Source organism: Alcanivorax nanhaiticus (genome assembly GCF_000756665.1).
GTDB lineage: Bacteria > Pseudomonadota > Gammaproteobacteria > Pseudomonadales > Alcanivoracaceae > Alcanivorax > Alcanivorax nanhaiticus.
The window spans coordinates 115,344-173,014 of record NZ_ARXV01000004.1 but is presented as its reverse complement, the minus strand read 5'-3'; the positions used below and the strand labels follow the sequence as shown (position 1 = coordinate 173,014).

Genomic DNA, 57,671 nt, shown 5'->3' with positions numbered 1-57,671 from the left:
CGTGGATTATCGCAACGCTCGTCCCAAGTATCTGGAATCCATCTGGAATCTGATCAACTGGGACTTCGCTGCAGCCAACTTCGCAGCGTAATGAACTGTCTCCCTGTTCAAGGGAGCCGTTCAGACCACAAAAAAGGCCGCTTTGCGGCCTTTTTTGTGGTGTTCTGGCGGCATTCGGGTAAGTCTGATAGCGTGCCGTTCGGGATATAAATGCCCCAATGACTGTCAATAGAATAGTCAGACCACAACAAAAAAGGTGATATATGCGGTTCCCGGCAATGTTTCTGGTGCTGTTGGCCTGTTTTTTTCAGCCGATTTTGGCTGAAGCTGCCAATGCCGAGAATATGGCAGATGAACAAACCGAAAAAAGTACGGATCAACAGGATATGGACACCCTGGCCCAGGCTGGAATCAGCCAGGCGCTACAGGCCATCGCCAAGTCCGGTGGGCTCTATCCTTTCGGAATGATCAGTATCAATGGTGACCTGAAGGCGGTTGGCTTCTCAGGTGACCGGGACAAGGCGCTCCCAGAAGATCAATGGGCTCAGGCATTGTTCTTGAAACTGCAGAAGATAGGTGAAGAGCAGCCTGAAGTGGACATGCTGTCCATGTATCGACTGCACACTATTACCAATGATGCTGGCGAAAAAGTGGTCGGTGTCTGGGCTCAGGTGGATCATCGCAATGTGCGCCCCTGGGTGATTTTTGTTCCCCTGATCAAGAACGATCAAGGCAAGCATGAGGTTGGCGAGCCGATCTACTATGCCACTGAGCAGCCACTATTCGTGGAACACGGTGAGCAGGAGTAGGGCATCACGGTCTTGATGCCGTGATTTCGGTAGTATTGGCGTTCGCATACAGGTAAGGCTGAAGTAATGACGAGAGATCGTGAAGTCAATCTGGGGGATCTGGATGACGTGTCGGTGGATGATCACCGCAAACCGGCTCCCCAAGCAGCACAGGCAGCACCGAAAAGACCGGCTGCGGGAAAGCCCGCCGGTAAACCGCCGGGGAGCCCGGCCCGACCAGCCAACCCCAAACCCTCAGGGGGCGGCGGAAGTGGTGGCTGGATGGCGGCCTGTCTGGTACTGGTCGTGCTGATTGCGGTAATGGGCGTGTGGTTTCACAAACAGGTGGGAGGCTTGCAGGCCCAGCTGGATAACCGGTTAACGGAGTCGACCCAGCAACTCGGTAACCTGCAGTCGCAGCTGTCTGCCACGGACGAAACCCTCAACCAGTCATCCGGGAAGTTGCAGGATATCGTGGCGGGCCATGGCAAGACGCTGAAACAGAATGGCGACGAGATTCGCAAACTGTGGGATCTCAGTAACAAGCGCAACCGTGCGGATATCGACGCACAAAGCAAAAATCTCAAAGCGCTGAGCGCAACTGTGACAGAGGTCAAAAAAGCCCAGACCGGGGTCGATGGTAAGATTACTGCTATCAATAAAGAAGCGGCGTCTCTGAAAACTCAGGTGGAAAGCGCCGTTAATGCGGTGAACAAGAGCAGTCAGCAATGGCAGACCCAGATCAGCCAGATGCAGACCCAGCTGGATGTGTTGGTGGAAAACCTCAATCAGGTTGAGCGCCAGCAGAAGAATCTGGACGCTGCCCTGAACAAGGTGAGCAAGGCTCAGGCTTCGTTGTCGTCACTGGAAGAGCGTGTAGATGATGCGGAAGCCGCTGTGGCGGCCTTTGATGCCTATCGCCTGCAAGTGAACAGCCGTCTGGACAAGCTGGAAAATTAAGTAACACCAAAAGCAATACGATCGGGGGTGGGAGCGAGCCTATCGCTCCCCATTAACAATAATGACAAAGAGCAATTTGTCATGGCCAAGTTGCCAGAAAATAAAGAACGACGTCTTCAGGGGCTGAATCAGGATGTGCTGGCGGTGCGAGCACCGTCCGAAGAGACCGCAGCCAATGAACCGGTTCCCCTGCGTAAAACCCATCGTCGGCAGCAGCCGGCCAGTGTTTCCGAAAGCAGCCGTTCAGGCACCGTCTGGCTGGCACTGGGTGTGGCTATCGGCGCCTTGCTGATGGCGGTCTGGCAGTGGATGGGCAATATGCAGCTGAGCCGTGAACTCAGTGAACTCAAGGCTCAGCACTATAAACTGGCCTCCACGGTGGCAGAAGTGGCAGATACGCCGGTCCGCCCGATTCGTGAACCCTCGGCGGGCAGTCCCAGCGACAGCACAGCAGTGGTGAATCTGCGTGATGACCTGCGCGAACTCAGCTCCCGTGTACGAGCCCTCAGCGTATCCGTTGCCAAAGCAGGGCAGGATGACGGTGAAACGGCCAAACTGGAAAAACGCCTGGCCGAACTGGAGTCCGGTTTGCGATCCGTCTCCAGCAGAGTCACCACCCTGGCTAACCGTCCGGCACCCACAGCAGCGCCTGCACCTGCTCCGGCCCCGGTGCAAGCGACACGAGACAGTCGCGTGGATGCCCTGCAAACCAAGGTCACCAAGATCGACAAGGATCTACAGGCGCTGTACCGGATTTTGCAGGGCGGCTGATCAGCCGAAACGGCACTGGCAATTGCCGGATACCCTGCTAGAATAGCCGCCCATTGCGCCAGTGGTGGAATTGGTAGACACGCCAGATTTAGGTTCTGGTGCCGAGAGGTGTGGGGGTTCAACTCCCTCCTGGCGCACCATCTCAAGAGAAAGGCCGTAGCAGTTTTCTGCTACGGCCTTTTTTGTGGGGCCCGCTCTGTGGGTGCATCACGCTTCATGCACCAGGCGGCATGCATGGGGGCGTTATGTTGGGATGGCGTATGCCGTGGTGATGGTGGCGCTTGCCTGGCTGGCTAATGCGGGCCTGCAGTTTCATCGCACCGATAAAGGTGCTTGTCCTCGCCGGACGGGCCCAAAGGGTGGTAACGCGACCCCCCTCTGGCATTCCGGCCATTCCCCGGTATGGGAATGGCGCTCCAGCGGGCAAAACATGTTTTGCAAACCCCGCTTACGCCCCCCTTGCCCCGACTCCGTTCGACCCGCTCCGCGGGCACACTCCGGTACTCGCCCTGTGACGGACGCAAAAAAGACTCGCTCCGCTCAGACAGGTTTTTTCTCTATGCCGTCACAGGGCTCCGTTCCTCGACTCACTCTAACCGGGAAGATGCCGTGCTGATGGGATGGAGCGATCTTGCCGAAAAAATCAGGGCGTGAAGCGGTTGCTGGTTTTCGTAGGAGTCTACGCGTGCATGACGATCCGGCGTGTGTGGGGCAGCGTGCCTGTGTGGTGACGCTGATGTGCTAGTCTTCACGGCTGGAAACCCTCCCGTTAATGGAAAGCGCCATGCCTCGTATCGCCGTCTTTGCTGACGTTCAGAATATCTACTACACCACTCGCCAGGCGTTTGGTCGTCAGTTTAACTACCGGGCTTTGTGGGAAAGGCTTTCGACGCAAGGCGATATCGTGGTGGCTATGGCCTACGCCACGGAGCGTGGCGATGACGGGCAGACCCGGTTTCAGGATGCCCTTCGGCACATGGGGTTTACCGTCAAACTCAAACCTTTTATCCAGCGAAGTGATGGCTCTGCCAAGGGCGATTGGGATGTGGGTATCGCGGTGGATGTGATGACTCATGCGCCGCAGGTGGATACGGTGGTGTTGCTGTCCGGGGATGGGGATTTTGATGTGCTTCTGTCGGCGATTCAGGAGAATTGGGCAGTTCGGACAGAAGTGTATGGGGTTGAACCGTTAACTGCTCGGTCGCTGATTGAGAGTGCAACGGTGTACCACCCGATTGGCCGGGACTTGCTGTTGCCGTGAGAGATAAGCCTTTCAGTATTTCGCCGGCATAGGCCTCCAGCAAAGCGTGAGCCAGGCAATATTGCAGTCAGCCAGTCATCATTTTGGCGGTTCACTGCCTTGCAGCTGCTCATTGACCGGCGTAGAACGGGAAGTGTTGCTGGAGGTTGGTATGTCGCATAACAAGCTGGACAGTCATCACTCCCATCATGACGATGCCAACGATGCGTCGTCCGGTGGTGGCCGGAAGATTGAAAAAGAAAAGTGGGCGTTGCTGGGGTTGGCTCTATTGGTGGCAGGAGCGATTGTGTTGGGTGTGCTCACCCATGCGGAAAGCCTGGAAGTGCGCAACGCCATGAAAGATATCAAGATCATGATCAACGATGGGATGGATGATTCAGAGGCTCCCTAGCTTCTGGTTTGCTGTGACGAGTCTTTCACGCTCACGGAGCTTATCGGCTTATTTTCCGTCTCAAGCGGAAAACAGAATGTTCTCTACTGCTCTCAATTTTCAGCAATCTTTGCTGCGACATGTCATAAGACTCTGTAGTCCGGCTTTATAAGCTGTAATGCCATTTGCGGTTTTACCCAACAAGGAAGCACAAAGATGCGATTGATTGCTGCAGTAATGCTGCTATTACTCGGTATGGCGACTCAAGCTGAGGAGTATCCCGAGGCCACGGGAGGTGAGCAGAAAGTCAGTGTGGTGATTATTGATGATTACCATGCGGTGCTGGATTTGTTTGAGCAGCTGCATTACACCGATGAAAGCTGGATAGCGGGTGATCGGCGTGTGCCGCGGCTTTATTTGTCCACGGTGCCGGAGCAGTGGGGCAAGGGGGTTAGTCATGAGATTAGTGTTACCTTGAAGAAGAAGTTGTTCTTCCGGGCGGTGGGGCCGCTGGTGTTGCGAAGCAATGAGCTGATCCTGAAGGATCGGCAGCGGCTGCAGGCTCTGGCCGAGCAGGAGGCTTTGTCAGCGGAGGAAGATGCCTGGGTGCGAGAGCTGGCAGGGCAGTACCGGGTAGATGAAGATGCTGTCACGGAGCAGATGGCACTCTTGCTCCATCGTGTGGATGCAATCCCTCCTTCGTTGATTCTGGCCCAAGCCGCCGAAGAGAGTGGCTGGGGTACGTCCCGTTTTGCCTTTGCCGGTAATGCCTTGTTCGGGCAGTGGACATGGGGTGGCAAGGGAATTACCCCGGAGGGACAGCGGAGCGGTATGGGGGATTACAAGATTGCCGCGTTTGATGCGCCGTTGCAGTCTGTACAGGCGCACGCCCTTAACCTGAACAGCCACCCTGCATATGCGTCTTTTCGTGAACTGCGTGCCATGCAGCGCGACAGGGATGAAGCCTTTATCGGGTTGCAGGCGGCAACCACGCTGGACAAGTATTCCGAGCGGGGCCAGGACTACGTGAAATCCCTGCATGCCATCATCAAGTACAACAAACTACAGGGCACGGACAAGGCCCTGTTTGAAGATATGCATGCCCTGGTGTTGGTGCCAGCGGATCAGCTGAATGCGCCCTGAAAGGGCTACGTTTTTCTCAGTTTCCTTATCGCGGCGGAACCGCCGCTCCCACCATGGCAACCCCCTGTCTGGATAGGCTGCCGTGTGGGAACGGGCGTTTGCTATGCCCTCCGGATGCGACCGCGAAACGGCATTTCAGCTGGTGTGGGTGCGCTGTTCCCATGCCCTTTTCATAACAGACGTCCCTGATTCAAGGCGTCCCTTCCGGTAATCAGGCCAGAGCGTGATTCACCGTGTAGCGTGTTGTCGATAGCGCGGTTTCCAATACCCCTTTGCGTCTGGCCGGGTCCATCATGTTGTAGCCGAAGGCTCTCAAGTCTTCCGCCACAGGCTCGATACGAATGACTTTTTTACCCGCTTTTTCCAGCGCGGCGACTTCCCTGTCTACCACGGAGGTCATATAACGACGCACCCGGCGTTCAATGCGCTCGAAGGGATGCCAGGGTTTGTCTGGCTGCCGGGAGGCCATGGGGGCAAGCACGATCACTTCATCCACGGCACTGTCGACCAGCAGGTCTGCGGAGACGGGAGAGGCAACGCCGCCATCGATATACGTGCGGTTATCCACTGTCACCGGAGGGCACCAGAAGGGCACACCGTAGGAAGCACAGACGGCATCCACAATGGTCGCGCTGGGAGCGCCGCCTTTGCCGAAGGGAATCCGTTTACCGGTTTCGGTATCCACGGCCATGATCCAGGTGGCAGGGTGTTCCACCCAGTCTTTGCCTTTTGCCGCATCGTTCACCAGCTTGCGAAAGGCGCTCATGTCGAACTGGCCTGCGGGCAGTGCACCACAGATGGCGGTGAGGGCGGAGACCTCGCCGCGAAGGCCTTTCATCACCAGTGGCTTGCCGGTAAAGCGGGCCCCTGGCAGAGGAGGCAAGGCGCCACCAGTGTCGGTGTCGTGGTCCCATCGGCAAGTATCGCTGGTGCCCTGTTGGCAAGCCAACAGTTGGTCGACGCTAATGCCGCTGCCAAGCAATGCGGCCAGCACTGCGCCGACAGAGGTTCCGATCAGGACATCGGCCTTGCGGCAGTCCCAGTCCAGCTGCTGTTCCAGATGATGCAGCGCAGCAATGCTCCAGGCTCCGCCGGCGACGCCGCCGCAGCCCAGTACCAGGCCCCGGCGAGGTGTGGAGGATGTGTTGTCTTTTGGCATGATCCGGTCCTGTCTGTCTCAGAATACGGGTTGGGCTGCAGGCGTGACGGTGTAGTTGTCACGGTCAAACTGTTTCAGTAGCCGTTGCATTTCCAGCGTGCTCCATGGGAAACCGACACTGTTGAAACCGTTTTTGTCCAGGTAGTAGCTGGAGCAGCCACCGGTGTTCCAGACGGTGCCTTGCAGGTCTTGCTGTACTTTGCGGTTATAGTCCCGCTGCACATCGGCCTTCACTTCGATGCGTTGCAGTTGCTGGTCACGCATGGTGGTGAGTGTGCTGACGATGTAGTTGATCTGCGCTTCAATGACGATGAACGCCGAGTTGTGGCCAATGCCGAGATTCGGACCGAGCACCATGAAGGCATTTGGCAGGCCGGCAATGGTGGTGCCTCGGTAGGCTTGCATGCCGTCTTTCCACATATCGCTCAGGGACTCTCCCGCGTCATTGTAGATATGGTTGGCGATGGGCGGTTCGGTGACGAAGAAGCCGGTGCCGAGGATGATGGTATCCACTTCGCACTCGCTGCCGTCCTGTCCTACCAGCGTGTTGCCGCGCACTTCTTTCAGGCCGGTATGGAAGACATCCACATTGGTTTTGTTCAGCGCGGGATAGTAGTTGTTGCTCATCAGTACACGCTTGCAACCGAGGGTGTAATCCGGGGTCAGTTTGGCGCGCAGTTCCGGGTCCTTGATAGCCACTTTCAAATGGGCGAGGCCCAGTTTCTGAATCTGTTTGAGGATGGCAGGGCGACGGAAACCGATGCCAAAGGTTTCAAAGCCGCCGTACAACATCTTGCGCCAGGCATTGAGGGTAAAGGGCAGGCGGAAAAAGTTTTCTTCCACTTTGGGAATGCTGTGATCCGGTTTCGGAAGCACCCATTGAGGGGTGCGCTGGAACAAGGTCAGCTGTTTTACTTTGGGCTGGATTTCCGGAACGAACTGGATAGCGGAAGCTCCAGTGCCTACTACGGCTACGCGTTCGCCGGCCAGCTCGTGCTCATGATCCCAGCGCGAGGAATGGAACAGGGTGCCGGTGAAATCTTTCAGACCAGGGATGTTGGGGATGATGGGTTCGTGCAGATAGCCAGAGCAGGCGACCACGGTACGGGCCAGATAAAATTGATCTGCCGTTTGCACTTCCCAGAGGTTTTTTTCTTCGCGCCATTGTGCGCGTTCGACACATTGATTGAAGTGAATATCACCGGGGATGTCATGCTGCTCTGCCACCTGGCGAACATAGTCGAGAATTTCGGCCTGGCCGGCGAAGGCGCGAGTCCAGTCCGGTTTCTGGGCAAAAGAATAGGAATACAGTGCTGAGGGTACATCACAGGCACAGCCGGGGTAGGTGTTGTCCCGCCAGGTGCCACCCAGATCTGCGGCTTTTTCCAGAATGACAAAGTTGTTGATGCCGGCTTCTTTTAGCTTGATGCCGAGACCAATGCCACTGATGCCGGCACCGACAATCAGGACGTCATGAATGGGGGTATTTTCTTGCTGAGTCATGATGGTTTCCGCTTTACTGGTTTGGTTGTGGACTGAAGAAGTCCATGGCCTTGTTGGTCAGGTTCAGGTTGGCGACTTGCTTGGCCAGGCTGTAGATATCCGGGTAAATCACCCGTGCGCCATTCTTGCGGTAGGTGCGATAAATCCGCTCAGCAAGTACATCGGGCTTGCCGGTGGGGATATAACGGGAGATGGGCCCCTGCTTCACCTGGCCTCGCGCGTGGGTTTCCAGCCCGGAATAGATGGGGCCGGGGTACACCGTGATCACATTGACGTTGTCTTTCTTCAGGTCCAGGCGGGCAATCTCGGAAGCCAGGCCAATACCTGCTTTAGCGCCGCCGTAGTAACTGCAGCCGCGAATCGGTACCCGACCGGCCATGCTGGCCACATTGATCACGCAGCCGTCCTGCTGTTGGATCATGAAGGGCAGTGCCAGATCCATCAGCCGCATGGGGGCGGTGAAGTTGATATCGATCAGCCGCTTGCCGCGTTCCCAGCCGGTGCCTGCCAGCGTCATGATGTCCATGATCCCGGCACAATTGACCAGCACATCCACTGGCCCATGGCGATCTACCTGTGACTGCCACCATTGGGGCAGGGCATCGATAGCGGTGAGATCGCAGGCTTCAGCATTGGCGTCGTATTGATCAGCCACTTTTTGAAGCGCTTCCTGGTTCAGATCCACCAGGGTCAGGCGGGCATCTGGATGGTGCTGATGAAACTGGCCAGCCAACTTGCCACCAATGGCACCCGCGGCGCCGGTAATCAGGATATGTTTGGGATTCATGAGGTAGTTTCTCCGCTGTTGTTATTTGACATGGCCAGCCAGCAGGCATCGCGGGCTTGCTTCAGGTCCTCATCGCTGAGGGTGAGATAGTTGAGTCGTTCGGCCTTGAAGACGCCCACAAACGCGCCCCAGAACAAGGCAATGGCCAGATCGGGCTTCAGTCGGTTGCTGAGCAGACCATTGCGCTGGCCGATAATGACCATCATGCCCAGCGGGATCAGCAGGGCTTGCTCACAACTGCGGCTTTCGGCAGTGAGATAGCTGTGGTGATCCTGCATTTCCAGAAACTGGAAGGTTTCCGGTTCCTGGCGGGCAAAGGCGGTGAGCCGGGCCCATAAGGTGTCGAACAGGGCGCGGCTGGGGTTGAGCAGATCAAGATCTGTCAGCAAGCGATCCTGGAGGCGTTGCTTGGCATCGCAGAAGGCCGCGTTGATAAGCGCTTCCTTACTGTCGAAGTACCGATACAAGGTGCCCACGCCCACACCCGCCTTATCGGCGATGGGGGGCACAGGAGTGCCATGCAGGCCATGCTCGGCAAATACCTGTAAAGCGGCCTTGATGATCTGTTCCCGTTTTTGTGCTTCCCGGTTTGTCCGGGAAGGGGGCGTGGCGATGGATGAAGCGGAAGCCATGACTCACCTCCAGAATGAGTAATGAATGTTCATTCCGTAAATGTGCCATTGAGTGATGGTGTGGTGGAAGGGGGTTGGGAGTCAGATTGGGACAAATGGAAGGCAGATGCGAGAGACTGGTTGCGAGTTACGAGAAGCGAGTTACGAAAGGCAAAACACTTGCCAAGCGTCTTGGGGGCGGATTTTGATCTTCGAAACTCGCTTCTCGAAACTCGAAACTAGATCAGCCCCTTCTCCCTTGCCGCATGCTCGGTGAGCTCGGCAACGAGTCTGACCGGGCGGGCGTAGGAGCGGTCATAATGAGCCTGGGAAAGCGCGTGGCATTCTGCGCTGATCTGCTCATAGAGCTGGCGCGGCGTGAGGCCTTGGCTGGCGGGCAGGGGAGTGAGTCCGAAGCGGTCGTAAGGGATGGCCTGCTTGCCGGCGGCTTTGAGTAGCTCGGGAATCCAGCCCTGAGGCGACAGTTGTGTCTGATAGCGCAGGTTCTGGAACGTCATTTGTTCGGCTAACAAGGCCGCATCCGCCACATTAAAGTAGTTGTCGACCACCTGACACAGGAGCAGATCCAGCCGTTTCCAGACGATACTCTTTTGCTCATTGGTGTAGGCATTCCAGTTCACCACCTCATGGCTGAAGCGGCGACAGCCACGGCAGACTGTGTCACCAAACACGGTGGAACACACGCCTATACAGGGGGTGCGGATACGATTTACAGACATGGCGGAAGATTACCAGAAATCTCTGAGCTGGGGGGAGCAGGAATGCCCTTTTGATGTGGCCAGGAGAGGGTTGCTGCTATCTTGAGCAACGCGGTCAAATCGGCCATAGTTAGAGCCCAATAAAGGCACTATATTGCTATCGTCTCTCGACTTCCCTGTTTTCAGGGGTATTCCGGGTGGGCGCAATAATAACAGGGCCGGGCCGCCTGAGGGCCACGGTACCAATGGAGAATAATAATGCGATTGGTTGTGTGGCTGGCGTTTTTCAGCCTGATGCTGTCCGGCTGTTCCGGGGTGGGAATGGGGATTCCTGCGACACCGGGTGCCTTTCTGGACGCGCCTGACGGCAAGACCTTCGATCCCATCGAAACGCTCGATCCGCGTAATTCCATGGTGTACATCTACCGGCCTATTACCCGTTGGGGTTATGAAGAGGTGCAGGCCCCGGTATTTTTCCTGGATTCTGCCCAATTGTTTGGTCTCAAGGCCGGAGCATATACCTGGCTTGAGCTGCCAGCAGGCACCCATGACTTTTATGCCCGCCGCCCGTTCAGCGTGCTTTACCTGAAAATGATTTTCGAAATGCCCTTGAAGGTAGAAGGTGGGCAGGATTACTACTTCCGGTATTCCGAGCTGAAGCCGCTGGATCTGACGGAAATTGTGGCGGATCCGGAAAACTACCAGCAGGCTGGCCCGCTGCAGCAGGTGCCCAAGGCGATCGCGCTTCGGGAAATCGCGGATCTGCGGCTGGATGAGCCGGGTATTTACTATGCTGACCGGATGAAGAAAGAACCGCGTTGGGCCCCGTTCTATACGTATTCAGTGGAATAGACGCAGCACATTGTATGCAACACGCAAGAAGCCCCGGAATTCCGGGGCTTTATGTTTCTATGGGGTATAGTGGCGAGTTACGAGAAGCGAGTTTCGAAAGGCAAGACACTTGCCTGACTCCCTGGTGAGGATTTTGCTTTTCGAAACTCGAAACTCGAAACTCGAAACTCGAAACTCGAAGCTAATCCGTCTCAGTCAACCGCTTCTTCGATTGCAGCAACCGTTTCCATTGCTCCACATACTCCGGCAATGGCGGGGACTTCAGGTGCATGCCAGTGATGTCCTGGGCGGTTTGCGGGCTGATGGATTTGCCGCCGTAGACGTTGACAACACGCACCAAGGCGTGGGTGTGGAGTTTGCGCTGGGATTCAAAGCGTTGATCGTAGTAAACGTATTTGTCGTCCCAGCCGAGAATGCGGGTGTGAACCTGGAACTGTTGATAAGGGCGCAGTTCGCGGATGTAGGCGATCTCGGTGTTGGCGACCACCACATTACAGCGTGCTTCGATCATGCGATTGAGGGAGCCAGTTACCACGGCGTGTTCCAGACGGCTGCGGTCCATGAACTTCAGGTACTTGGCATTGTTCAGATGCATGTTCAGGTCGATATCCAGCAGGCCCACTCTGAATTCCAGAGTAACCACATCAAATAGCTGGTGAGTAGGCGGGCGTTTACGTCTGCGCGCCGCGCTGATCAGTTCAAGCATCCGATCTCCCTAGGCCACGCCCCTGTCGTGGCAAGTGTCATTCTTGGTGTTCTGGGGTGAGAACGGGGTTCAGTATACCGTTACCGGACCGGGTTCACACTATTGGCTCTACCCAAACGACATACCAGGGCGATCAGAGAGGGAGTTTCTGAACAACGCCTTGTGCCCTTCAGGCCGCGCCCCTGCGGGTCTTTCTGGTCGCTGATGAAGAGTCGATGGATGGAGATGCACCTTCAAATCGCGCCCCCCTTTTCTCCTTTGAGCCTGAAAGACTGAGTACGCGAGGTGTTGTTCAGAGGCTTCCTAGTCAGTTGAGGCCAGGTGGAGACTGAAAAGATTGTCGGGATCGGTCCAGCATCCGCGGGGTGTAAACCCTGCTTCCATCAGTTCACGGGTAAAGCTTTCCACGCTGAATTTATACGAGTTTTCGGTATGGATGCGGGTGCCACTTTTCAGGGTCAGCTGACACTCGCCGAGCTTTAACTGTTGGTCTTTCAGACACTCCAGATGCATTTCGATCCGCTGCGCTTCAGGGTTATAGAACGCCACATGGCGCATGTTGGCTACATCAAAATCGCAGTTCAGGGCGCGATTAAGATGGTGCAGGGCGTTCAGGTTAAATGCTGCTGTCAGCCCCTGGGCGTCGTTGTAAGCCGCGTTGAGGCGAGCACTATCCTTCTGCAGATCAGCGCCGATTAACAATGCGCCACCGGGTCCCGCCAGATGATGCAGACCACGCAGAAATTGCCGGCGTTCCTCAGGATCAAAGTTACCGATGGTGGAACCGGGGAAGAACACCACACGCCCGCCGGGGAGGCTGTCGGAGGGCAGTGATAACGCCTGGCAGTAATCCGCGCATACCGCACTGATCTGGATATCGGGAAAGGCCAGGGACAGTTCCCGGGTAGATTGCAGCAGGCAGTCGCGGGAAATTTCCAGCGGCATGTAGCGATCCGGTGCCCAGCGTTCCAGTAGCAGTCGGACCTTTTGGCAGCTGCCGGCACCGGGTTCCGCAATGGTACCGGTAGCGCCTAACTGGCGCTGAATATCTCCACTGTATTGCTCCAGCAGGCCAGCTTCGGTGCGGGTGGGGTAGTACTCTTCGGTGGTGGTGATGGCATCAAACAGGCGAGAGCCGGTCTCGTCGTAGAAATATTTAGGGTGCAGGTGGGGGCGAGCAGCAGACAAGGACTGGGTCACTTCTGCCAGCATGTCGGTGGCGGGTGGATGCAGATCGTAAAAGGTCAGGTTCGGGCCCAATTGCTGCTCATTGACCGGCATTGCCTGTTTCATGATCACCTCGAAGGGCTGCACTGTTATGGGGTTCTAGCCATCCTCGGCTAACCGGATACCGCTGAATTGCCAGCGATGGTGGGGGTAAAAGAAGTTGCGATAGCTGGGGCGGATATGATTCTGGCTGCTGACACAGGAGCCGCCCCGCAAGACCATCTGGTTGCACATGAATTTGCCGTTGTATTCGCCAACGGCGCCCTGCGCTGAGCGAAAACCGGGGTAAGGCAGGTAGGCACTGGCAGTCCATTCCCAGACATCCCCCAGCATGTGACAGAGCAGACCGGCAGAGGCCTGGCCTGCTTGATACCGGCCGTTCTCCACGAAACTGCCTGGCTGTTTGCTCTGGCGGGCGGCGTGCTCCCATTCCTGTTCTGTGGGGAGCCGGCAGCCGGCCCAGCGTGCATAGGCGTCGGCTTCGTAGTAGTTCACATGGGCGAGGATCTGGCCGGGGCTGATCGCTTGTAACCCGGCGAGGGTCCAGTGATTGAGCAGGTCAGCCTGCCAGTAAAGGGGGCGCTGGATGTGATGCTGTTGCACCCAGGCCCAGCCATCGGAGAGCCACAGTTCCGGCCGCCGGTAGCCACCGTCATTAATGAAATCCCGGTACTCTCCATTGCTAATCGGGCGATTGGCCAGCCGGAAAGGGCTAAGCCAGACTGGATGCTGTGGGCCTTCATTATCAAAAGTGAAAGGTTCATCGGCATTGGCACCGTGCTGAATCTTGCCGCCGGTGAAATCCTGAAAGGTAAGGGGCGGGGCTGGTTCGCCATCAGAGGTGAGTGGCTGCGAGATCGCCGGTGCCAGCGGATTGAACGACAGGCTGTACTTCAGATCGGTGAGTAGCAGTTCCTGATGCTGCTGCTCATGGTTGAGGCCCAGCGTGATCAATGCATCGAGATCCGGGCGAGAGACAATCAGTTGTCCCATGGCATGATCCACATGGTGGCGCCAGTGCATGACTTCCTGTTGGGTAGGGCGGGACAGCAGGTGGCGCTGTGGGCGTGGGTATTGCTCGCCAATGCCGTTGTAGTAGCTGTTGAATAGCACCTCATAAGCTGGATTGACGGGCTGATAGCCGGGCAGGTGTGGTACCAGCAGAAAGGTTTCGAAGAACCAGGTGGTGTGTGCCAGGTGCCAGCGTGGTGGGCTCACATCGGCACAGGCCTGCAGGCTCATGTCTTCCGGTTGCAGCGGCTGGCACAGCTGCTCGCTGAGCCGGCGGATGCGCGCATAGGCGCTGGCCAGCTCACGGCGGTCTTCCTGTCTGACGGTCTCTGGCAAGGTTCTCCCTCCGTGCCCCTGAGTCGTACGCCATTGTCCATTGACGCAATCTCACCTTAAAACACTGACGGTTTGAGCGAAAGCAACAATGAGCCGGATGGGGTGGGTGGGTATACTCCGGGCATTGTTTTGGTGTCACCCACATGGGCACCTTCGGCCCTGAACCCAAGGAGAGCATATGAACATTACCGATAAAGTTGCCGTTATCACCGGTGGTGCATCCGGCCTCGGTCACGCTACTGCCAAGGCCATCGTTGGCAAAGGCGGTAAAGTGATGATTCTGGACCTGAATGAAGAGCAGGGCCTGCAGGTTGCGGCCGAACTGGGCGACAACGCCGCTTTCATCAAGACTGACGTAACCGACGAAGCGTCTGTACAGGCGGCTATTGCTGCGACGCTGGACAAGTTCGGTGCTGTCCATGTGGCCGTGAACTGTGCTGGTGTTGGTTCCGCCATGAAGACGGTTGGCCGTGAGAACAAGCCCCACGATCTGGGCGTGTTCAGCAAGGTGGTACAGATCAACCTGATCGGCACCTTTAACGTGACCCGTCTGGCCGCTGCTGCCATGGCTGAAAATGAGCCGGGCGAAGATAACGAGCGCGGTCTGGTAGTGAATACCGCCTCGGTTGCCGCTTTCGACGGCCAGGTTGGCCAAGTGGCTTACTCTGCCACCAAGGGTGCAGTAGTGGGTATGACCCTGCCGATCGCCCGTGACCTGGCTCCGCTGGGTATTCGTTGTAACACCATTGCCCCGGGTATCTTCAACACCCCGCTGATGAATGCCGCACCGGACAAGGTGAAGCAGCCTCTGATCGAAATGACCCAGTTCCCCAAGCGTCTGGGGCATCCGGAAGAATACGGGCAGCTGGTTTGTCACATGATCGAGAACAAGTTCCTCAACGGCGAAACCATCCGTATCGATGGCGGTATCCGTATGCAGCCGCGTTAAACGAGACGCACCACGCGTCACGCAACACGGCAAAAGTCCCGGGGATCCGGGGCTTTTTGGTTTTTGCTGGCGAGGGAATGCGAGAAGCGAGTTTCGAGTTTCGAAAGGCAAAAGCCTCAAAAGTCTCGTTGTTTCAAGGTTTTCGCAACTCGAAACTCGTTACTCGCTACTGCCTAATCGTGCCGCCAACGACGCTTCGACGGGCCGGGTTTTCCTCGAAGCTCACCGCTCATAGCTCGAACCTGCTTTACCCCACCAGCTCATAGCAGGGCTCATAGTGACTCCCCGGCAACTTCATGCGGTGTTGGGCCACGAACGCGTTGAGCAGGGCGTCGAGTCGGGTCATCAGTTCGCCGGGAGCATGCAGCTGGTATGGGCCGTGTTGTTCGATGGCGTGGATGCCTTGCTCCTTTACGTTGCCGGCCACGATGCCAGAGAACGCCCGCCGCAGGTTGGCTGCCAGCTCATGCACGGGTTGCTCGCTGCCCAGATTCAACCCGGCCATCTCCTCATGGGTGGGGATGAAGGGTTGCTGGAAGGCCAGGGGTACAGTCAGACGCCAATTGAAATAAAAGGCGTCGTCATTGTCACGACGGAACAGGGTTAACCGGTCGATGCCATGACACATGGCCATGGCCACGGCTTCCGGGTCATCAATGATGATCTGATAGCGATCTGCAGCATGGTCGCCCAAAGTGGCGCGGATAAAGGCGTCCACCTGCTCAAAATAAGCGGCGCTGCTGGCCGGGCCCGTGAGCACCACCGGCAGAGGCATGTCTGCATTGTCGGGATGGAGCAGCACGCCGAGCAGGTAGAGAATTTCTTCCGTGGTGCCTACCCCGCCGGGGAATACGATGATGCCGTGGCCCACCCGCAGGAAGGCTTCCAGGCGCTTCTCGATGTCCGGCATGATCACCAGTTCATTGACGATGGGGTTGGGGGCTTCTGCGGCGATGATGCCGGGTTCGGAAACCCCCAGGTAGCGACCGCCATCAAAGCGTTGTTTGGCGTGGGCCACATGTGCGCCCTTCATGGGGCCCTTCATGGCTCCAGGCCCGCATCCGGTGCAGATGTCCTTGTGGCGCAGGCCCAGCTGGTAGCCAACGCTTTTGCTGTAATCGTATTCTTCACGGGAAATACTGTGGCCACCCCAGCACACCACCATATTGGGTGAGTACCCGGATTTCAGGGCTCCGGCATTACGCAGGATATGGAACACTGCGTTGGTAATGCCCTGGCTGCTGTTCAGGTCAAAGCTGTCATTGTTCTGGATCTCGTTGGATACATAGACAATGTCGCGTAGCACCGCAGACAGATGCTCGCGGATACCGCGAATCATGCGCCCGTCTACGAAGGCTCCGGCGGGGGCGTTGTCCAGCTTGAGGCGAAGACCGCGATCTTCCTGGATCACTTCGATATCGAAGTCCCGGTAGGTTTCCAGCACTTCACGGCTGTCATCGGTGGGGGTGCCGCAGTTGAGTACGGCCAGCGCGCAGCGGCGCAGCAGGTCATGCAGGCCACTGCCGGAGGTGTCTCGTAGACGCTCAACTTCGTGCTGGCTGAGCACTTCCAGACTGCCTTCCGGGGCCACAATCGTCGATACAGTTTTGGTCATAAAGGGTATTTCCTCGCAAACAGGTTCTAGAGTAACTGAAAGGGCGGTGGGGTGCTTGTGAAGGAAAGTCGGGGGTAGCTGTTAGCTTTTTTACATTCTGCAAGGGAACGGCAATCGCCAGTTCGCGTCTACCGGATATCGGCTTTGGCACGCGGTCTGCATCCATCTGTGATGTGGCTGTTGTCACAAGTCTGTCTTGAAAGTGTCTTAATCTGGACGGGCTGCCGATTCCCGGTATGTTGATCTAAAGTGAGGTCGCAAGGCATGTTGCTCAAGTATCTCAATGAACTGGAAATGGCGGTACAGGCGCTGGCTGACCATCCCGGCGCTGATGCCATGACCCGCTGTACGGATTGTGTCGCCGCGCTGGATTCCTACCTGGACAGCCAGATGGAGCCTGTGAAGCAGCGCGGGCGTGAGTTGATGGATGGCCTGATGCCGGCGGAATTGCTGGAGCGGGTGGGGCATTCTGTTCACTGAGTTGCAAGGGACAAGTTTCAAGTTGCAACGCGAGGGGGTGTTTGTGTGTGGCAAGCGTTTTCACTCCGCGTTGTGAGCGAGGCGATATCGGACTGTGAAAAAACGAGCGAGATAACGGGGGATGGCAGAAGTGTCGAACCCGGCTCCTTTGCGCGGAGCCCCAAGCGTTTCCGTCACGCTGACCTGCCCCCGCGTTGCAACTTGAAACTTGCATCTTGCAACTAGCTTTTCCCGCGTCGCTGCCGCAGTGCCCTGTCCCATTCCTCCGGAAACAGATCCGGCTGCTGCGGTGCCTTCATGTCCCGCAGGCGCGCACCAATGCCGAGTAGCCTTGCCGGCCCCTGGCGGCGTTCCCAGAGCTGCTCCAGCAATGCCTCGAAGTGTGCCCGGTCCAGATCGGTGCCTGCTTTGTCGCAGCTCAGACTGACAAAGTCCTGATACTTCACCTTGGCGGTAAGACCGCTGATCAGGTAGTTCTGGTCCAGCCGGGCGAAGCGCTCTTTCAGCTTTTCCAGCAAGGTATCCAGCTCCCGAAGCCATTCTTTCAGGGTGGGCTGATCTTTGTCGTAAGTGCGTTCTACCGATACCGATTTACGCCGGCGACCCGTCTGTACTGGTCGGTTATCTTCTCCTCGGCTGAGGTGGTAAAGCCGTTCACCAAAGCTGCCGAAGTGCTGCGACAGCGCCAGTCGGCTCAATCCTTGCAGGTCTCCACAGGTGTGCAGATTGAGGTTGGCCATTTTCTCGGCAGTGACCCGGCCTACACCGGAAATGCGTTTCACTGGCAGGCTGGCAACAAAGTCATCAACCTGTGCCGGGGTGATCACGAACAGGCCATCCGGTTTGCGCCAGTCGCTGGCCACCTTGGCGAGAAACTTGTTGGGCGCGACCCCGGCAGACACGGTGATGCCGATGGTTTTGCGCACCTCTTGGCGGATCGCTTCGGCGATGCGGGTTGCGCTATTCTCGAACTGCTCACTGTGGGAAACATCCAGATAGGCTTCGTCCAGTGACAAGGGTTCAATGAGCGAGGTATAACGTTTGAAGATGTCATGGATCTGTGCCGACACCTTGCGATATTTATCAAAGTTCGGCGGCACAATGATCAGATCCGGGCATAACCGCAACGCCTGGGATGACGCCATGGCAGAGTGCACACCGAAGTGTCGCGCGGGGTAGTTGCAGGTGGCGATGACGCCACGCCGGTGGGGATCGCCGCCCACCGCCACCGGCCTGCCGCGCAAGGATTTGTCATCACGGGTCTCAACGGCCGCATAAAAGCAGTCGCAGTCCACATGGATGATCTTGCGGGTAGGCGAAGTCATGGTCACCGGTTGTTGGCCAGAATGCAGGATAAGGAGATTGTACCATCGCCATTACCGAGAACAGCACGCCCCAGGCGCTCATTGTCGGCGCTGGGCCCACCGGGCTCGCTCTGGGAATCGGTCTTCGCCGGCAAGGGGTTGCCTGCATCATTATTGACCGTCTGGAAGCTCCCTCTCCCTGGTCCAAGGCGCTTGGGCTGCATTCCCGTAGCCTGGAGGTGTTTGCGGCCATGGACGTGTTGGGCCCGGTGCGCAAGGCGTCCCGGGTACTCAAGGCTGTGTCGGTGTATGGCGACAATGGGTTTCTTTTCGAGCTGGATCTGACTTCCCTGCAGGCACCTTACCCTTGGGTATTGAGCTGTCCGCAATCCGATGTGGAGCGTGTGCTGATACAGCGTTTCAAGGCGCTGGGAGGCGAACTGGTGCGTGGTGTGGAACTGCTGGATTTCACCCAGGACGGCAGTGGCGTCACCGCGCGTATTCGCAAGGGAACGCAGCTGCAGACCTTGCAAAGCGAAGTGATGGTGGGAGCGGATGGTGTCGGCTCCACAGTGCGCCAGCAATTGGGGATTGGCTTTCATGGTGTGGAATACAGCGAGCATTTCCTGTTGGCTGATGTGGATTGGCAAAGCCCATGGCGGAATGACAGCTCCCACGGTTTTCTGCAGGAAGAGGGGTTGTTGATTGCCTTGCCGCTACCCACCGGCTGGCGTTTGATCATGGCCACCGATTCACCACCGGAAGCGCCGTTGGATGTTTCCATTTTTGAAGAGCGGCTGGCGCTGATTCTCGGCCAGAAGCCGGATCTGGGTGAGCCACGCTGGATCAGTGAGTTTTCCGTACAGCGCCGTCTGGCGCAGCATTATCGGCGCAACCGTGTGTATCTGGCCGGGGATGCCGCTCATGTGCAGAGCCCTCTGGGTGCCCAGGGAATGAATACCGGTCTGGCGGATGCCTTTAACCTGAGCTGGAAGCTGGGCTATTACCTCAAGGGCTATGGCAGTGGTGCGCTATTGGACAGCTATGAGCAGGAGCGCCGGCCGGTTGCCGAGAAGATGATCTATGGTGTGGACATGCTGTCACGGGCATCACTGGTGAAACGGCCGCTTTTGCGCCGCAGCCGTGATTCCCTGCTCAAGCTGGCCGGTGGACGGACCAGAATGTCCAGCCGGATATTGCGCACCGCCAGCCAGCTGGATGTGCACTACCGCCACTCGCCCATTGTCACCAGTGGACCTGAGGCGGAGTTGGGCTGGCGGCGTGAAGGGCCGCTCCCCGGTGACCGCTTACCGGATGCAGCACTGAAATCGGTACGCACCGGTCATTTGCATCAACTGCACGATTTGCTCAGAAAGCCGGTACATCACCTGATTCTTCAGCTTAGTGAAAAGCCGGAACATAACGAGCGGCTAGTGCTTTATGCCCTTAGCGACCGGCTGGGGCAGGACTACCGTGACCGAGCACACCTTACCGTGGTGGCAGCGCAGCAGACCCCCCACTCTGAGGTGCCCCGCGAAGGCACCACCCGTATCTGGCAGGATCATGAAGGGGAATTTGCGGCGGCCTTCGGGCATGGCCCAAGGCTGTGGTTGATGCGCCCTGATGGGCATCTTGCCTACCGTGCTCCGGTCGGCAATGCTGACCATTTGTTGGAGTATCTGGACACCATTCTCGGTAAACAACTCGCCGGGTAGGGCGGAAATGGGCAAATGCCCATCTCCGCCATGGCGTTCGCGTAACGGCGGAGATGCCCTGAGGCATTTCCGCCCTACCTGATTTAGGCTTCAGTGCGCCGGAATCGCTGAATAATGAAATGCGCAGGCATAATCTGGCCAGTCAGCTTGCCGATGTCCGCTTTGGCGGAGGGTTTGGCCCGCCAGTGATGCGGGGTCATGGTGAGCAGGTTCTGCAGCTCCTGTTCGCTGTCCGGTGTCCATTCGAACTGCACGTCTTCGCTGTCGATCATGCTGAACCGGTCATCCAGAAACTTGCTGGCATCAAAACCGGAGTGGCGCACTTCTTCATAGAGTGCTTCGCGCAGCGGCATGAGGTGATTTTCCCCGGTGCCCACCACGATCAGTTCTCCGCCAGGTTTTAATACACGGGCAATGTCGTCGGTGAAAAGACGGGTGAACAGCACCAGCACTCGTCGCATGCTGTGCTCAAACAGTGGCAGCCGAGCACCGCTGGCCACCAGCCAGGTCAGGTTCTTGTCACGTTTGGCCGCCGCATCAATGGCAAACTTGGAGATGTCGATACCCACCCCGTTTTCCGCCCCGAGACACTGCGCAAACCGCTCGGTATACCAGCCCTCGCCACAGCCCAGATCCAGCCAGTCGCCATCCGGCTCTGCAGGCAGCTTTTCCATAAGCGCGCCGGCCAGCGGCTGGTAACGTTTCAGATCCAGAAACGCGGTACGCGCCTGCACCATGGCCTTGTCATCTCCGGGTGAACGAGAGCGGCGATGCTGGGCCAGCAGCAGGTTGGTATAGCCGCGCCGGGCACGGTCAAAGCGATGGCCCTGATCACAGTGCCAGGTATTGGCCTCGAGGGAGAGAGGTTGATCACAGCTGGGGCATTTGAGGGTGGGCATGGGCGATGAATTCACTGTGATGAGAGCATCAGCTCAGAACGTTGCAACTGGGCTTCAGCGGCGAGATCCGAAAGTTCCGCACGGTAGGCTGCAATACTGTCTTCAAGTACCGAAATAACCGCTGTATGACTACTGGCAAGCTGCTTCTGGGCGTTTTGGTGCAGCGTCTGAAGTTGTTTTTCCAGATTGTTGGCGATCTCAGGAAGAGTCTGCTGGCTGTGCTCGATAAATGCCAGCTGTGCTCTCTGCCTGGCTTGCTGATTGCGAAGGCGGGTAATGTGTTGGCGGATCTGGGTTTGCTCTGTACTGAAATCATTCGGGATCAGTTTCGCGGTCAGCATCGCCAAGGTCTGATCCCCTGTCTGAAGTTGTTTGGTAAGAGCCTGCTGCTGGCTCTGATATTGCGCCAGGGTCTGGGTAAGTTGTCTGAGTTCTTGCTGAACCAGTTCATGACGTTGCTGCAGCGAGATGATGGCAGAAACGGATTGCTTCAATTTACCGGTCTGCTTCAGCAGGTTGTGCTCGGGGTGGCGCAAGCTACGGCGCAGGAGTGTCTTGCGAACCGCTTCATCCAGATCGGAAGGAAAAATGACTGCCATCGGATCCAGATCGTCATGCTGCTTGAAGCGGTCTAGCTGGCCGAGCGCAAAAAGGCTTTGTTTGCTGATCTCCGCGTAGAGTGCTGCCGACAGGTTGGTGTTCCGGGATTGTTCGTCATGGGCGGCACTCAGGAGCCCATTCAGTGTCGTGGTTCGGTAAGGGTAGTGCTGGGCGGTTCGCAGAAACCAGTTCAGGGCTTGCCCTGATTCATCGGTAAGCCGGTAACTTTCTGCCATTAGCAAACTGGCCTGCAATGCAGCGGGACTTTCGGTCTCAATTTGTTTGAGTGTGCTGCGGGCTTCCTCGAAATCTTCTTGCTGCATTTCAGTTGCTGCCAGTCTCAGCCGCAGCTGGTTTTCAATCACGAAACGTTCCGCAGGAGCAAGGTTCGCAGCCTCTCGCAAGGCGCTTCTGAGAGCCTTCTCTGTGCTGTCAGCTTGCGAAAGAGTCGCCAGGGCCGATTCAGCAGATGAGGCAAAGGCTTGCGAAGAAAGTATGATGGCAAAAAGCCATAATGCAAGTCTGGGTGTGATCTGTTTCACGCAAAGATTGTTCCTGTTTCACGGGCGCTTAGCCAAAGGTGTATGATGTGCGGCTACGGATTAAGCAACGCCAATAATAATATCTCCAGGTTGCCCGTACTTATTGTGATCATTCGGGGCAAGGAAAGCCATGTTGGGGGAAAAAACACTTTTTTGCGGTGGCGTATTTGCTGCGTGCTTGTTTGCTTGTGTCGTCCAGGCTGAGCCAAGTGCGCAACAGCGTATGTTCGACCGCCTCCAGGAACAAGAGCGTCAGCGCCAGCAGCAGCAGCTGGAAGAAATGGTGGTGCCGGGGAAAGATAGCCCTATGCAGGTGCCGCTCCCGGAGGCGACAGATGCCCCGAGCCGCTGCTTCGCGATTGAAACCATCTCGCTGAGTACCATCGATGGGCAAAACCTTCCTTTCGGGCGGTGGCTAACCAAGACCGCTCGTCAGCCTGAGGGTAGCTGCATGAGCATGCAGGATATTCAGACCCTTCAGGCAGTCCTCTCCAACAAGCTCATCGACAAGGGGTATATCACCAGTCGTGTGCTCATTCCTGAACAGGATGTGTCCAAGGGGTCCTTGCAGCTTTTGGTTGTGCCCGGTCGGGTTGAGGATTTTCAGCCTGTGGGAGTGTCACGGCGTATGCTGGAATGGGCCGTTCCTGCATCCCCAGGCGAATTGCTGAATCTGCGAGATCTGGAACACGCTGTCGAAACGTTGGCCCGTCTGCCTCACCTGGATGCCAAGATGGATCTGGCGCCGGGGGAAGAACAAGGCGGCACGATTATTCTCGGCCAGGCGCAGTGGCCGCAGCGCTATCGGGCTTTTCTGGTACTGGACGAAGAACACTATGGGGACATCACCCATGGCACGGCACAGGCGGGGTTCGATTGGGGAGGCCTGGCGGGGGTGCCGGACAGAATTTCCCTGTCCCTGAATACTGATCTGGACACGGAGTTTTCAGATCAGGCCTGGGGCTCGGGCCTGAGCTACGACATCAGTCACGGTTACTGGAATCTGGCGTTAAGCTACAACCGCCAGGAGTATGAGAACACCATTGATGGAATTTTCCAGTCCTTCGAATCCGAGGGGGCAACCGATACCAGCAGACTGGAGCTGACTCGCACGCTCTACAGAAGCAACAAGGCGCGTTTCTCGCTTTCCTTGCTGGGTGCGTATTCCGACACTGAAAACCGGCTTGAAGATGCGGTGATCCGGGTTAGCAGCTATCACCTGCGTGCCTGGGGTGGCAGGGTCAATGGCAAGTACTTGTGGGGCAATACCCAATTGGCGGGCACCTTTACCTATGAACAGGGCAGAGGGGCAGGGCCGGCAACGATGTTACCGGGCGATATCTCGATTGCCGATATCTCGCACACGAGATATCAGACATATCTTACAGCCAACCGCTTCATAAAACCGTTATATGGGGCCTTATCCATTCGGCTAAATGGGCAGTACAGCGATGATGTGTTGTTCCCGTCGGAACGGTTCTCCGTCGCGTCCAGTGCGGCGGTCAGGGGGTATCGGGATATTTCTCTTAATGGCAATTCCGCCATGGCGGGCGCCGTTCAATTTGATTTCTATCCTCCTGTCACTGGCCCTGTCTCGGTGACCCCGTTTATTGCCTACGATTCTGGTGTGGTACCGGGCAACAGCAATGAGCTGGGATTTGCACGCATTGACTCCGCTACCGCCGGGGCCCGGCTGGGTTTTCGCGGCCTGAGCTTCACGACGGAAGTGTCATGGCCCATGGAACAGCATTCAACGGAACTGACAAACAGCGAGTACACGCTTCATGCCTCACTTTATGCCGAAATCTGATCAGCAGCCGTCTGTTTTGCAACGCAGCCTGGGCTATGGCCTGTCATTGCTGTTGATCTGGCAGCCTGCGCTGCTGGCCGCTGCGGAACCTGTCAGTCCGACGCATTCCACCAATGGGCGCCCGACTCTGGATCAGGCAGCCAATGGCGTGCCCATCGTGAATATCCAGAACCCCAATGGGCAAGGCGTCTCCCAGAATTTCTACAATGAACTCAATGTGGGAAGTCAGGGGCTGATTCTGAATAACAGCCAGCAGCTGACCCAGACCCAATTGGGTGGCTACATTGAAGGCAACCCAAACCTGACCAATGGATCTGCCAACTTGATCCTGAATGAGGTCATCGGCGCGAACCCCTCCAGCCTTAATGGTTACATGGAAGTCGGCGGGCGACGTGCAGATGTGGTGGTCGCCAACCCAAACGGCATCACCTGTAACGGTTGCGGTTTCATCAATACCAACCATGCCACCCTGACCACGGGCACGGCGATCATGGAAGGTGGCAGCCTGAGTGGTTTTGATGTGCAGGGCGGCAATATCCATATCGGTGAGAATGGGCTCAATGCCTCCAATACCAACCGTTTTGATCTGATTGCCCGTTCTGTCGAGGTGGCTGGTGAGCTACACGCAGATCAACTGAATATTGTGACCGGCCAGCAAACGGTGAACCGCAATACGCTTGAAACCAGCAACGTCACTACTGATGGGGATAAACCGTCCTTTGCGATTGACTCCACGGCGCTGGGCGGTATGTATGCCAACCGCATTCGTCTGATTGCCAATGAAGATGGCGTGGGCGTGAAGCTGGATGCGCCGGTGGCGGCGCAGAATGGGGATCTGGTGCTGTCGGCAGAGGGGGCTCTGAGCTTTGGCGATGCCAGTGCCAAAGGCAATATGCAGGTTGCATCAGCAAGCTCTGTGAGTACTACCGGCAGTGTCGTTGCCGGAGGAATGCTGGAAGTGGACGCGAAGATACTCAATGTTGAGGCCGGTAATGTCGGCGCTGATGTAGTCAGTATTCGAGTAGATGAAAGTACGCTAGCCAGTGGAGCATCAATGACTGGCGATAGCGGGATAATCGTTCACGCAGAGCAAGGGGTTGTGAATCAGGGGGAGATGCTGGCTGGTGGCCAGATAGCAGTCACCACTAAGGACTTTACCAATACGGGAACGGTTGCCGGGCAGGGCAACGTGAACATCTCGGCAACAGATCAGCTTGTAAATAGCGGGCAGCTGGATGCCATTGATAATCTTGAAATTACCACAGCGTCGTTAAACAACACGTCAGGTGCCTTGCAGGCGGGTCAGGCTCTGTCATTAACCACGCAAGACTATCAACACCTTGGCGAAGTGCAGGCTGAAGGTGAATTGAATCTTGAGGCTGAAACCGTGTTTATCGGCACCGAAGCCGATTGGCAGGTACTGGGTGATGTCTCAGTCAAGGCGGCAGAACTCCGCAATGAGGGGGTCTTCAGTTCCTCTGGAGCCATGACCATGGAGGTAACGAACCTTGATAATCATGGTGATATTGCCGGTATGGAAAGCGTGTTTTATTCCGGCGAAAAACTCTCAAATGCAGAACATTCACTGCTGTTATCCGCAGGCCAGATGCAGTTGTATCTTAATGAACTGGATAACTTTGGCGATATCTACGCCGTCGGAGACATGGATATTGCTGGCGGAGAGCTGCAAGGGAGTCTGGATGAGATATGGGCAGACAAGGATCGCTGGGCAAACAGGGTAAATAACGAATCTGGCCTGATTGCCAGCGAAGGAAGCACCCGGATTGTTGCAGCCAATATTTTTCAGCAGCTGATCAGCGCACCGGAAGTGGAGGTCGCTTGGGATGCCCCTGTTTATAGCTATGACCGCGACTACGACCGACGTTGCTTTAATCGGAACAGGAATAGCGAATGCCACGATACAACGTACCGAAATAAATATCAGCGGCAAAGCGTACAGTCGGTTTCTGCGCCAAGACAGTCCAGAATGCTTGCAGGTGGAGACCTGTGGTTATTAGGGGACTACCTCTTGAATAATGCCAGCGTTATCGCTGCAGGAAACGATATCGAAATCAAGGCCACACGCTTTGAAAATATCGCCATTACTCAGGATTTGAAGGAAGTCTATCGGGTAGACAAATCCTGGCTCAGGAAGAGGGATTCAGCTGGAGGGAGCAAGAAAAAGTATTACACCTATACCACCATCCCGACGTCAGAAAACTGGGCCCTATGTGATAGCAGCCGAGTCAGCTGTAATCGTGCAGGGGCTACCAGCCACACGAACATTCTCACTGAAACAGTCATCAACGCCCTGGTGAGCGCCGGCGGAAAGCTCAACATCGATGCGGAGCTGGTGACCAATGGCGAAGAAAAAGAAGGAGCCGCTTTCAGTTTCGGCTCTGCCATGCAAGCCGTTTACGGCGAAAATGGGCAACACAACGCCGATACACTGTTCCGCTTTGATCCGCTTTCGCTGGGCTTCAGTCTGCCAGGTGAACACGGCCTGTTCATTTTGAGAACAGATCCAGGTCATCCCTACCTTATTGAGACCAATCCCTTGTTTGCCACGTTGAGTGGTTTTATGGGCAGCCAATACCTGATCAATCGCTTGGGAATGACACCGGATCGGGAAATACAGCGGCTGGGTGATAGTTATTACGAAACCACACTTGTTCGTGATGCGGTTTTGGCTGCAACAGGAGCCAGGTTTCTTGACCCTGATTTTGAAAGTGATGAAGAGCAATTCCGCTGGTTGATGGATAACGCCTTCGCTGCTGCCGAGTCTCTGGAATTAAGTGTTGGTGTCGCGTTGACGGCAGACCAGGTTAATGCACTGCAGCAAGATATTGTATGGCTGGAAGAGAAAGAGGTGGCGGGTTACCGGGTGATGGTTCCCGTCCTGTATCTGGCGAAAGGCGGGGCCGTGTTGGATGGGCCGCAGTTACGCGGTGAAGAGGTGCTCATCACCGGCGAGCAAGTCAGTAATCATGGTGAAATCCATGCTGCGAACACGGCGACTATTAACGCCGGGCAAGGGGGTATAACAAACAGCGGAGGTATGTACGCGGGAGAGTCCTTAAACCTGCGTAGTGACGGTGACATTAAGAACCTGGGCGGACAATTAATCGCTCAGTCGCTGAATCTGGATGCTGAAGGCAGCGTGGAAATCGCCACACTGGCTGAAGCGGTAGGTGATTCACTGAACTGGATGACCCGCCTTACTGAACAGGCCGAGCTAAGGGCTGAAAATCTGAGGATCAGAAGCGCGGAGGATATCCAGATTCAGGGGGCCCAGGTAAACGCCGGCGTTCTGGCCCTGGAAGCAGGGGGAGACCTTTCAGTTGGCAGTGTCTCTGTCAGCCAGGGAAGTCACATGGATCAGGGGGATGTGAAGTTCACTCAAAGCAAGGTCCGGCAACTGGGGAGCAATCTGAACAGCACCGTCAGTATGTTGCTGGAAACCGAAAATGACCTGTCCATTATTGCCAGTGATCTCAGTAGTGAAGGGGATATTAACCTGAAAGCAAAAGGCGATATTGTCGTCGGTTATGCACAGGAGAGTGATTCGCTCTACAGCTACCGGAAAGATGATGGGAGTTTTGGGAGCAGTAAGAAGCAGACAGTAGAAGCAGAGTCGCAACGTGTAGTGGGTAGTAATCTCATTGCCCAGGGTAATCTGATTCTCAATGCTGAAAAAGGCAGTATTAGCCTGCTGGCTTCCCATGGGCATGGTGAGAAGAGCGTGGATGTTGCGTCTGGAAAGGGTATTAACATCGAGTCAGCGGTGAATACCGAATACCATCGACGCAGGGTTGAAGAAAAGAATGCAGTTCGAATAAAGACGAGTGATTCCGGAAGCATTACACAGACTCTCGCACAGGCTGGACTCTCTTCCGGAGGTGGCCTTGCTCTGAATGCGCAAGATGACGTGACCTTGGGCGCGGCTCAACTCGAAGCCCAAGGCGACCTCACCATTGGCGAGGCTGCTTTCGCAAAAGATGAAAGCGGTGTGCTTAAACTGGATGAGAATGGAAACCCAATCATTGAGCGAGGAAGTATCGACAACCTCAATATTGGTACTGTAACGCTGGAGAATGAAAGTTGGAGTGTGAGAACGCGTGAGCTACGCGGTCCTGTAAAAGACCTGGCAAAGGTGAGCTCAGCGATGCTGGGGCTCGGCGCTCTTTACATGCCAGGTTTGGCTCTGGCGGGTAAAGAGAGCGAAATTGAGTTGTCGGAGCATGTCGAAAACCGAGTTCAGCAGAGCAGACAGGTTGGAAGCAGCTTGCAGGCAGAGAATGTTCAGCTATCTGCACAGAATGACATCGCGGTAACAGGTTCCAGCATCGCCGCTGATCAAGAAAGCGGAAGAGTTGTCGTATTGGCAGAAAACATTCTGCTGGATACGGCAGTCACAGACACCACCACCACCCAGCGGGATGTCACCGAAACGGCTTCCAGCATTGACCCTTCCCTGAAAGAAGATGAAATCAGTCTTGGCGGGTTAAGGCTGACGGAGCTTGAGCAAGCCACTGTTATCAGAGATATCAACCACACTGGCAGCAGTATCAGCGCAAACCAGATTTTCCTTGAAGCCGAAGGCGGTATCACCCTCATCAACGCAGACCTGTATGCGAGCGGGGAAGATGGAACCCTTTCGTTGACCGGGGAAGAGATCAATGTCACGGGTGTGCAGGATGAGCACTCCGTCAGTGAAACGCTTACCGAAAAAACTAGCGAGCTGACACTGAGCGTCCGCAATGCCTATGTGGATGCCGCCTATGCTGTTAAGCGAATCGAAGAGGCTGGAGAAGCGGTAGATGACGCCAGACGCGCCCTGAAAGAGGCAGAAAGAAAAGTGGAGCGTGGAGAACTGGCGAAGGAAGCGCTGGAGGACTACCGCATTATGCTGGCTGCTGCCACCGCCAACTTTGCTCAGGCTGAATTGGCGGGGGTTCAGGCGTTAGCCGCTGCAGGGCAAGGTGCCGCTGCGGGCGGTACGGGCTTCTATGCCAGCGGTAGCGCCCAGCATACCGAGACTACAACCACCAGCCTTTCAAGCGAGAAGACTTGGCAAGGTAGCAGCTTGTCTGCATCTGCCATGAGCATCAATGCTGGCACGGCGAATATCATCGGTAGTGATATTACCGCCGGTCTTCTCGAGCTTAACGCCAGCGACATTCTTATTGGCGCAGGTACCAATGAACAAAGCAGCAGCTATCAACAAGAAAGCCAGAATGCCGGCTTTAGTGCTAGCAGTAGCGGGAAAGGCAGCTGGAATGCCAATGCGGGCTTCAACGAGGCGGATTCAGAAAGTCAGGCCACGCAGTACGTTAATAGCCAGTTCAATATCGGTCATTTGGCCAGTAATAGCGAAAGCCTGACGGTAAAAGGCGGCCTTATCGCTGCCAACACCGCCGCAATCGAAACCGAGACGCTGCACATTGAAAGTCTGCAAGATACCCATAGCAGCTCGAACAGTAGCTTTGGCGCGAATCTGGGTATCGGCGGCGGTACAGACAGTAAGGGCGTTGCTCAGGGCGCAAGTGCTGGCTTCAACATGGCTGAAGGAAGCGGCGAAGGAGCGCGCACCAACCAGCAAAGCGCCATCCTGGTAGCAGATGGCGAGAATAGCCAGATCACCGCCAGAGACACCACCCTTATAGGCGGGATGATCGCTAATGCCAGCTATGAAGAAGATGCAGAAACCGGTGGGCTCACGCTGGTAGATCACGGCAACCTGAATTTCAGTACCGAGACGCTCACAGTGGAAAACCTGCGTGATTACAGCAGGAGTGAGCAGCAGGGTGGTGGGCTGCAGGTGAGCAAAGCCACCACGACCATCAGTCTTCAGGACACCGGGCACCAGATGGAAGGGGAAACTCTCGCGACGATTGGTGCGGGTAATGTCTCTGTGGGTGGGGTGAGCCTGGATGACCATGCTGATTATGCCGATCTGAATCGTGATATCCATGCATCACAAGTGGTGACGCTTGATCAGCAGACCGGGGCGTTGGATGCCAGTGTGACGGTGGATAATCGTGTTGTTGGTTTGAACGGTGGTTGGAAAGATATCAAGAAAAACCATATCGACAGCAGGATGTTCCTCGGCCACATGTCGCGCTCTGCAAAAGATATTGTTGCGACTGATTTCAAGAGGTGGAATTTCTTTGATTCTGTTTCTAAATATGCTCGTGACGCCGCTGTTATGGAGCAACAAGCAGCAAACGAAAAACAGCAAAAAAAATTGAGAGGGGATGAAGGAGCCGAAGGTAGTAAGGAGGGGTTGCAGCAACTTGAGAATGCGCTCGCATCGGCCCACGGTCTTGATGAAGCTGCAGAGGTTAATCTCTATGATGGGGGCCAACTTGCCGATGATACGCCTACTGATGGCCCTAGTGATTTTAATAAAACGGAAGCGATGGGGGGCTATCATGATGATCAGTCCGATATCTACGTCAATGTAGATAGCACTGATATGACCGATAGCTCACAGACTGTTCAGGTGCTTGTTCATGAGCATGCAAGGCATCAAATGTCGGAGGAAGGTAATGACCTTCCTGAAGATCATACGACTCTGTTGGCATTTAACCGCGGAGAGCGAGCGTCAAAAGCATGGGAGTTGTATAGCTCATTCTATGGTTTTAGCACCCAAGGAGATACTACAGTTGAGCAATGGAATAGCGACAATCGCTTTTCTCCTGTGGTGCTTGGGGGGACGCAGCAACTCGCGTCAATCGATTCCCGAGAAGTTGAGCCACTGCTCCAATTCGCACTTCTTGCAGGTGTTATCGCATGGGAAGGCGCGGTTATTCATGATGAGGTTGTCCATAATGAAAGCTTTGAAGAGGCGGCGTTAAAGAAAGAGAATTTGCTTTTCGGTGCGGGAGTAACCGGGACGGTTGTCACCGGAGGGACGCTTGGTCCAACAGCGACAACATTGCTGGTGGGCGGGGGTATGACGGGAGATATAGCCCATCAAAATCTGGTCGAAGGCGTGCCTCTCACTGAAGTAGATTACTTTGATAGCGTTAACAGCGGATTGTTTGTCGGTAGTATTGGTGCTCCAGCGCAAAAGTTGTTGGTGGCCAGCAATACAGCAAGATGGACTCTCATGCCAGGCATGACAGGGTATGGTGCTTATGATAGTACCGGATATATCCTGGGTGGTTATGAGAGTGGTAATTGGGGAGAGGTTGCCTATGGAGGCGCAGGGCTGGTCATGCTGGCAGGTGGGCTGGGCGCTGCGAAATGGGGTGACAATCTTAATTTTTGGCCCCAAAGCAATGGTCTTCGCTATGGAGAAACGATAGCGGGGGCGGAGGACTTTCGGTTTTTTGAGGTTGATCCTGTTTCGTCATCAGTCCTGAGAGGATCGATTCCACAGGACATTAATGTAAGTTCTATTGCAGATAATCCAGGGCTTCACTTTTTGTGGGAAGAGTCAATGAAGCACTCTGCGAAGCGAAGCAGGGTATATAAAGATTATTTAGATGTCTTAGGTAAAGGTGAAATTCCTTCCGCAGACCAGGCGAGAGCAGCGTTCAATGCCGTGCGAAATAGATACAATTATCTGGCTAAGCAGCAGGGGTTTGATGTAGAGGGTGTGAAGATACATCATTGGAACTGGCCAATCGGAGACTATCCAACTCAGGCGGTAAACCCTCAGCAACTTTTTCCAGTCTTGCATGATAAACACATGGAAATTCATAGGTTGTTGACTAGTGGTCATATTACAAATGATCCCATTTCTGAAAAATATGTGCTTACTTTAGAGGATTATTATTTGCTTTATCAATAGTTGGTGTTTTTATGTGGACTTCAAGTTATTTAAAGTTATATGAAAAAATTGGGCTTCCAAAGCCTGCTGTTGATATTTTTTCACGAAAGATACCTTTGCTTAGCGGTGTGTGGGAAGCTCCTGGTGATGTTTGGGGGTTTCCGCCAGCTTTATTGCCGCTTTGGACTGATGGTTCATTGTTCTCATACCAGGGATATTGGAAGCATTGGTTTTGTGAGCGGAAGATGACCATTGTTGAGTTGCGCCCTGAAGGCGGTCTGAACGCTATAGAGATCGCACGTAATTTTGATCAGCTGGCAAGTTTGCTGGTCCTTTATGGGGTCGTGGCTGCCGATGGCGTCGATAGCGAAGTTGAAAGCTTTTGTGTTTCGGTTGGCGTGGATGATCCGTACTTAATTGACAAATTAAGTGTTGATGTAGGAGACGTTCCTGAGGCACTTAAAACGCTTCCGATTTTTACTGATGATCTTCCTTCCTGCTTGCTTGATCCTGGCGAAAAATATGCTGGTGACTTACCTGTTGAAGGGGAGGTGGTGGGTGATTTAAGGAATTTTTGTCTAATTGAATTCCCCCCAGAGGTACGAGGAAATATGAAGAGCAAGGCATTGGTTCCGAGCTGGTTGCTTCCAGGTGACAAAAAGAATGTCTTTGATGAGTGCTTTAGACAAGGCGATATGCTGGGTGCATGGATGTCGATCAACTCAAACGGATGGGATGTTTCTGAATTGAAATCTGCCATGGCTAGGCTCGCAGATGTTTCGAACGATGATTTGTTTAAAGAGTTGGCAGACGCATGGCTCTTGGCTTCAGATGCGGAATTTGTTCCGTATTAATAATCGGGAGAGTAATCGAGTAATCGTGGTCAGCGGGGTCAGGTCTATACTTTATGGTCAATATTATGGTCAATAGGGTCAGGTCTATACTTTAGACTTTCCTTGGTTTAGGGTTTGGTGATGTCTAGACCAATTCGTATTGAATTTTCAGGAGCGCTGTATCATGTGACGTCCCGTGGGGATCGGCGCGAGGCGATCTATGAGGATGAGGAAGACAGGGAGCGTTTTCTGGCGTTGCTTGGCAATGTTGCGTCGGATTTTAACTGGGTTTGTCACGCCTGGTGTTTGATGGGAAATCATTACCACCTTGTAATCGAAACGCCGGATGGCAACCTTTCCAAAGGAATGCGACAACTGAATGGTGTTTACACGCAGTATAGCAACCGGCGTCATCGACGGGTGGGGCACCTCTTTCAGGGGCGTTATAAAGCGATTCTTGTTGATGGTGATAGTTATCTGCTGGAGCTGGCCAGGTACGTTGTGTTGAACCCGGTGCGGGCGGGGATGGTGAAAGAGCCAGGAGAGTGGCCCTGGAGCAGCTATTTGGCAATGGTTGGCAAACAGCCCAGCTCACCCTGGCTGGAAACGGATGGTCTGCTGGCTGCCTTTGGCCAGAAGCGCGCTGTGGCGATAAGGCGATACCGCGAATTTGTGTTTCAGGGAATAGGGGAAGAGTCGATCTGGATTAACCTCAAATCGCAGGTTTTTCTGGGTGATGAGGATTTTGTTGCAAAAAGCCTTTCGCATGTTGCTGGAACAGAAGACGTCAATGTGTCGCGTGCACAACGCAGGCCGCCGCCCCCCTCGCTTGAAGACATTGTTCGGAGTAACCCAGACCGAAATGCTGCGATTATTGCTGCGTATGCAAGTGGCGGCTACAGCTACCAAGATATAGGCAGCCATTTTGGTCTTCACTTTACAACAGTGGCGAAGATTGTCCGGCAGGCCAAGCCTGGATAGGGGAATGGCTTGGTATAAAATATAGACCTGACCCGAAAGGCGCTGGTGTGACCCGAAAGGCGCTGGTGCTGCTTTATCAGGTCATGGGGCGCATTTTAACAATTCAGGTGTATTGATAGTTCCAGAGGGGACTTATCCGACCATACCCCGCCATGATATGAAGCTGGATGATGAAGTGGCCGGGTATATGGAAAGAGAGGACTGGCTCCAGTTGTCGATCGAAGCCAATAACCGGGAGGCTTTAGGCGATAAATTATTTGCCAAAAATATTCAGGGAATGGCAACGTATCTCCCTGGGGAAGAGGTGCCTAATTACCAATTGTTTCATCCTGCCGCCGGGGATCCATTAACTGTGTATAGTAATTCCACTTCGATCACTGGAAATATGCCTTTGTCTGATATATTGAAGCCTGGTCAAGGATGTATTATTTGGGTCGCCTGCACGAAACACTATAATACTGATTGGGATCACTGATATGGAGTACGGGGACATGACACTTTTTTGCGCCGACTTGGCAAACCCGCTGGCGGGATTCTTTAATGTTGGATGGTTGGGTGGTAAGACCAAATTCCCCGAAGCTAGTGTTTTAGATAGTGATATCGAACAGCTTAAGAGCCTGATTTTTTTGCCGGCTTTTCGATCTTGCCATTTTCGAATTTCTCGTGGTTTTGCTAGCTGCCCTGTTTGCAATGATGGGGGGTTGGTTACTTCTGTTATTCATGGGGAGACGAGAATGTTAGGGGACTTTTTGATTCTCTTGCCAAGCCTTAAACGAGGAGAGTACTTCGTTTCACCGTCGCTAATTCTTCACTATGTTGAGTTTCACGGATATAAACCGCCAAAAATGTATATTGACTCTCTTCGCGCATTGAATGAAGGTGATGCCATTTCTGCTGCTAGCATATTTAATGATGCTGTTAGTAATAATGCTGGGTGAATCAGAGAGGCCTTGGTGTCAGGTCTCCCATTTTCCACGAAAGACTTTTGCGGCGCAGTTAACGGTGGGACGTCCGCAGCCAAAATGTTCGCCGATCTGGGTAAGAGTGTAGTGTCCGTCAAGCCATGCATTTGCGGTGGTATCCTTTTTTTTGTTGCAGGTTGACCCTCAAGGTTCTTTGCGAAATTTTGTCCCTTTCGGCTGTCTAATCAATCCACTTTTTACACCCCCCTTTCCAGCGTGTGACCCCATTCCCGGAAATTTTTTTCTGAAAGTGTAATGTTGCTCGGTTGCTGGTTTTGTATCAGTGATCTTGTTTTTTTGAACAACGGAATGTGGATGATGACAATGAAAAGAAGTGTTTGCTTGCGTGTTTCAGCAGCGTTGCTGGCTTGTTCCGCTGGGGTAGTGAAGGCGGGGCCCTATGTCGGTGCTCAGCTGGGCTATGACGATTACAGTATTGGCTATACCGATAAGGAACCAGGGTTCGGTGATCTTGATCTTGACGGGTTGTCGGCTTCCGGTGGGGCCTTTGGTGTGTATGGTGGTCTTCGTTTTGGCGGTGAAGGTACCTTTTTTGCTGTTGAATTAAATGCCGGAACGGGAACTGCTGAGTATAAAGAGACGTTTGAATCTGAGTCTCTCCATGTTGAGGCCGGAACCAGTTATGGTTTGGGTTTCCTGGTTGGTACAGAAGTGAATGCTGTCCAGCTTTATGGCCGATTTGGCGCACAGCGAACAGATTTTGATCTTGATGATGGAATCTCTAATGACTCGGTTGAAGACGAAACGCCTTGGGGGCTGCGTGTTGGGATTGGTGCTGAGCTGCCCTTGAATGAAAGCGTATCGTTGCGTGCCGATTGGAGCCGCACGATGTATGACGAAATCGTCAGCGAGGACCCTTTCTCTGGTCGTGAATTCACTTACGAGCCTGAACAATCCGCTTTCCAGTTGGGTGTTACTGCACACTTCTGAGAAAAGCGAAAAGGTAATGATGGACGCACGAGCGGGAGCTTGATTTCTCGCTTGTGCGATCCATCGATTTGACTAGCAATGCCGCGATCAGATATCGGGTGAGGGGTGTTATCAACCCCCAGATTGATTTGTTTATCTTTATCAAGTGAAAAAGCCGGCATTTTGCCGGCTTTTCTCGTTTTACTGCTTTCGTCTAAACACCAGAGTGGCCAGTATTCCCAGCAGTATTGTTGCAGGCGCTCCTCCTCCTCCGCTACTGCCGCCTTCCTCTTTTGTAGCAGGGGGTTGGTTGGTTACGTTGAAACGGCGAGCGTAGATATCTGGTGCATCGTCATCATTGGTGATCCAGCTCTCCCATGCGATGGTGAGCACGCCGTCACTATCTACGAGCAAAGCAGCGTTGTTCTCTTCTGGGTCAGTGTAGGTTGATACCTGCACAGGGCTGCCGACAGCACCATTGATGGTGACATGTTGGGTGTAGAGTGTTCGCTCTCCGTACTCAGATCGGTTCCAGGCAACGAAAGCATTGCCGTCTTGATCTTTGGTTACTCCTGAAATTACGTCATCGCCGCTGGTTTGGCTTTCAATTAGTTCACCTTGATTTCCGGTGGCACTGATAGTGCGGGCGCGAGGGTTTCGGGATCCATCGATACCGCTGTCCCAGGCCGCAAGGAAGTCGGTGTTGTTCAGGGTGATGGCATGAACTTCGCTGGGGGTATCTGCACCGTCCATGGCATCCAGTGTGATGGAGGAGTTAATGGGGTTGTCGTTAGTCGCAAATAGCGCAGCGTTGACCCGGTAGTCTGGAGAACTCCCTTCGACGGCTTTGCCCTGCGCATTTGTTGCCCAGGTGATCAGGGCGATATTGTCTTCTGAGAGGGCGGCAGAGGGTTGATTACCCAGATTGCTCGCAGTGCTGTTGACGATGATTGGAGCGGCAGTTAAAGAATTGCCATTTTTGCTGTAACGCCGGTATTTGAGCGTATTCACCTTGAGTTCTTTGGTGTCGCTGGTTGGGTAGGACTGCCATGCGATGATGAGCCCCGTATTGTTACTCGCGAGGGAGGGCATTGCTTCTCTGTCGGAGGTGTCCGCGACTGTAATGACGTCGCCATCGGCTGTCCCGTCGGCATTGAAGAACTGCAATACCATGTCGTATTCGCTCTCAAACTCGTTGAGAGCGTCACCTTCTGTTGACCACGCAAGGGCAAAACGTCCGTCTGGCCAGGATGTCATGGCAATATGCGCGTAGTTATCCTGCTCGCTAATTCTGGCGATGTTGGCGGATAGACCGACCAGGGTTTTTTCTGCCCCTTCAGCCTCGCCATATTGATTATAAAACTGCCCCATGATGGAGGAGCCCGATTCGGCGTAGGCAGCCTCTGATGTCCACACAATCAAGGTGTTGTTATCGGAACTGTTGGCGATTAATGGGGTGGCCTCATACCCGGAAGAGGTGGTGTTGACCAGGTATTCAGGCCCCACAGGTTGCAGGGCGGCTTGAGCAAGGTTGGTTGTAGATAACAGGATGCCGGCTGTAAGGATCTTTCTTTTGGATAAGTGATGTAAAAATAACATTGTCCCCCCCAAGGGTGTAGAAGTGCCTCACTAATTTTGGCCGTGAGTATAGGGGTATTGGCTGGCATGTCTGTCAGCCAAAGATTACAAATGCGGATGTGAGGTAGAATTGTGAGCCGGATCAACCCTTTTTACGTTTGCTTGTTGGCGGTGTCGCTACCGTATTCTGAAAGCTTGGGTCACTAGCATCATGGCTAAATAGCCAGCGTCATTGGCTGGTATAGCGCTTGCGGTAAATGCCGAGCAGGGGCAGCCCCAAAAGTAACGCCATTGAGAGGGCGCCACCTCCTCCACTGCTGCCGTTGCTGGTTACGTTGCTCACAGGGGCAGGAATAGCTGGACAGGCTGGCAGGTCTTCACGGTCGAAATCCAGCTCCACGGAGATGGGAAGTGTGGAATTGGGCGTGGGGCCATTGTCGTTATCGATTTCCATATCCAGTGTTATGGCGGCGCTGGGCGTTGCGGTTACCGCAATGATGGTGCTGAGAGTGCTGTTGGCATTCAGTTGGCCGACGGTGCAGGTGAAGATGTCGTTTTCCTGGCTGCAATTGGGTGATGCCTGGCTTAGAAGGGTTAGCCCCTCGGGCAGGGTGCCCGTCACACGGGTACCTTCTGAATGAATCAGGTCGCTGCTGTTGGATAACATCGCCTCAATTCGCATCTGAGCATTGCTTGGGGCGGAGCTCAGGCAGAGAGGCTCGGCAGATAGAGAAAGCTCAGGATAGCCGTACTGCAAATCGAGCGTCACGCTGTCGTTGAGGCGGTGATAATCCTCGTGACCCGTTGGCTCTACAGTCACCCTGAGTTGCTCATAGCCTTTGGAAAGACTGTCTATGGTGACTGAGAGGGTTCGCTGGTCGCCAGCAGTAAATTCGCCTCCAATGAAATCGCAAACGGTCTCTTCTGCAGCGGTCTGGCAGGTGCCGAAATCCGGCCCGGATACCAAGGGGGGCTGCAGATTAACTGAGCGAGCCAATAGAATGCGGAAATCAGGGTGATTTTCGAACCCGGAATTTCGCACTGAAATGTCAAATGAGGTGCTGCTTTCCCCATGGTATTTTTGTTCGGGAGAATGGATGGATAAATCGCCTACGGGCCTGTTCTCTTCAACGGTTAATGTTTCTATCCAGGGAACAAACTTCGAAACCCGCGTATAGATGCCGGGGTTGGCAGCATCACCACATTCATATCCATAGCTGGTGATGCCAACCTGGGGCCTGTCATTGAGAAACCCTTCACCCATGAACAGCGGGCCTCCGCTGTCTCCTGAACAGGTGTCTTCCCCGTAGGGTGCCGATGTAATCAATTCACGGGCACAGAGCATGGTGTCGTGAATGGTTTCCAGTGGGGGGGAGTTGTAAATCGATTGGCAGTTTTGGTTCGTGAGGTAATCAAGGGCGACCTCATGAAGATCCTGGGTGAATTCGTACCCTTGGTTGCCTGGAGTGAGTGAGCCCCAGCCAAGGCCAGTGAGGATGTCGTTGTAGGACGTGGCGTTTTCGAGCTCGGTATCGGTACTGGCGACTGAGAGTACGATTGGGCTGACAGTATTGATTGATGGTACCGGTTCTGACAGTTTCAGAAGCGCGATGTCGTTTTCCAGTGTGTCCAAATTGTAAGCTGGGTGTAGAAAGACTGCGCTGACCCCCAGAAGTTGTGAGCTGTTGGAGGCAACATCCAGAGTCTGACTGCCAACCAGGACTTCGATGTCTCCGGTGTGATCAACAATAATTGTGCCATTGCCTGAGTTTACTTTTGTGCGTACGCAATGCGCAGCGGTCAGTATCCAGTGAGAGGCAAGAATTGTCCCTCCGCAGTATTGCGCTTCATAGACGGGGCTGGCCAAACCACTCTGCTGAGCCGCTTGTTTACGGCTGATGCTGATAAGCGCAGCGAGGGTATGCCACTCTGCATCGGCAATTTTACCCCCCACGATTCGGGGAGTCATATCCGCTGAATAGAGCGGCGCGCTTAACAGAATGCAGGCCAGAGCGAAAAGAGTACTGCGAAGCATGTTTCCCCCGATGAAAGCACAATACGGTCATTATAGTGACCATGGCTGACGAGATATGTAGGAAAAGCCTACACTTTTGACCAACCCGCCAGCAGTGTTGCCATCGGTTTTTCTACCCCCACTATCTGATAGGGCGACAGGTTCACATTTTCGGGAGTGTTATATGGCTGCATCCCTACCTTTTTCATTGCTGGAATTGGCCTCCGTTCGTGAGGGCGATTCGGTGGCGCAGACGCTGGAGAACAGTGTGGCTTATGCCCGCCACGCGGAGGCGTTGGGATTCAAACGTTTCTGGTTGGCGGAACATCACAATATGCAGGGCATCAGCAGTGCGGCGACGTCTGTGCTGATTGGGCATATTGCTGGCAAGACCGAATCCATCCGGGTGGGTTCCGGAGGGGTGATGCTGCCGAACCATCCACCGTTGGTCATTGCTGAGCAGTACGGCACCCTGGAGATTCTTTATCCGGGTCGTATCGATCTGGGTTTGGGGCGGGCACCGGGCACGGATCCGATGACCAGCCGGGCGCTGCGACGAGACGGTATTGGGGCTGAGCAGTTCCCTGAGGATGTGGCAGAGCTGCAACGGTTATTGGGGCCGTTGGATGCTTCGAGAGGAGTGAATGCTATCCCGGGTGCCGGGACGCAGGTGCCGATCTGGTTGCTGGGGTCCAGCCTGTACAGTGCCCAGCTGGCTGCCCAGCGGGGGCTACCTTATGCCTTTGCCGGCCACTTCGCGCCGCGTTTATATCGCGAGGCCCTGCGGATTTATCGAGATCAGTTCCAGCCTTCTGCACAGTTGGCCAAGCCCCATGCCATGTTGGCGGTGCCTGCCGTTGCGGCTGACTCAGTGGCTGAGGCGCGCTTTCTCTCTACTACCAGTTATCAGCGTATCCTCGCGCTGTTTCGTGGGCAGCCGCTATGGATGCGGCCACCAGTGGAAAGCATGCTGGGACTTTGGAATCCTCAGGAAGAGGCTGGGGTGAAAGGGTTCCTGGGTTTGCAGTTGCTCGGTGACGCCATGGCGATCGAGGATCAGCTTGCGCAATTGCTGGATACGGTGGAGGTGGATGAGTTGATGGTCACGGTGGATCTTTATGATCCGGCCAAGCGCCGTCATGCGTTGGATATTCTGGCGTCTTTACCGCAGTTTCAGAGGCAAAAGGGGCTCAGCCGAGTCTGAATCACTGTTGATTCACGTCGTTAGTCGCTGCTTGCGTCGGTTGAGAAACAGCAGGGTGAGCAGAGCAACGATTCCGAGGTTGCCACCACCGCCCCCTCCGCCGCCGCCGGAACCGCTGGAGGTGGGCGCGGTGCTGAAGCGTAGCGCTACGGATTGCTGACTGTCTCCGGCGGGCACGTCCTGTTCATTCAGGGTCGCCTGTAAGTTGAGAGTGCGGGAGACACCGTTATTGCTGCTGATCTGCAGATTCAAAACCTTGCTGGTGCCGGCCGCCAGATTGCCGAGAGGGCAGCGGGTCGGGCTGGTGCCCAGGCAGCCCTGTGCGGCGGCATTGTCCAGGTTCATGCCCGCAGGCAGGGTGAAGGTAATGGCGGTGCCGGTGGCCGCATTGAGGGTAGAAAGATTGCGCAGGGTAACCGCCACGGTGGCGCGGGTGGCGCTGCTGCCGGTCTGGTTGGCGCTCAGGGCGATGTCCGGGTTGTTGGAGAACACCACTACCTGTTGCAGGTTGTTGTTACGGCGTCGGTAGTCTTCCTGATCCGCACTGCCCTGTACGGTCACGGTGACGACCTGATCCTGACCGTTGTTGCCGTTGACGCTCAGTGCCTGGGTGCGGCTACCTGAAAAATTGCTCACCGGCGTACAACGGTTGCCGCTCAGCAGACCGCTACTGCAGTTGTTCCACTCGGCTGTGGCCAAGGTGGCTCCCGAGAGGGACAGGCTCAGGGTTGGATCGGTAATCAGATTGGTTCCGTTGTTTTCCAGTGTCAGGGTGAGTGTCTTGCTTGCGCCGGGGCTCAGATAAAAGCGGTTGGGGGCGGAAAAACTCCAGAACAGATTCAGGTCTACCAGAGGGAAGCCTGCGGAAGCGGACAGCGCTTCTATTTCTGCGGTTTCTGATGCCAGATGGGTATAACCACCGGGGTTGCCGGTGGCACAGGTGGCTTCTCCGAAACTGGTCACTCCGGCCAACCAGGGGGAGCGGTCACGGCCGAGAAATAATGGACCGCCGCTATCGCCAAAACAGGTGTCCTGATTCTGGCCGCTAACAGGATTCAGCTCTGCAGCACAAATGACAAAATCCGAGATGGCCAGAGGTGAACGTTGCCGACATTCTCCGCGCGGCACATAGTCCAGCTGAACTTCCTGCAGGTCGCTACTGATGCCGCTGCCGGTATCGCCCCAGCCCAGGGCTGTAACGGCCTCATCCCGTTGCGCAAAGGGTGCATTCTCCAGGGCGTCGAGATTCTCGGAAGGAATAATGCTGGGCCACTGGCTGTTGCTGCGGGCAGGAATGCGAATCAGTGCCAGGTCATGTTCCAGATCGGAATACTGACGGTGAACCAGCAATTGCTGCGCGCGGATGCCACTGGTAGGCGCGTTATTGCGTTCGGCATCACCAATGAAGACGTACACATTACCGGCTGCGGCGGGGTTGCCGTTGCTGTATTCCAGACAGTGTGCTGCGGTGAGAATCCAGCGGGTGCTGATCTGGCTGGCTCCACACAGGAGATAGCCGCCACTCAGGAAGGGGTCCACGATGGCCAGCTGGGCCATCCAGGGCCAGCGGTTAACTGGTGCATCGGTGCCGCCGACAATGCGAGGACTCGCTGTCTGGGTGTCAGTGTGAGTATCGCTGGCATGGGACGGGATGATCAGGTTGATCAGCAGTCCCGCCGCAATGAACCGTAGGTACTGCATGCAAGCGCCTTGAAGACATTTTGCTCAGTGTATCGGTTTACATTGCGGCGTTGTGTGAAGGTATGTAGTGACTCGTTAGTGAATCGGCGCAGCATGGGCGAGCCAGTGGCTGTCGTCCTCTGTGGTGCGCGCCATGGTCTGTTCCAGATGGGCCAATGCCTGTTCCAGGGCAATGTCGCCATCGGCCAGGGTCATCAATGCGGCACGCATGCCTGGGTGGCGATCCCGCAGGTCATTGAGCAGTTGTTCTGCGGCCGCAGTGGCGGTGCAGGGCAGCAGCAGCGCAAGCTGGGTAGCATCATAACGGGCGGCCACATCGCTGCGGCGAATGCGCTGGGCTACCTGGTCAGAGAGCTGTGGCAATTCGTCATGCTGAATCAGGACCAATGTGAGCGGGGATGAAATGCGATCGTGCAAGGGCACCAGCCACCCGGCAGTGCTGACTAATGCTTCGCGGCTGATGAAATCGGTATCCGGGTCCCGCCATGTGGCCTCCAGTGCGGCTCGGGCCAGCACCTGATTGCGCCAGATCATCAGACCGAAATACAGCATGCAGATGCTCAGGGCGGCCATCAGGAACAGACTGGCTGAGCTGTCCGGGGTGGAGGCGTAGCTCAAACGAATGGGCAATACAAAAGCCAATACGATTTCCGCGCCGGCCAGCATGATCAGAAAACGTTTCAGGCCATGAAGCAGACCGTTGCTGAGAACCGCCACAAACAGCAGCGCCATGGTGGGGGGCGGGCTGCCTGCATCCAGCAACATCACAATGCCCAGGGTGAGCAGATCCAACGCGGAGGAAAACACATCGCCGTTGCTGGGCCGCCAGATCAACAGCGCAAGCTGCAAACCTGCATAGGCAAAAAATAGCAGACATGGTGTTGCCTGGGGCAGGGCAAAATAGAACTGGTCCGTATTATGGAAGTAAAAGACGGCCAGCAAAGCGAATAACGCCCTGGCCAGATACTGCATAAGCACGACACCTTGGTCAGACGTGATGCGGCTTGTTGTGCTCATAATCTTTTGCCCTTGTGACTGAGGCGCCTATGTTGCGATAGCCGGGCAGAGGAATAAAGATGCCTGCAGGGGTAATCTTGTTAAAACTGTTATGTAACGCCATGAAAGCGTCATAACCGGTCAGGATTTGTGCACAATTCCAAGGAGGCTGTGTGGATCTCAACGTCAATGCACCATTACGGGACAATGTTCGTTTACTGGGTGATTTGCTGGGAGAGTGTCTTCGTCAGCAGGCCGGGGACGGGTTATTCGACACCATCGAGCGCATTCGCAAGGCATCGGTGGCCACCCGGGGTGAGCAGGGGACGCCGCTTTCCTCGTTGAGGGAGCTGTTGTCCCCTCTGGATGACGACACTCTGCTGGAAGTCGCGCGGGCGTTCAGCCAGTTTCTCAACCTGAGCAACATTGCCGAGCAGCACCATCGTGAACGCCTGCACAGGCAGCATCAGCGTTATCCCGGCGACCCGGGTGGCGATCAAGGTTTACTGGATGTGTTGGCGCGCCTCAAGGAGGAAGGGGTTGCGGATGCCAGGCTTGGCGAGACGCTGCATGACTTGTCCGTGGAGCTGGTGCTGACTGCCCATCCCACCGAAGTCACGCGTCGCACCCTGATTCGTAAATACGACCAGATGGCTGACTTGCTCGGCGAGCTGGATCGCTCTGACTTGAATGATGAAGAACGGCGCAGCCTGCGTGCACGTTTACGCCGGGTCATTCTGGCGGCGTGGAGCACAGATGAAATTCGCCGCGAAAAACCGACTCCGGTAGATGAAGCCAAGTGGGGGTTTGCCACCATTGAGCAATCTCTGTGGCAGGCGGTACCGGACATGGTGCGTCAGCTGGAAAACCAGCTTGAAGAACGTGGCTTGCCCCAGCCTCCGGCTGATTGGGCGCCGGTGAAACTGGCGTCGTGGATGGGCGGTGACCGGGACGGTAACCCCAATGTGACGGCGGCGGTAACCCGGGAGGTGTTACTGCTGGCGCGATGGATGGCGGCGGATCTGTATCTGCGTGATGTGGAAAATCTGTTGGCGGATCTTTCCATGGAAATGGCCAGCGATGCCTTGCTGGCGGTCACCGGGCCCAGCAATGAACCCTACCGGGTATTGCTGCGCGGAGTACGTGCCCGTCTCAAGCTGACACGCCGCCAGTTGGAGGCACAGGTGGATGGTCTGCCAGTGCCGGAAGGCGAGGGGTTTGCGTTTCGGGAACAATTGCTTGAACCGTTGAAGCTCATCGACCAGTCCTTGCGCGAAGTCGGGTTGGCCGATATCGCCAATGGTGACTTGAAGAATACCCTGCGCCGCCTCAACTGTTTTGGCATTACCCTGTTGCGTCTGGATGTTCGGCAGGAATCTACCCGTCACAGTGATGCACTGGATGCCATTACTCGCTACTTGCAGCTGGGGAGTTATCAGCAGTGGGATGAAGAGCGGCGCCAGGCTTTTCTGATCGAAGAACTGCAGGCGCGCCGACCATTGATTGATGCCGGTTTCCGCAGCAGTGAGGAGTGCACCGCAGAAGTGGCAGAGGTGCTGGATACTTGCGCGGTGATTGCGGAGCAGGGCAGCGAGGGGTTGGGAGCGTATGTGATTTCCATGGCGACCACGCCGTCCGATGTGCTGGCAGTGATGCTGTTGCAGAAGATTGCCGGGGTAGCTGAACCCATGCGTGTCGTGCCCCTGTTCGAGACGTTGGCAGATCTCGATGGTGCGGAAGACACCATGCGTGCGCTGATGGCCATTCCTTTCTACCGAGAGCGGGTAGCGGGTGGTCAGGAAGTCATGATTGGTTATTCGGATTCGGCCAAGGACGCCGGGTTTCTGGGTGCGGCCTGGGCACAATATCGTGCTCAGGAGAAACTCACGGCATTGTTCGCAGAGCACGGCATTCCGTTAACCCTTTTCCATGGCCGCGGCGGTTCCATTTCCCGCGGTGGAGCGCCCTCGCGAATGGCGTTGTTGTCACAACCGCCGGGCTCGGTGGCAGGCCGGATTCGCGTCACCGAGCAGGGTGAGGTGATTCGCTTCAAGTATGGCCGCCCCGCTGTGGCGGTGTTCAATCTTGCCCAATATGTGGCAGCCACACTGGAAGCCACGTTGTTGCCTCCCCGCGTGCCAGAACCGGCCTGGCGGGAGCAGATGCAAACCCTGACAGATGTGTCCGTGGCAGGGTATCGCGGTGTAGTGCGGGATGAACCGGAACTGGTGCGTTACCTGCGCACGGTGACGCCGGAAACCGAGTTGTCCCGTCTTGCTTTGGGCAGTCGTCCTGCGCGGCGTAAGGCGGATGCCGGTATCGGCTCGTTAAGAGCGATTCCCTGGGTGTTCGCCTGGACGCAGATCCGTTTGATGTTGCCCGCCTGGTTGGGTACCGGCGGTGCTTTGGAGGAAGCGCTGGCCGATCCCGAACAATCCGCCCGTGTGAGGGAGATGGCCGATCACTGGCCGTTTTTCCAGGGCGTGGTGGACATGCTGGAAATGGTGCTGGCCAAGGCCGATCTTAATGTGGCGGCCTGGTATGAGCAGAGACTTGCCGGTACTGATGAGGGCTTGCAGAAACTGGGGGACGTGTTGCGGGAAAAACTCACCTCCTGTGTTGCCGCCCTGGGTGGCCTCACCGGCCGCGAGGATTTGCTGGAGAACAACCCGGTGATGCGTTGGTCTATTCGGGTGCGTGATCCTTACACTGATCCTCTGCATCTTCTGCAGGCGGAGCTGATGGCGCGGCTGCGCGAACAGGATGGAGATGAAACTCTGGAGAGCGCATTGATGGTAACCATCGCGGGGATTGCGGCGGGGCTGCGCAACACTGGGTAAGGCAGTGAACAGTTAACAGTGAATAGTGAACAGTTGCGCGTGTGGCGACGACGGGGCAGGAAGTGTTGTGCCCGCGCACCACTGTCGGCGGCTAGCTGCGATGGTTTTTTGTAGGCGTTCCGGTTATTCGCTTCGCTCACCCCTTTGGGGCCGCCTAGGAAGGCGTTCCTTCGCTTCGCTCGGTGAGGGACGAATCGAGCGAAGCGAGTCACGAAAGGCAAAAATCAGAACATGGCGTCTGCGGGTCTTGGGGTTGGCTTTTCGAAACTCGTTACTCGCAACTCGCTTCTCATCCCTTGCTCACCCTTCGGGCCGCACTCCGTGCGTTACTCCGTTGCGCTACGTTCCCACAGCAGTTTTTTTAATGTTTGAGTGAGGGACAAGGTTCGCACGAAATGTCATGCGCGGCCTCTTTTCTTTCAGGCTGCCTCATCGTGCTAACGCGCGCTGTTCACTGTTAACCCTTCACTATTCACTGATCTTGCTGTGGCTGCCGTCACATACCATGCCTTTCTTGCTACGTTTGCAGCCACAGAAAAACACGATGCAGTCTTTCTTGGCCGTAAAGGCTTCGGGTTGGAAATCGGTGCCTTTATGGCTGCCGTCGCAGAAGGGTTGATTGGTGCTTTTTCCGCAAGAACACCAGTGCACGGTTTCGCCTTTTTTCACCGGCAAGGGGTAGGGCCAGCGAGTCGCGACGGGTTTCTTCATGGCAGATCCTGATTCCTGAATGGGCGTTGGCTATTGCGGCAAGGCCTAATGGCGGGGATGCCCTGAGGCATTTCCGCCCTACGATTGGTCTTTCTGTAGGCTTGCCTGCAAGCGATCCTAGCGACAGCGAGGGGCAGAGATAAGAAGCGAGTTACGAGTAACGAGTTTCGAAAGGCCAACCCTTCCCGCGCCCACAGGTTTTGATTTTCGCAACTCGCAACTCGCAACTCGCTTTCGCTCGGTGCGTCCAACCGGTGGAACTCCTACAAAAAACATCGCGGCCGGCACCCGCTGTGGTGCGCGGGCACCGCCCTTTCCGCACCCACCACCGCCACACGCGCAACTATTAATTATTAACTATTCACTATTAACTGAACTGTCACCCAATCGTCACCGCCTTGCCATGGCGCAATACGACACTGCGGGAAACTACCAGTGGAGTACGCCATGCTTGCGCAAGCAGCAGGAAAGATCAAAGCCCTAAGCCCGCAGCTGAAAGATGCCCTGGCCCGGCCTTTTGTGGCCACGGCCGATATCCTGCGGTTTCCCCGTGAGTTGCGTGATCTGAATGATGCCGAAGGGCAGAGCCGCTTCACTGCCTATTTCACTCGATCCCGTCGGGAAATCATCAAGGTACAGCGCATGCGCTACCGAATTTTTTCCGAGGAATACGGAGCCAGCTTCAGTGCGCCGTTCGGTCTGGATCGGGACCGCTATGATCGCCACTGCCTGCATCTGGTAGTCAAGGATAATCGCAGCGGTGAGATTGTGGGCTACACCCGGGTTTTGCCGGGTGACCGCTTGCATCGCACTGGCGGTTTCTATTCCAGCGGTGAATTTGATCTGAGCATGCTGCAGGGGTTGGAAGGGCGACTGGCGGAGATCGGTCGTACCTGTATTCACCCTGCTCATCGCAACGGGGCTGTGATCACGGTGCTGTGGGCGCGTTTGGCTCAGTACATGATTGAGAACGACATCCGCTATCTGCTGGGTTGTGCCAGCATCGCGCTGGGTGAAGGGTATAACGTGGCGGGTATCTGGCAGCGCATTAACGAGAAACATCTGAGTCAATCCGCACACCGTGTGGTGCCACACCTGAAGCTGGAAAAATTGCCGGGTGACGGTGCGCAGGGGGCGGTGAAAATGCCGCCGCTGCTGAAGGCCTATGTGCGCATGGGTGCGCAAATCTGTGGTGAGCCTTGCTGGGATCCGGATTTCAATTGTCTGGATTTTTTTGTGCTGATGGACGTGAACGATCTGCCGGCCCGTTATGTGCAGCACTTCCTGCAGCCAAGCCACGGCGTGGTGGGGACACCAACGGCTCAGGCGGTGTGAGTCAGTTGACAGCTAACGGATCAGACCATGAGTGAAGTGGACGGTAGCGTCAGTATCATTGCCGATGTGGATAACGGCCCCTGGCCGCAGCTGAGACGAGTGTGGCGGGTATTGCGTATCGTGATCCACTTGCTGTGGGGCTTTATGCTGGCACTCCTGCTGGGCGCATTCTGGTGGCCACAGCAGCCGCGGGTGCTGGCAGCCAAGCAGAGATGGTGTCAGCGCTTTCTACGCATTCTCGGTGCTGAATTGACGGTGACCGGTACGCCTCTGGGTGGCAGCGTGTTTCTGGTCAGCAACCATGTTTCATGGCTGGATATTCCGGTGATTGCCAGCCAGAGGCACCTGTATTTTCTCTCCAAGGCCGAAGTGGGTGAATGGCCTCTGATCGGGCAGCTGGCCCGAGCGGTGGGTACCCTGTTTATCAAGCGAGGGAGTGGAGAGTCGGGGGGCAAGGCCCGTGAAATCGCCAGCCGCCTTCAACAGGGACATACCGTGCTGGTATTCCCGGAAGGCACTACTACTGACGGTACCGGGTTGCGTCGTTTCTTTGCGCAGCTGTTCGATGCACCACTGCTGGCTTCTACCCCCGTTCAGCCCCTGGCCATCCGTTACCTGGATGGGATGGGGGCCCCGGATACCGCTACGGCGTTCATCGGTGATGACGAATTCCACCACCACCTCTGGGGCATGTTGCTCAGACGCGAGTTGCGTATTCGCCTGCACTTCTGTGAGCCGCTGGAAGCGGATAGAGACCGGAAGGGTCTCTGTGAGCAGGCCCGGGAGCGGATCTCGCAGCAGCTAAAGGGTTAATTCCAAAGCGAGTAACGAGTTTCGAACCCTCAGAATTCGCTGGGGTAGGTTTTGCCTTTCGCAACTCGAAACTCGAAACTCGCAACTCGCTAGCGCTCATGTTCATTCCAGCGGCGCTCTGCTATGGGAATGTCTTGCCCTGCAGCTTGCCGCCTTCGTTTGTTGTAGCATTGGCGCATCTCAACATCAGGAACCCATTTCCATGACCCGCGCCAGTGAACTGAAGAAATCCGACGTTATCGAAGTCAACGGCACCCTTTATGCGATTCGCCAGATTGAGGTGCAATCGCCTTCTGCCCGTGGTGCGGCGACCCTGTATCGTGTGAAGGCGAGCGCAGTGGGTGGCGGGCCCAAGTTCGAGGAACGATTCAAGGGTGATGAGGATGTGACCACGGTGGAGTTGCTGCGTCGTCCGGTGCAGTTTTCCTATGTGGACGGTGATGACTACATCTTCATGGACAACGAGGATTTCTCCCAGTATCTGCTCAAGCAGGATGACATCAGCGATGAGCTGGCATTCATCACCGAAGAAACCGAAGGGGTGCTGGCGCTGAAAGTGGGTGAAGCGGTGATTGGGCTGGAACTGCCCGCATCGGTAGTGCTTGAAGTGGCCGAAACGTCCCCTGCCATGAAGGCTGCCTCCGCCTCGGCACGTACCAAGCCGGCCACTCTGAATACCGGGCTGGTAGTGCAGGTGCCGGAATACATTGTGGAAGGCGAAAAGGTGCGGGTGAACACCGCCGAACGCAAGTTCATGTCTCGGGCCTGATATGAAGGGGCTGGGCGGGCTGGTTCTGCTGGCCCTTGTTGGTGCGTTGAGTGGCTGTCAGCTTGGCTATTACAGTCAGGCTCTCGGCGGGCACTTTTCCTTGATGGGCAAACGGGAATCTGTGGCAAAGGTGCTGGCGGATCCGGACACGCCCGCCAGGGTGGCCGATCAGTTGGCATTCAGTCAGCAGGTGATTGCCTGGGCTGGGCCGGCTCTTGGGCTGCCGACTGATGATGTGTATCACCAGTACGTGGCGTTGGAACAGGACGCGGTGGTCTGGAATGTGCTGGCGGCACCGCGCTGGTCACTGACACCGAAAACCTGGTGTTACCCGCTACTGGGTTGTGTCAGTTACCGGGGCTATTTTGATCGCGACAAGGCGGATCAGGAAGCGACTGGGCTGGCAGAAGAGGGAATGGACACCTGGGTGGGTGGCGCCATCGCCTATTCCACGCTGGGCTGGTTTGCCGATCCGTTGACCACGCCCATGCTGAAACGCTCACGGCCCGCGCTGGCGGAACTGCTGATCCACGAACTGACTCATCGCCGCCTTTATATCCCCAATGACACCCGTTTCAATGAATCCCTTGCCACGCTGGTGGGCAGGGAGGGTGCACTGGCGTTTTTCTCGGATCAGGGTATTGCCCTGAACGAGGCTGCTCTGGCCCAGCAGGACCGGGCAGAGCAGGCCTTTCTTGCTATTGTCGAAGACACCCGTGCCTCTCTGAAGACTCTCTATGCTGCTGAGCAGAGTCCGTCTGTGCTGGCTGAAGGCAAGGCCCGCATTCAGCAGCAGGCCCGTGAGCGCTTTCTCCGGGAGCAATCTGCCATGCCGGCTCTGGCGGGTTATCAGGGGTTTTTCGACGGACCGTTGAACAATGCCCAGCTTAATGGGGTCAGTGACTATAATGGCTATGTTCCTGCCTTTGCACGCTTGCTGTCTCAGTGCCAGCGAGAATGGGACTGTTTCTGGCAGCAAGTGGAAAATCTGACCGAACTGACTGATTCACAGCGCAAAGAGGCGTTAACAGGACTCGCATGGAACTGATTCGCACCCCGCAGCCGGAGCTGGCCGATCTGATTGAGCGTACTCTGACTCGCAACGGTTTTACCGTGGCCCGTACAGAAGTGGAGGGGCAGCAGGTACTGTCGATTCCTGATGAGCGCCAATATCCTCATGCGCGCCAGTTGGTGGAGGAACTCATCGGTGATCTTCGCCGTCAGCAAGGGCGGCCGGCTCTGGAGCCGCTGACGGGACGCCCGCAGCCGCTGTTGTCCGGTGGTTGGCTGGCCAGCATGGGCTGGGTCACCAAATCCATTTTGGTGCTGTGTGCGGCCATTTTTCTGACTCCCTGGATCATGGGGAATGGGGTGTATAGCGCGCTGATGTTCCCCCATTCCTTGTCAGGCCTGTCCGCCCAGCCCTGGCGGCTGGTCACGCCCATGCTGCTGCACTTCTCGCTGCTGCATATTCTCTTTAACCTGCTGTGGTGGGCGGATCTGGGGCGTTTGATCGAACGCTTCCAGTCGTCCGGCCAGCTGTTGATGGTGACCCTGGTGACCTCCGCCGTGGCCAATGTGGCCCAGTTTCTCACCAGCGGGCCGGCTTTTGGCGGGCTTTCCGGTGTGGTGTATGGCTTGCTGGGCTATTTATGGATCTACGGTCGCCTCAACCCCGGAGCTGGCTATGCCCTGCGTCGGGAAATCGTCATCTTCATGCTGGCCTGGATGGTGATCTGCTTTGTGGGGCTGTCGGATGTGGTCGCCAATGCGGCGCACCTTGCCGGGCTGGTCAGTGGCTGCATATTGGGTGGCATTTTCGGCCTGATTCGCCGCGGTGCGGCCAATGGGGCCGTTTGAGTTACCCCTGTGGGGCTGCTATAAAGACAGCCAAAACAATGAACATAATATGAAAGGATACCAGCGACCTATGCAGTGGCGCTTCCTCAAGGGGCTGGCCCCAACACTTCTGCTGGCATCGGCATTTACCTTCCAGGGCTGTTCTCTGGCCCGGGTCGATGACAACCTGCCCTACGGTGTATTGAACAACAACGACCTTCAGCTGGTGGAAGACGGCCTGCCCACCTATTTGCTAATGGTGGATGGCCTGATCGAAAACTGGCCGGAAAGTGAGTCTTTGCTGTCCAGTGGTGCCGATTTGTATGGTGCCTATGCCGGGATCTTTGTCGAAGAGCCTGAGCGAGCCCGCAAGCTGAGCAACAAGGCGTTGGTTTATGCGTTTCGTGCTGCCTGCGCCAGGGACGGTGATTATTGCGACCTGCGCGGCTTGAGTGTGCCGGAGTTTGAAGCCCTGTTGGATGACGCCAGCAAGAAGGACGTGCCCATGCTGTTCACTCTGGGTAGTGCCTGGGCCGGTTATATTCAGCAGAACACCAGCGACTGGAATGCGGTGGCAGAACTGGGCCGTGTGGAAGCCATCATGGATCGCGTAGTCGAGCTGGATGAAGGTTATCAATATGGCCAGGCCCACATGTATCTGGGCGTATTGAACAGTATTTTGCCTGCCTCGTTGGGGGGGAATCCTGACAAGGCACAAACGCATTTCGAGAAGGCGGTGACGCTGTCCGAGGGCAAGAATCTGTTGGCCCCGGTGCTGTACGCCGAAAAATACGCAAGGCTGGTTTTTGACCGGGAGCTGCATGATCGCCTGCTCAATGAGGTGCTGGCGGCAGACCCGGAGGTTCATGGCCTGACCCTGCAAAATACCTACGCCCAGCAACAGGCAACCGCGCTACTTGCCGATGCTGATGACTATTTCTAGGAGTTGATATGTTGCGTCTTGCGACGGTTCTGGTAGCCCTGCTGCCGCTGGTGGCGACTGCCGCTACTACCCTGAAAATTTCCACCCTGTACCCGGATGGCACCACCATCGTTACCGGACTGAAAAATGCGGGTAAGGAAATTGCCGAGAAAACCGAAGGGCGGGTGAAACTGAAAATCTACCCCGGCGGTGTGATGGGCGATGACCGGGCGGTAGAACGCAAGATCCGTATTGGTCAGCTGCATGGGCAGATCGCCCAGGGCGGTGCCTTTGCGTCAGCCTACAAGGACAGCCAGATCCTCAACGTGCCGCTGGCCTTCAACAACTATGATGAAGTGGATGCCGTGCGTGCTGAACTGGACCCGGAAATCCAGAAAGGTCTGGAAGAGGGGGGCTGGGTAAGCTTCGGTTTGATCGACGGTGGCTTCGCTTATGTGATGTCCGAAAACCCGGTGCGCAGCCTGGATGACCTGCGTGATCAGAAGCTGTGGTTGCCGGCCAACGACGAGGCGTCAGCCAAGGCGGCCAAGGCGTTTGAGCTGTCCCCGATCATGCTCAACATCGGCGCGGTGCTGACCTCCCTGCAAACCGGTGCGGTGGACGCCTTTGCCGCGCCGCCGGTGGCGGCTCTGACCCTGCAATGGTACTCCCGCGTGAACAACGTGACCGACATGCCTCTGCTGTACACCTTCGGCCTGCTCGGTATTCACAAGAAATATTTTGGCCGCCTTAGTGCGGAAGATCAGAAAACGGTGCACGAGGTGCTGGAGGCCACTTTCGCCAAACTGGATGCCGAGAGCCGCAAGGAAAACCTGAGTGCGTTCGCCGCAGTTCAGCAGCAGGGCCTCAGCGTGGTCAAGCCCTCTGCAGAACAGTTCAGTGAATGGAAGAAATATGCGGATCGTGCCACTGCCGAACTGGTGGAAGAAGGTGAGATCAGTCAGGCCATGCTTGATCGCCTTAACGCGATTCTTGCCAAGCAGCGTGGGCAGTAAATGACCGGTTTTCTGGGCGGCCTGCACCGCACGCTTCATCGCATTGAGGACGGCCTTATCGTGGCCGTCCTTTTGTTTATGATCTTGCTGGCGGTGGCGCAGATTGTGCTGCGTAACTTTTTCGGTACCAGCCTGGTCTGGATCGAGCCGCTGCTGCAGAACGCCGTACTGTGGATCGGTCTGTTGGGCGCGATGATTGCTTCACGCAAGGATGAACACATTCGCATCGATGTGGCGTCCACTTTGCTGCCAGAGAAATACCATCCCTTCCTGACCACGGCTGTGGATCTGTTCACCGCATTCATTTGCGTGCTGGTGGCCTGGTACAGCGTGGGCTTTGTGATCGAAGAGTATGAATATGCCACGCCGGCCTTTGCCAATGTGCCCAGCTGGTTGCTGCAGGCGATCATCCCGGTGGGCTTTTCGGTGATGGCGCTGCGTTATGTGGCCCTGTTCGGCCTAGGCCTGTTGGGCAAGCGGCCGAAGATGCAGGAGCCGGTGGCATGATCACTATCGCGATTCTTCTGCTGATCCTGCTCGCCCTGATGGGCGCGCCACTGTATGCCATTATTCTTGGCGCTGCGGCGCTCGGTTTCTACACCCTGGAGATTGAGCTGGCGGTACTGCACATTGATATCTACCAGCTGAGTAACTCAGTGGTTTTGATGGCGCTGCCGTTATTCACCTTTGCCGGTTTTCTGCTCAGCGAATCGAAAACCGCCGACCGCATGTTGCGCCTCAGTCAGGCCGCCTTTGGCTGGATGCCCGGAGGCATGGCCTTTGTTTCCCTGATTGCCTGCGCATTCTTTACGGCGTTAACCGGTGGCTCCGGTGTCACCATTGTCGCGCTGGGCGCGCTGCTATTGCCGGCATTGGTGAAAGGCAATTATCCGGAGCGTTTCAGCCTGGGTCTGGTAACGTCATCCGGTAGCCTTGGTTTGCTGCTGGTGCCATCGGTTCCTCTGCTGATCTACGGCATTATTGCCCAACAGATGTCCCAGCAACTGGATATGCCACCGGTGGAAATCGTGGATCTGTATCTGGCGGGTCTGGTGCCGGCGCTGCTGATGATCGTGCTGCTGTACGGTTACTGCGTATGGGCCACCCGTGGTGCCGCCAAGGCAGGCCATCCGATTCCCCGCCAGCCGTTTGATTTCCGGGAGTTGGTGGATGCGCTCTGGGAAGCGCGCTGGGAACTCCCGCTGCCGGTGGTGGTGCTGGGCGGAATTTTCTCCGGCTTCCTGGTGGTCAGCGAAGCGGCGGCGGTGACGGCACTTTATGTGCTGGTGGCAGAAGTGTTCCTGTACCGGGAGATCTCTGTACGAAAACTGCCCTCGATCATGCGCGATTCCATGATCATGGTGGGCGGCATTCTGCTGATCCTGGCAGTGGCGCTGGCGTTCACTGATTATCTGGTTTACGCGGGCGTTCCGGAGAAGCTGTTTACCCTGATCCAGACCCATGTGGAGAGCAAGATCGCCTTCCTGATCCTGCTCAACATCCTGTTGTTGCTGCTGGGGGCGCTGCTGGATATCTTTGCGGCGCTGGTGATCATGGTGCCGCTCATCCTGCCTGTGGCCCTGCGCTATGGCATTGATCCTGTGCACCTGGGCGTGATCTTCGTGGCCAACATGCAGATTGGTTACATCACCCCGCCAGTGGGGATGAACCTGTTTATCGCCAGTTACCGCTTCAAGAAACGAGTCACCGAACTGTTCGCTTCTACTATTCCGTTCATGCTGGTGCTGATCGTGGCATTGCTGATGATCACCTATATTCCGCAATTGAGCTTGTGGCTGGTTAGATAAGGCAGTGAATAGTTAATAGTTAACAGTGAATAGTTGCGCGTGGAACGCGTGGCGGTGAAGGAAAGGATAGAGGCCGCGCCCGACATTGGGCGCGGCCTCTTTCGTTTGGAAGAACGGTAGGAGCGGCGCTGGAGCCGCGAGCAAAAGAGTTACGAGTTGCGAGGAGCGAGTTTCGAAAACCAAAAACCGGTTCTCGCAGGTGTGATTCTGATCTTGCCTTTCGCAACTCGAAACTCGTCACTCGCTACGCTCGATTCACACTGCAGCTCCACCAGGCTTTCCCAAACCAGAGAGGCCGCGCCCAATGTCTGGACGCGGCCTCTCTGGTTGCGGAACGGGCTAACCTGTCCCGCGCAGCTGTTAACTATTAACTATTCACTATTAACTGTTCACTGCTCTTTTAATGCTTTCTTGTGCACAAACGCCGCCATGGTGCGTAGTGGCATGGTCCGGATCCAGATGCTTTGCAGTGTGATAGCCAGGCTTGGCAGCGCAAACACTTTTTTTTCATTCAGGGCTTTGTAACCCGCTATCGCGACTTCTTCCGGGGTGTCGATCTGGGCGGATACGAATTTGGTGATGCCGGTGGACGATTGGTGTTTGCTCTGCGCGGTGTCCAGGAAGGCGGTCCTGGTGGTGCTGGGGCAGAAGCAGGTGACTTCCACGCCATAGGGTTTCAGTTCTTCGTGCAGGGAAGCGCTGAAGTTGATCACGAACGCCTTGCTGGCGCTGTACGCAGCGAAGAACGGCATGGGGCAGAAGCCCGCGAGGGAGCCGATGTTCATGATCTGGCCGGTGCCACGAGCCTTCATGCGATTCCCCACCAGCATGCACAGTTTGGTGAGCAGGATGTTGTTCAGGGTGAGCATGCGCTCCAGCTTCTTGCTGTCCTGTTCAACATGCTCGCCCATCATGCCGAAGCCCACGTTGTTGACCAGTACGTCCAGTTCGATGCTTTTCTGATCCAGCCATTCCAGGATACGTTCAGCGGCGTCCGGCTCTGACAGGTCCATTTGTACGCCGTGATAGTCCACTTCGCTACGTTGGTCTTTCAAATCCTTGCCGAGCTGGTCCAGCTCGTCCTGCTGCAGACTGAACACCACGATACGATATCCATCATTGTTGAACAGCTTGCAGAATTCACGGCCAATACCGCCGGCCCCGCCAGTTACCAGTACCGTTCTTGTCATTGTTATGCTCCTGTCAGGTGTTACCGGTTTGCTCTTTGGGGCCCAGGTCAAAGGGGCCAATGATCATGCTGCCGGAATGTTTGCGGTGGTAAGCCTCGCGGGCTTTCCAGACTTTGCCGTAACGATAGAACGGTACGGTGGGATAGAGGTGATGAACCAGATGATAGTTCTGGTACATGAGGATTGGTGTCAGCAACCATTCCTTGCCCATGCGCATCAGGGAGGTGGTGTTCGGGTCCACATCCTGACGGCCGGTGTGGGGATAGTGCGGAAGCACCATGAACACCAGGCACATCAGGAAGAACGAGAAATAGGAAGGGATCAGCCACAGCATCAGCGTCACATAGGGCTGCCATATGAACAGGGCCGTCAGGGCGATGCCTGCCACGATCAGTTCGCGACGGATTTCAGCGACCTCTACGTTGGGCAGCTTTTCCGGATTACGCATGAAGTTGATCAGGTAGATGAAGGGCCAGAAGCCCCACAGCGGCATGGTCCACAGGCTGCTGGCCATCCAGTGATCGGGGTCTTTTTCCGGGTCGTTGGCGAAACGGTGGTGATGCATGTGCATGATGCGGAACAGTTTGCCCTTGCCGAAGGGTACCGCCACAAAGGTGGCGATAGAGAGGATCAGGTCGTTGTGTTCGGACTTCTGGGCGGCGGCACGATGAATGGATTCGTGGGCCGGGGTGAACATGACATAGCCTGAGATGCTGTTGATGATCAGGCCGACCCAGGCGGGCCAGTAACCGCCGATGACCATAACCCAGCTGGTAATGTTGGCCGCATGGGATGCCACCATCAGGATAATGGTCGGCCAGGCAAACTTGGGGGATACCTTCAGTTTTGCCAGGGTTTGAAGTTCTTCTGCTTCTGTCGTTGTTGTCATCGGGGTTCTCCCTGCAGGTTGCATACAGAGTGTTTACTGTTTTTCCGGGCCTGTTAAGCGCCGAAATTGCCAAAAAGGGGGATAAATAGTGTCACCCGACAACGGGTTTCGGGGCATTCGCAGTTGGAAAAAACGGGCGGCCGGAACCGCCCGGAAAGGGGATCAGGCGGCTTCGTTTGGGGGCTGGGGCCGGGTTTTGTCCGGGCCAAGGCCAAAGGGGCCAATGATCATGTCGCCGGAATGTTCCAGGTGATATGCCTCGCGGGCCTTCCAGATCTTGCCGTAGCGGTAGAACGGCGCAGTGGGGTACAAGTGATGCACGAGATGGTAGTTCTGGAACATTAGCACCGGGGTGAGCCACCACTCCTGGCCCATGCGCATGAGCGCGGTGGTATTGGGATCTTCATCCTGGCGACCGGTATGCGGGTAGTGTGGCAGCACC

48 protein-coding genes, 1 tRNA gene and 1 pseudogene (2 of these 50 cut by a window edge) are annotated in these 57,671 nt (G+C 55.7%); 30 read left to right on the top strand and 20 right to left on the bottom strand.

What is annotated here, in order from left to right:
* From Y5S_RS06635 to Y5S_RS06600, 8 genes are all read left to right on the top strand, one after another.
* A protein-coding gene (locus Y5S_RS06635; protein ID WP_035231470.1) for a superoxide dismutase crosses the window boundary here: on the top strand, positions 1 to 91 show its final stretch. It extends 497 nt beyond the left edge of the window; the window shows 91 of its 588 coding nt (coding positions 498–588); the start codon falls outside the window, past its left edge; its stop codon occupies positions 89 to 91.
* Between the two features lie 187 nt (positions 92 to 278).
* On the top strand, positions 279 to 809 hold the full coding sequence (locus Y5S_RS06630; RefSeq protein WP_231552645.1) for a hypothetical protein: 531 nt from the start codon (positions 279 to 281) through the stop codon (positions 807 to 809).
* 66 nt (positions 810 to 875) lie between these two features.
* Positions 876 to 1,748 carry a hypothetical protein gene (locus Y5S_RS06625; RefSeq protein ID WP_035231468.1) on the top strand — a complete coding sequence of 291 codons (873 nt, stop codon included), beginning with the start codon at positions 876 to 878 and terminating at the stop codon, positions 1,746 to 1,748.
* Between the two features lie 81 nt (positions 1,749 to 1,829).
* A complete protein-coding gene (locus Y5S_RS06620) occupies positions 1,830 to 2,519 on the top strand; it encodes a hypothetical protein (protein ID WP_035231467.1) in 690 nt (229 codons plus the stop codon).
* 55 nt (positions 2,520 to 2,574) lie between these two features.
* A tRNA-Leu gene (locus Y5S_RS06615) sits at positions 2,575 to 2,659 on the top strand.
* A gap of 644 nt (positions 2,660 to 3,303) precedes the next feature.
* Complete coding sequence (locus tag Y5S_RS06610; RefSeq protein WP_035231838.1) at positions 3,304 to 3,780, top strand: LabA-like NYN domain-containing protein; 477 nt, start codon at positions 3,304 to 3,306, stop codon at positions 3,778 to 3,780.
* Between the two features lie 151 nt (positions 3,781 to 3,931).
* Positions 3,932 to 4,171, top strand: coding sequence for a hypothetical protein (locus Y5S_RS06605; RefSeq protein WP_035231466.1), 240 nt, complete (start codon positions 3,932 to 3,934; stop codon positions 4,169 to 4,171).
* A gap of 195 nt (positions 4,172 to 4,366) precedes the next feature.
* Positions 4,367 to 5,293 (top strand): glucosaminidase domain-containing protein, encoded by a 927-nt coding sequence (locus Y5S_RS06600; protein WP_052041448.1) that lies wholly within the window; start codon positions 4,367 to 4,369, stop codon positions 5,291 to 5,293.
* 211 nt (positions 5,294 to 5,504) lie between these two features.
* Here the strand turns inward: Y5S_RS06600 and Y5S_RS06595 are convergent, their stop codons facing one another.
* The 5 genes from Y5S_RS06595 to Y5S_RS06575 form a co-directional block, all read right to left on the bottom strand.
* Positions 5,505 to 6,452: a patatin-like phospholipase family protein gene (locus Y5S_RS06595; protein WP_035231465.1), complete on the bottom strand. Its 948-nt coding sequence runs from the start codon at positions 6,450 to 6,452 to the stop codon at positions 5,505 to 5,507.
* A gap of 18 nt (positions 6,453 to 6,470) precedes the next feature.
* Entirely contained in the window at positions 6,471 to 7,955 is a 1,485-nt protein-coding gene (locus Y5S_RS06590; protein ID WP_035231463.1) for a flavin-containing monooxygenase, read from the bottom strand.
* Between the two features lie 13 nt (positions 7,956 to 7,968).
* Positions 7,969 to 8,742, bottom strand: coding sequence for an SDR family NAD(P)-dependent oxidoreductase (locus tag Y5S_RS06585; protein ID WP_035231461.1), 774 nt, complete (start codon positions 8,740 to 8,742; stop codon positions 7,969 to 7,971).
* Positions 8,739 to 9,374, bottom strand: a complete 636-nt coding sequence (locus tag Y5S_RS06580) for a TetR/AcrR family transcriptional regulator (protein WP_052041447.1) — start codon at positions 9,372 to 9,374, stop codon at positions 8,739 to 8,741. The genes Y5S_RS06585 and Y5S_RS06580 overlap by 4 nt, the downstream gene beginning before the upstream one ends.
* 218 nt (positions 9,375 to 9,592) lie before the next feature.
* Entirely contained in the window at positions 9,593 to 10,093 is a 501-nt protein-coding gene (locus Y5S_RS06575) for a DUF1289 domain-containing protein (protein WP_035231459.1), read from the bottom strand.
* 237 nt (positions 10,094 to 10,330) lie between these two features.
* On the opposite strand from Y5S_RS06575, the gene Y5S_RS06570 reads away from it, so the two are divergent.
* Positions 10,331 to 10,924 (top strand): DUF2846 domain-containing protein, encoded by a 594-nt coding sequence (locus Y5S_RS06570; RefSeq protein ID WP_081939695.1) that lies wholly within the window; start codon positions 10,331 to 10,333, stop codon positions 10,922 to 10,924.
* A gap of 181 nt (positions 10,925 to 11,105) precedes the next feature.
* On the opposite strand, the gene Y5S_RS06565 is transcribed toward Y5S_RS06570, so the two are convergent.
* The 3 genes from Y5S_RS06565 to egtB form a co-directional block, all read right to left on the bottom strand.
* On the bottom strand, positions 11,106 to 11,630 hold the full coding sequence (locus tag Y5S_RS06565; RefSeq protein ID WP_035231458.1) for an acyl-CoA thioesterase: 525 nt from the start codon (positions 11,628 to 11,630) through the stop codon (positions 11,106 to 11,108).
* A 303-nt stretch (positions 11,631 to 11,933) separates the two neighbouring features.
* Positions 11,934 to 12,923 (bottom strand): L-histidine N(alpha)-methyltransferase, encoded by a 990-nt coding sequence (gene egtD / locus Y5S_RS06560; RefSeq protein WP_081939702.1) that lies wholly within the window; start codon positions 12,921 to 12,923, stop codon positions 11,934 to 11,936.
* A 33-nt stretch (positions 12,924 to 12,956) separates the two neighbouring features.
* Entirely contained in the window at positions 12,957 to 14,204 is a 1,248-nt protein-coding gene (gene egtB / locus Y5S_RS06555) for an ergothioneine biosynthesis protein EgtB (protein WP_035231454.1), read from the bottom strand.
* Between the two features lie 178 nt (positions 14,205 to 14,382).
* Here egtB and Y5S_RS06550 point away from each other — a divergent pair, with 178 nt between their 5' ends.
* Positions 14,383 to 15,153, top strand: a complete 771-nt coding sequence (locus Y5S_RS06550; RefSeq protein ID WP_035231451.1) for a 3-hydroxyacyl-CoA dehydrogenase — start codon at positions 14,383 to 14,385, stop codon at positions 15,151 to 15,153.
* A gap of 247 nt (positions 15,154 to 15,400) precedes the next feature.
* Here Y5S_RS06550 and ppnN read toward each other — a convergent pair whose 3' ends face one another.
* Entirely contained in the window at positions 15,401 to 16,768 is a 1,368-nt protein-coding gene (gene ppnN / locus Y5S_RS06545) for a nucleotide 5'-monophosphate nucleosidase PpnN (RefSeq protein ID WP_035231450.1), read from the bottom strand.
* A 264-nt stretch (positions 16,769 to 17,032) separates the two neighbouring features.
* Here ppnN and Y5S_RS06540 point away from each other — a divergent pair, with 264 nt between their 5' ends.
* Positions 17,033 to 17,248, top strand: coding sequence for a hypothetical protein (locus Y5S_RS06540; protein ID WP_035231448.1), 216 nt, complete (start codon positions 17,033 to 17,035; stop codon positions 17,246 to 17,248).
* 221 nt (positions 17,249 to 17,469) lie between these two features.
* Here Y5S_RS06540 and dinB read toward each other — a convergent pair whose 3' ends face one another.
* Positions 17,470 to 18,573, bottom strand: coding sequence for a DNA polymerase IV (dinB, locus tag Y5S_RS06535; protein WP_035231446.1), 1,104 nt, complete (start codon positions 18,571 to 18,573; stop codon positions 17,470 to 17,472).
* Positions 18,574 to 18,617: 44 nt separating this feature from the next.
* Here dinB and Y5S_RS06530 point away from each other — a divergent pair, with 44 nt between their 5' ends.
* Positions 18,618 to 20,267: an FAD-dependent monooxygenase gene (locus Y5S_RS06530; RefSeq protein WP_331280439.1), complete on the top strand. Its 1,650-nt coding sequence runs from the start codon at positions 18,618 to 18,620 to the stop codon at positions 20,265 to 20,267.
* An 83-nt stretch (positions 20,268 to 20,350) separates the two neighbouring features.
* On the opposite strand, the gene Y5S_RS06525 is transcribed toward Y5S_RS06530, so the two are convergent.
* Complete coding sequence (locus tag Y5S_RS06525; protein ID WP_035231441.1) at positions 20,351 to 21,166, bottom strand: putative RNA methyltransferase; 816 nt, start codon at positions 21,164 to 21,166, stop codon at positions 20,351 to 20,353.
* Between the two features lie 11 nt (positions 21,167 to 21,177).
* Positions 21,178 to 22,131 (bottom strand): hypothetical protein, encoded by a 954-nt coding sequence (locus tag Y5S_RS06520; RefSeq protein ID WP_156107624.1) that lies wholly within the window; start codon positions 22,129 to 22,131, stop codon positions 21,178 to 21,180.
* Between the two features lie 400 nt (positions 22,132 to 22,531).
* Here Y5S_RS06520 and Y5S_RS06515 point away from each other — a divergent pair, with 400 nt between their 5' ends.
* The 7 genes and pseudogenes from Y5S_RS06515 to Y5S_RS06485 all read left to right on the top strand — a co-directional run bounded on the left by Y5S_RS06515 (position 22,532) and on the right by Y5S_RS06485 (position 35,625).
* A complete protein-coding gene (locus tag Y5S_RS06515; protein WP_197055113.1) occupies positions 22,532 to 24,118 on the top strand; it encodes a ShlB/FhaC/HecB family hemolysin secretion/activation protein in 1,587 nt (528 codons plus the stop codon).
* Positions 24,093 to 31,919, top strand: a complete 7,827-nt coding sequence (locus tag Y5S_RS06510) for a two-partner secretion domain-containing protein (protein ID WP_035231435.1) — start codon at positions 24,093 to 24,095, stop codon at positions 31,917 to 31,919. Before Y5S_RS06515 ends, Y5S_RS06510 begins: the two co-directional genes overlap by 26 nt.
* An 11-nt stretch (positions 31,920 to 31,930) precedes the next feature.
* Positions 31,931 to 32,752 carry a hypothetical protein gene (locus Y5S_RS06505; protein ID WP_156107622.1) on the top strand — a complete coding sequence of 274 codons (822 nt, stop codon included), beginning with the start codon at positions 31,931 to 31,933 and terminating at the stop codon, positions 32,750 to 32,752.
* 120 nt (positions 32,753 to 32,872) lie between these two features.
* Positions 32,873 to 33,712 (top strand): REP-associated tyrosine transposase, encoded by an 840-nt coding sequence (locus Y5S_RS06500; protein WP_035231431.1) that lies wholly within the window; start codon positions 32,873 to 32,875, stop codon positions 33,710 to 33,712.
* Between the two features lie 82 nt (positions 33,713 to 33,794).
* A pseudogene (locus tag Y5S_RS06495) lies at positions 33,795 to 34,187 on the top strand (putative adhesin); the annotation flags it as partial.
* Position 34,188: 1 nt separating this feature from the next.
* Entirely contained in the window at positions 34,189 to 34,650 is a 462-nt protein-coding gene (locus Y5S_RS06490) for a DUF7919 family protein (protein WP_035231428.1), read from the top strand.
* Positions 34,651 to 34,989: 339 nt separating this feature from the next.
* Entirely contained in the window at positions 34,990 to 35,625 is a 636-nt protein-coding gene (locus tag Y5S_RS06485; protein ID WP_035231427.1) for an outer membrane beta-barrel protein, read from the top strand.
* Between the two features lie 180 nt (positions 35,626 to 35,805).
* Here the strand turns inward: Y5S_RS06485 and Y5S_RS06480 are convergent, their stop codons facing one another.
* Both Y5S_RS06480 and Y5S_RS06475 read right to left on the bottom strand, forming a co-directional pair.
* Entirely contained in the window at positions 35,806 to 37,203 is a 1,398-nt protein-coding gene (locus Y5S_RS06480; RefSeq protein WP_035231424.1) for a hypothetical protein, read from the bottom strand.
* 208 nt (positions 37,204 to 37,411) lie between these two features.
* Complete coding sequence (locus Y5S_RS06475; protein WP_035231423.1) at positions 37,412 to 39,217, bottom strand: trypsin-like serine protease; 1,806 nt, start codon at positions 39,215 to 39,217, stop codon at positions 37,412 to 37,414.
* Positions 39,218 to 39,380: 163 nt separating this feature from the next.
* On the opposite strand from Y5S_RS06475, the gene Y5S_RS06470 reads away from it, so the two are divergent.
* Complete coding sequence (locus Y5S_RS06470; RefSeq protein WP_035231421.1) at positions 39,381 to 40,400, top strand: LLM class flavin-dependent oxidoreductase; 1,020 nt, start codon at positions 39,381 to 39,383, stop codon at positions 40,398 to 40,400.
* Between the two features lie 12 nt (positions 40,401 to 40,412).
* Here Y5S_RS06470 and Y5S_RS06465 read toward each other — a convergent pair whose 3' ends face one another.
* Entirely contained in the window at positions 40,413 to 42,101 is a 1,689-nt protein-coding gene (locus tag Y5S_RS06465) for a serine protease (protein ID WP_052041445.1), read from the bottom strand.
* Positions 42,102 to 42,176: 75 nt separating this feature from the next.
* Positions 42,177 to 43,118 carry a GGDEF domain-containing protein gene (locus tag Y5S_RS06460; RefSeq protein ID WP_035231419.1) on the bottom strand — a complete coding sequence of 314 codons (942 nt, stop codon included), beginning with the start codon at positions 43,116 to 43,118 and terminating at the stop codon, positions 42,177 to 42,179.
* Positions 43,119 to 43,270: 152 nt separating this feature from the next.
* Between Y5S_RS06460 and ppc the strand changes: the two genes are divergently transcribed.
* Positions 43,271 to 45,937, top strand: coding sequence for a phosphoenolpyruvate carboxylase (ppc, locus tag Y5S_RS06455; RefSeq protein ID WP_035231417.1), 2,667 nt, complete (start codon positions 43,271 to 43,273; stop codon positions 45,935 to 45,937).
* Positions 45,938 to 46,405: 468 nt separating this feature from the next.
* Here the strand turns inward: ppc and Y5S_RS06450 are convergent, their stop codons facing one another.
* Positions 46,406 to 46,648 (bottom strand): CDGSH iron-sulfur domain-containing protein, encoded by a 243-nt coding sequence (locus Y5S_RS06450; RefSeq protein WP_035231415.1) that lies wholly within the window; start codon positions 46,646 to 46,648, stop codon positions 46,406 to 46,408.
* A 447-nt stretch (positions 46,649 to 47,095) separates the two neighbouring features.
* Here Y5S_RS06450 and Y5S_RS06445 point away from each other — a divergent pair, with 447 nt between their 5' ends.
* From Y5S_RS06445 to Y5S_RS06405, 9 genes are all read left to right on the top strand, one after another.
* Positions 47,096 to 47,983, top strand: coding sequence for a GNAT family N-acetyltransferase (locus Y5S_RS06445; protein WP_052041444.1), 888 nt, complete (start codon positions 47,096 to 47,098; stop codon positions 47,981 to 47,983).
* A gap of 27 nt (positions 47,984 to 48,010) precedes the next feature.
* Positions 48,011 to 48,796, top strand: coding sequence for a lysophospholipid acyltransferase family protein (locus tag Y5S_RS06440; protein WP_052041443.1), 786 nt, complete (start codon positions 48,011 to 48,013; stop codon positions 48,794 to 48,796).
* A 202-nt stretch (positions 48,797 to 48,998) separates the two neighbouring features.
* Positions 48,999 to 49,565 carry an elongation factor P-like protein EfpL gene (gene efpL, locus Y5S_RS06435; RefSeq protein ID WP_035231413.1) on the top strand — a complete coding sequence of 189 codons (567 nt, stop codon included), beginning with the start codon at positions 48,999 to 49,001 and terminating at the stop codon, positions 49,563 to 49,565.
* Position 49,566: 1 nt separating this feature from the next.
* Positions 49,567 to 50,613 (top strand): aminopeptidase, encoded by a 1,047-nt coding sequence (locus tag Y5S_RS06430; RefSeq protein WP_035231412.1) that lies wholly within the window; start codon positions 49,567 to 49,569, stop codon positions 50,611 to 50,613.
* Entirely contained in the window at positions 50,604 to 51,425 is an 822-nt protein-coding gene (locus tag Y5S_RS06425; protein ID WP_035231410.1) for a rhomboid family intramembrane serine protease, read from the top strand. Before Y5S_RS06430 ends, Y5S_RS06425 begins: the two co-directional genes overlap by 10 nt.
* A 49-nt stretch (positions 51,426 to 51,474) precedes the next feature.
* The gene (locus tag Y5S_RS06420; protein WP_231552644.1) at positions 51,475 to 52,347 is read left to right on the top strand and encodes a TRAP transporter TatT component family protein; all 873 of its coding nucleotides are present in this window, start codon (positions 51,475 to 51,477) and stop codon (positions 52,345 to 52,347) included.
* An 8-nt stretch (positions 52,348 to 52,355) separates the two neighbouring features.
* Positions 52,356 to 53,342: a TRAP transporter substrate-binding protein gene (locus tag Y5S_RS06415; RefSeq protein WP_035231406.1), complete on the top strand. Its 987-nt coding sequence runs from the start codon at positions 52,356 to 52,358 to the stop codon at positions 53,340 to 53,342.
* Positions 53,343 to 53,849, top strand: coding sequence for a TRAP transporter small permease (locus Y5S_RS06410; protein ID WP_035231404.1), 507 nt, complete (start codon positions 53,343 to 53,345; stop codon positions 53,847 to 53,849).
* Complete coding sequence (locus tag Y5S_RS06405) at positions 53,846 to 55,150, top strand: TRAP transporter large permease (protein ID WP_035231402.1); 1,305 nt, start codon at positions 53,846 to 53,848, stop codon at positions 55,148 to 55,150. The genes Y5S_RS06410 and Y5S_RS06405 overlap by 4 nt, the downstream gene beginning before the upstream one ends.
* A gap of 389 nt (positions 55,151 to 55,539) precedes the next feature.
* Here the strand turns inward: Y5S_RS06405 and Y5S_RS06400 are convergent, their stop codons facing one another.
* The 3 genes from Y5S_RS06400 to Y5S_RS06390 form a co-directional block, all read right to left on the bottom strand.
* A complete protein-coding gene (locus Y5S_RS06400) occupies positions 55,540 to 56,340 on the bottom strand; it encodes an SDR family NAD(P)-dependent oxidoreductase (protein WP_035231400.1) in 801 nt (266 codons plus the stop codon).
* A gap of 13 nt (positions 56,341 to 56,353) precedes the next feature.
* Positions 56,354 to 57,229 carry a fatty acid desaturase gene (locus Y5S_RS06395; RefSeq protein WP_035231398.1) on the bottom strand — a complete coding sequence of 292 codons (876 nt, stop codon included), beginning with the start codon at positions 57,227 to 57,229 and terminating at the stop codon, positions 56,354 to 56,356.
* A gap of 162 nt (positions 57,230 to 57,391) precedes the next feature.
* Positions 57,392 to 57,671 carry the end of a fatty acid desaturase gene (locus tag Y5S_RS06390; protein WP_035231396.1) on the bottom strand. 602 nt of this gene lie beyond the right edge of the window, so the window shows 280 of its 882 coding nt (coding positions 603–882); its start codon lies beyond the right edge, outside the window — the gene reads right to left on this strand; it ends in the stop codon at positions 57,392 to 57,394.

Coding starts and splice junctions, on each gene's coding strand:
- Y5S_RS06630 (WP_231552645.1), top strand. CDS start 279: ATGTTTCTGGTGCTGTTGGCCTGTTTTTTTCAGCCGATTTTGGCTGAA.
- Y5S_RS06625 (WP_035231468.1), top strand. CDS start 876: ATGACGAGAGATCGTGAAGTCAATCTGGGGGATCTGGATGACGTGTCG.
- Y5S_RS06620 (WP_035231467.1), top strand. CDS start 1,830: ATGGCCAAGTTGCCAGAAAATAAAGAACGACGTCTTCAGGGGCTGAAT.
- Y5S_RS06610 (WP_035231838.1), top strand. CDS start 3,304: ATGCCTCGTATCGCCGTCTTTGCTGACGTTCAGAATATCTACTACACC.
- Y5S_RS06605 (WP_035231466.1), top strand. CDS start 3,932: ATGTCGCATAACAAGCTGGACAGTCATCACTCCCATCATGACGATGCC.
- Y5S_RS06600 (WP_052041448.1), top strand. CDS start 4,367: ATGCGATTGATTGCTGCAGTAATGCTGCTATTACTCGGTATGGCGACT.
- Y5S_RS06595 (WP_035231465.1), bottom strand. CDS start 6,452: ATGCCAAAAGACAACACATCCTCCACACCTCGCCGGGGCCTGGTACTG.
- Y5S_RS06590 (WP_035231463.1), bottom strand. CDS start 7,955: ATGACTCAGCAAGAAAATACCCCCATTCATGACGTCCTGATTGTCGGT.
- Y5S_RS06585 (WP_035231461.1), bottom strand. CDS start 8,742: ATGAATCCCAAACATATCCTGATTACCGGCGCCGCGGGTGCCATTGGT.
- Y5S_RS06580 (WP_052041447.1), bottom strand. CDS start 9,374: ATGGCTTCCGCTTCATCCATCGCCACGCCCCCTTCCCGGACAAACCGG.
- Y5S_RS06575 (WP_035231459.1), bottom strand. CDS start 10,093: ATGTCTGTAAATCGTATCCGCACCCCCTGTATAGGCGTGTGTTCCACC.
- Y5S_RS06570 (WP_081939695.1), top strand. CDS start 10,331: ATGCGATTGGTTGTGTGGCTGGCGTTTTTCAGCCTGATGCTGTCCGGC.
- Y5S_RS06565 (WP_035231458.1), bottom strand. CDS start 11,630: ATGCTTGAACTGATCAGCGCGGCGCGCAGACGTAAACGCCCGCCTACT.
- egtD (WP_081939702.1), bottom strand. CDS start 12,923: ATGAAACAGGCAATGCCGGTCAATGAGCAGCAATTGGGCCCGAACCTG.
- Y5S_RS06550 (WP_035231451.1), top strand. CDS start 14,383: ATGAACATTACCGATAAAGTTGCCGTTATCACCGGTGGTGCATCCGGC.
- ppnN (WP_035231450.1), bottom strand. CDS start 16,768: ATGACCAAAACTGTATCGACGATTGTGGCCCCGGAAGGCAGTCTGGAA.
- Y5S_RS06540 (WP_035231448.1), top strand. CDS start 17,033: ATGTTGCTCAAGTATCTCAATGAACTGGAAATGGCGGTACAGGCGCTG.
- dinB (WP_035231446.1), bottom strand. CDS start 18,573: ATGACTTCGCCTACCCGCAAGATCATCCATGTGGACTGCGACTGCTTT.
- Y5S_RS06525 (WP_035231441.1), bottom strand. CDS start 21,166: ATGCCCACCCTCAAATGCCCCAGCTGTGATCAACCTCTCTCCCTCGAG.
- Y5S_RS06515 (WP_197055113.1), top strand. CDS start 22,532: ATGTTCGACCGCCTCCAGGAACAAGAGCGTCAGCGCCAGCAGCAGCAG.
- Y5S_RS06510 (WP_035231435.1), top strand. CDS start 24,093: ATGCCTCACTTTATGCCGAAATCTGATCAGCAGCCGTCTGTTTTGCAA.
- Y5S_RS06505 (WP_156107622.1), top strand. CDS start 31,931: ATGTGGACTTCAAGTTATTTAAAGTTATATGAAAAAATTGGGCTTCCA.
- Y5S_RS06500 (WP_035231431.1), top strand. CDS start 32,873: ATGTCTAGACCAATTCGTATTGAATTTTCAGGAGCGCTGTATCATGTG.
- Y5S_RS06490 (WP_035231428.1), top strand. CDS start 34,189: ATGGAGTACGGGGACATGACACTTTTTTGCGCCGACTTGGCAAACCCG.
- Y5S_RS06485 (WP_035231427.1), top strand. CDS start 34,990: ATGATGACAATGAAAAGAAGTGTTTGCTTGCGTGTTTCAGCAGCGTTG.
- Y5S_RS06480 (WP_035231424.1), bottom strand. CDS start 37,203: ATGTTATTTTTACATCACTTATCCAAAAGAAAGATCCTTACAGCCGGC.
- Y5S_RS06475 (WP_035231423.1), bottom strand. CDS start 39,217: ATGCTTCGCAGTACTCTTTTCGCTCTGGCCTGCATTCTGTTAAGCGCG.
- Y5S_RS06470 (WP_035231421.1), top strand. CDS start 39,381: ATGGCTGCATCCCTACCTTTTTCATTGCTGGAATTGGCCTCCGTTCGT.
- Y5S_RS06465 (WP_052041445.1), bottom strand. CDS start 42,101: ATGCAGTACCTACGGTTCATTGCGGCGGGACTGCTGATCAACCTGATC.
- Y5S_RS06460 (WP_035231419.1), bottom strand. CDS start 43,118: ATGAGCACAACAAGCCGCATCACGTCTGACCAAGGTGTCGTGCTTATG.
- Y5S_RS06450 (WP_035231415.1), bottom strand. CDS start 46,648: ATGAAGAAACCCGTCGCGACTCGCTGGCCCTACCCCTTGCCGGTGAAA.
- Y5S_RS06445 (WP_052041444.1), top strand. CDS start 47,096: ATGCTTGCGCAAGCAGCAGGAAAGATCAAAGCCCTAAGCCCGCAGCTG.
- Y5S_RS06440 (WP_052041443.1), top strand. CDS start 48,011: ATGAGTGAAGTGGACGGTAGCGTCAGTATCATTGCCGATGTGGATAAC.
- efpL (WP_035231413.1), top strand. CDS start 48,999: ATGACCCGCGCCAGTGAACTGAAGAAATCCGACGTTATCGAAGTCAAC.
- Y5S_RS06430 (WP_035231412.1), top strand. CDS start 49,567: ATGAAGGGGCTGGGCGGGCTGGTTCTGCTGGCCCTTGTTGGTGCGTTG.
- Y5S_RS06425 (WP_035231410.1), top strand. CDS start 50,604: ATGGAACTGATTCGCACCCCGCAGCCGGAGCTGGCCGATCTGATTGAG.
- Y5S_RS06420 (WP_231552644.1), top strand. CDS start 51,475: ATGAAAGGATACCAGCGACCTATGCAGTGGCGCTTCCTCAAGGGGCTG.
- Y5S_RS06415 (WP_035231406.1), top strand. CDS start 52,356: ATGTTGCGTCTTGCGACGGTTCTGGTAGCCCTGCTGCCGCTGGTGGCG.
- Y5S_RS06410 (WP_035231404.1), top strand. CDS start 53,343: ATGACCGGTTTTCTGGGCGGCCTGCACCGCACGCTTCATCGCATTGAG.
- Y5S_RS06405 (WP_035231402.1), top strand. CDS start 53,846: ATGATCACTATCGCGATTCTTCTGCTGATCCTGCTCGCCCTGATGGGC.
- Y5S_RS06400 (WP_035231400.1), bottom strand. CDS start 56,340: ATGACAAGAACGGTACTGGTAACTGGCGGGGCCGGCGGTATTGGCCGT.
- Y5S_RS06395 (WP_035231398.1), bottom strand. CDS start 57,229: ATGACAACAACGACAGAAGCAGAAGAACTTCAAACCCTGGCAAAACTG.